Source organism: Candidatus Vicinibacter affinis (assembly GCA_016714365.1).
In the GTDB taxonomy this organism is placed as follows: Bacteria; Bacteroidota; Bacteroidia; order Chitinophagales; family Saprospiraceae; genus Vicinibacter; species Vicinibacter affinis.
This window is the reverse complement of record JADJNH010000007.1, coordinates 403,700-461,370: the sequence shown is the minus strand read 5'-3', so window position 1 is coordinate 461,370 and position 57,671 is coordinate 403,700. Positions and strand designations below refer to the sequence as shown.

The 57,671-nt window shown below is 38.5% G+C and carries 39 protein-coding genes and 1 pseudogene (2 of these 40 running past the window's edge); 24 read left to right on the top strand and 16 right to left on the bottom strand.

Annotation, left to right across the window (positions count from 1 at the left end):
• Window positions 1-710 carry the 3' portion of an MBL fold metallo-hydrolase gene (locus tag IPJ53_16750; GenBank protein ID MBK7800751.1) on the top strand. It extends 709 nt beyond the left edge of the window, so the window shows 710 of its 1,419 coding nt (coding positions 710-1,419); its start codon lies beyond the left edge, outside the window; the stop codon is at window positions 708-710.
• A gap of 18 nt (window positions 711-728) precedes the next feature.
• Here the strand turns inward: IPJ53_16750 and IPJ53_16745 are convergent, their stop codons facing one another.
• Genes IPJ53_16745 through pyk form a run of 4 tightly spaced genes read right to left on the bottom strand, consistent with a single transcriptional unit; the run spans window position 729 to window position 5,870 of the window.
• Window positions 729-1,865 (bottom strand): peptidoglycan DD-metalloendopeptidase family protein, encoded by a 1,137-nt coding sequence (locus IPJ53_16745; protein ID MBK7800750.1) that lies wholly within the window; start codon window positions 1,863-1,865, stop codon window positions 729-731.
• Window positions 1,866-1,898: 33 nt separating this feature from the next.
• Complete coding sequence (locus IPJ53_16740; protein MBK7800749.1) at window positions 1,899-2,666, bottom strand: DUF4292 domain-containing protein; 768 nt, start codon at window positions 2,664-2,666, stop codon at window positions 1,899-1,901.
• A gap of 4 nt (window positions 2,667-2,670) precedes the next feature.
• On the bottom strand, window positions 2,671-4,416 hold the full coding sequence (locus IPJ53_16735; GenBank protein ID MBK7800748.1) for a hypothetical protein: 1,746 nt from the start codon (window positions 4,414-4,416) through the stop codon (window positions 2,671-2,673).
• A gap of 29 nt (window positions 4,417-4,445) precedes the next feature.
• Entirely contained in the window at window positions 4,446-5,870 is a 1,425-nt protein-coding gene (pyk, locus tag IPJ53_16730) for a pyruvate kinase (protein ID MBK7800747.1), read from the bottom strand.
• Between the two features lie 149 nt (window positions 5,871-6,019).
• Between pyk and IPJ53_16725 the strand changes: the two genes are divergently transcribed.
• The 4 genes from IPJ53_16725 (at window position 6,020) to IPJ53_16710 (ending at window position 9,283) form a co-directional block, all read left to right on the top strand.
• Window positions 6,020-6,256 carry an acyl carrier protein gene (locus tag IPJ53_16725; protein ID MBK7800746.1) on the top strand — a complete coding sequence of 79 codons (237 nt, stop codon included), beginning with the start codon at window positions 6,020-6,022 and terminating at the stop codon, window positions 6,254-6,256.
• Between the two features lie 84 nt (window positions 6,257-6,340).
• Complete coding sequence (fabF, locus tag IPJ53_16720) at window positions 6,341-7,582, top strand: beta-ketoacyl-ACP synthase II (protein MBK7800745.1); 1,242 nt, start codon at window positions 6,341-6,343, stop codon at window positions 7,580-7,582.
• Window positions 7,576-8,319: a ribonuclease III gene (gene rnc / locus IPJ53_16715; protein ID MBK7800744.1), complete on the top strand. Its 744-nt coding sequence runs from the start codon at window positions 7,576-7,578 to the stop codon at window positions 8,317-8,319. The genes fabF and rnc overlap by 7 nt, the downstream gene beginning before the upstream one ends.
• 16 nt (window positions 8,320-8,335) lie before the next feature.
• Window positions 8,336-9,283 (top strand): hypothetical protein, encoded by a 948-nt coding sequence (locus tag IPJ53_16710; protein MBK7800743.1) that lies wholly within the window; start codon window positions 8,336-8,338, stop codon window positions 9,281-9,283.
• A 218-nt stretch (window positions 9,284-9,501) separates the two neighbouring features.
• Here the strand turns inward: IPJ53_16710 and IPJ53_16705 are convergent, their stop codons facing one another.
• Window positions 9,502-9,780: a hypothetical protein gene (locus IPJ53_16705; GenBank protein MBK7800742.1), complete on the bottom strand. Its 279-nt coding sequence runs from the start codon at window positions 9,778-9,780 to the stop codon at window positions 9,502-9,504.
• Window positions 9,781-10,025: 245 nt separating this feature from the next.
• On the opposite strand from IPJ53_16705, the gene IPJ53_16700 reads away from it, so the two are divergent.
• Window positions 10,026-11,246 carry a metal-dependent hydrolase gene (locus tag IPJ53_16700; GenBank protein ID MBK7800741.1) on the top strand — a complete coding sequence of 407 codons (1,221 nt, stop codon included), beginning with the start codon at window positions 10,026-10,028 and terminating at the stop codon, window positions 11,244-11,246.
• Between the two features lie 25 nt (window positions 11,247-11,271).
• On the opposite strand, the gene IPJ53_16695 is transcribed toward IPJ53_16700, so the two are convergent.
• The 4 genes from IPJ53_16695 to IPJ53_16680 all read right to left on the bottom strand — a co-directional run bounded on the left by IPJ53_16695 (window position 11,272) and on the right by IPJ53_16680 (window position 14,096).
• Complete coding sequence (locus IPJ53_16695; GenBank protein MBK7800740.1) at window positions 11,272-11,688, bottom strand: gliding motility lipoprotein GldH; 417 nt, start codon at window positions 11,686-11,688, stop codon at window positions 11,272-11,274.
• Window positions 11,689-11,737: 49 nt separating this feature from the next.
• Window positions 11,738-12,907: a molecular chaperone DnaJ gene (dnaJ, locus tag IPJ53_16690; GenBank protein MBK7800739.1), complete on the bottom strand. Its 1,170-nt coding sequence runs from the start codon at window positions 12,905-12,907 to the stop codon at window positions 11,738-11,740.
• 40 nt (window positions 12,908-12,947) lie between these two features.
• Window positions 12,948-13,502, bottom strand: a complete 555-nt coding sequence (locus IPJ53_16685; GenBank protein MBK7800738.1) for a nucleotide exchange factor GrpE — start codon at window positions 13,500-13,502, stop codon at window positions 12,948-12,950.
• Between the two features lie 69 nt (window positions 13,503-13,571).
• Window positions 13,572-14,096 (bottom strand): TlpA family protein disulfide reductase, encoded by a 525-nt coding sequence (locus IPJ53_16680; GenBank protein ID MBK7800737.1) that lies wholly within the window; start codon window positions 14,094-14,096, stop codon window positions 13,572-13,574.
• A 118-nt stretch (window positions 14,097-14,214) separates the two neighbouring features.
• On the opposite strand from IPJ53_16680, the gene IPJ53_16675 reads away from it, so the two are divergent.
• From IPJ53_16675 to IPJ53_16665, 3 genes are read left to right on the top strand one after another with little or no spacing between them, the layout of a single operon-like run.
• Window positions 14,215-15,096: a flavin reductase family protein gene (locus IPJ53_16675; protein ID MBK7800736.1), complete on the top strand. Its 882-nt coding sequence runs from the start codon at window positions 14,215-14,217 to the stop codon at window positions 15,094-15,096.
• Between the two features lie 30 nt (window positions 15,097-15,126).
• Complete coding sequence (locus IPJ53_16670) at window positions 15,127-15,723, top strand: Crp/Fnr family transcriptional regulator (GenBank protein ID MBK7800735.1); 597 nt, start codon at window positions 15,127-15,129, stop codon at window positions 15,721-15,723.
• Window positions 15,724-15,743: 20 nt separating this feature from the next.
• Window positions 15,744-16,793, top strand: coding sequence for a glycosyltransferase family 4 protein (locus tag IPJ53_16665; GenBank protein MBK7800734.1), 1,050 nt, complete (start codon window positions 15,744-15,746; stop codon window positions 16,791-16,793).
• A gap of 10 nt (window positions 16,794-16,803) precedes the next feature.
• Here the strand turns inward: IPJ53_16665 and IPJ53_16660 are convergent, their stop codons facing one another.
• The 7 genes and pseudogenes from IPJ53_16660 to IPJ53_16630 all read right to left on the bottom strand — a co-directional run bounded on the left by IPJ53_16660 (window position 16,804) and on the right by IPJ53_16630 (window position 29,294).
• Window positions 16,804-19,113: a hypothetical protein gene (locus IPJ53_16660; protein MBK7800733.1), complete on the bottom strand. Its 2,310-nt coding sequence runs from the start codon at window positions 19,111-19,113 to the stop codon at window positions 16,804-16,806.
• A 105-nt stretch (window positions 19,114-19,218) separates the two neighbouring features.
• Window positions 19,219-21,948 carry an AAA family ATPase gene (locus IPJ53_16655; GenBank protein ID MBK7800732.1) on the bottom strand — a complete coding sequence of 910 codons (2,730 nt, stop codon included), beginning with the start codon at window positions 21,946-21,948 and terminating at the stop codon, window positions 19,219-19,221.
• A gap of 684 nt (window positions 21,949-22,632) precedes the next feature.
• Window positions 22,633-24,216, bottom strand: coding sequence for a VCBS repeat-containing protein (locus IPJ53_16650; protein ID MBK7800731.1), 1,584 nt, complete (start codon window positions 24,214-24,216; stop codon window positions 22,633-22,635).
• A gap of 1,204 nt (window positions 24,217-25,420) precedes the next feature.
• Window positions 25,421-26,809: pseudogene (locus tag IPJ53_16645) on the bottom strand (IS3 family transposase).
• A gap of 74 nt (window positions 26,810-26,883) precedes the next feature.
• Entirely contained in the window at window positions 26,884-27,717 is an 834-nt protein-coding gene (locus IPJ53_16640) for an IS30 family transposase (protein ID MBK7800730.1), read from the bottom strand.
• 126 nt (window positions 27,718-27,843) lie between these two features.
• A complete protein-coding gene (gene gmk / locus IPJ53_16635) occupies window positions 27,844-28,428 on the bottom strand; it encodes a guanylate kinase (protein ID MBK7800729.1) in 585 nt (194 codons plus the stop codon).
• On the bottom strand, window positions 28,425-29,294 hold the full coding sequence (locus IPJ53_16630; GenBank protein MBK7800728.1) for a YicC family protein: 870 nt from the start codon (window positions 29,292-29,294) through the stop codon (window positions 28,425-28,427). The genes gmk and IPJ53_16630 overlap by 4 nt, the downstream gene beginning before the upstream one ends.
• A gap of 265 nt (window positions 29,295-29,559) precedes the next feature.
• On the opposite strand from IPJ53_16630, the gene IPJ53_16625 reads away from it, so the two are divergent.
• The 15 genes from IPJ53_16625 to IPJ53_16555 all read left to right on the top strand — a co-directional run.
• Entirely contained in the window at window positions 29,560-29,877 is a 318-nt protein-coding gene (locus tag IPJ53_16625) for an integration host factor subunit beta (protein ID MBK7800727.1), read from the top strand.
• Window positions 29,878-29,879: 2 nt separating this feature from the next.
• Complete coding sequence (locus IPJ53_16620; GenBank protein ID MBK7800726.1) at window positions 29,880-30,662, top strand: hypothetical protein; 783 nt, start codon at window positions 29,880-29,882, stop codon at window positions 30,660-30,662.
• 385 nt (window positions 30,663-31,047) lie between these two features.
• Complete coding sequence (locus IPJ53_16615; GenBank protein MBK7800725.1) at window positions 31,048-32,601, top strand: Rne/Rng family ribonuclease; 1,554 nt, start codon at window positions 31,048-31,050, stop codon at window positions 32,599-32,601.
• Window positions 32,602-32,658: 57 nt separating this feature from the next.
• Window positions 32,659-33,738, top strand: coding sequence for a glycosyltransferase (locus IPJ53_16610; protein MBK7800724.1), 1,080 nt, complete (start codon window positions 32,659-32,661; stop codon window positions 33,736-33,738).
• A gap of 175 nt (window positions 33,739-33,913) precedes the next feature.
• Window positions 33,914-34,216: a hypothetical protein gene (locus IPJ53_16605; GenBank protein MBK7800723.1), complete on the top strand. Its 303-nt coding sequence runs from the start codon at window positions 33,914-33,916 to the stop codon at window positions 34,214-34,216.
• A 213-nt stretch (window positions 34,217-34,429) separates the two neighbouring features.
• Window positions 34,430-36,004 (top strand): SulP family inorganic anion transporter, encoded by a 1,575-nt coding sequence (locus IPJ53_16600; protein MBK7800722.1) that lies wholly within the window; start codon window positions 34,430-34,432, stop codon window positions 36,002-36,004.
• Between the two features lie 21 nt (window positions 36,005-36,025).
• Window positions 36,026-36,703 carry a carbonic anhydrase gene (locus tag IPJ53_16595; GenBank protein ID MBK7800721.1) on the top strand — a complete coding sequence of 226 codons (678 nt, stop codon included), beginning with the start codon at window positions 36,026-36,028 and terminating at the stop codon, window positions 36,701-36,703.
• Window positions 36,704-36,796: 93 nt separating this feature from the next.
• Complete coding sequence (locus IPJ53_16590; GenBank protein ID MBK7800720.1) at window positions 36,797-39,328, top strand: DUF2309 domain-containing protein; 2,532 nt, start codon at window positions 36,797-36,799, stop codon at window positions 39,326-39,328.
• A gap of 5 nt (window positions 39,329-39,333) precedes the next feature.
• Window positions 39,334-41,205 carry a hypothetical protein gene (locus IPJ53_16585; protein MBK7800719.1) on the top strand — a complete coding sequence of 624 codons (1,872 nt, stop codon included), beginning with the start codon at window positions 39,334-39,336 and terminating at the stop codon, window positions 41,203-41,205.
• A gap of 126 nt (window positions 41,206-41,331) precedes the next feature.
• A complete protein-coding gene (locus tag IPJ53_16580; GenBank protein MBK7800718.1) occupies window positions 41,332-41,970 on the top strand; it encodes a carbonic anhydrase in 639 nt (212 codons plus the stop codon).
• 84 nt (window positions 41,971-42,054) lie between these two features.
• Window positions 42,055-43,320, top strand: coding sequence for a T9SS type A sorting domain-containing protein (locus tag IPJ53_16575; GenBank protein MBK7800717.1), 1,266 nt, complete (start codon window positions 42,055-42,057; stop codon window positions 43,318-43,320).
• A 71-nt stretch (window positions 43,321-43,391) separates the two neighbouring features.
• Window positions 43,392-44,447, top strand: coding sequence for a di-heme enzyme (locus IPJ53_16570; protein MBK7800716.1), 1,056 nt, complete (start codon window positions 43,392-43,394; stop codon window positions 44,445-44,447).
• Window positions 44,444-46,156, top strand: a complete 1,713-nt coding sequence (locus IPJ53_16565) for a hypothetical protein (protein MBK7800715.1) — start codon at window positions 44,444-44,446, stop codon at window positions 46,154-46,156. Before IPJ53_16570 ends, IPJ53_16565 begins: the two co-directional genes overlap by 4 nt.
• 13 nt (window positions 46,157-46,169) lie before the next feature.
• The gene (locus IPJ53_16560) at window positions 46,170-47,081 is read left to right on the top strand and encodes a hypothetical protein (GenBank protein ID MBK7800714.1); all 912 of its coding nucleotides are present in this window, start codon (window positions 46,170-46,172) and stop codon (window positions 47,079-47,081) included.
• Between the two features lie 655 nt (window positions 47,082-47,736).
• Window positions 47,737-57,671: the 5' portion of a DUF11 domain-containing protein gene (locus IPJ53_16555; protein MBK7800713.1), read on the top strand. 2,629 nt of this gene lie beyond the right edge of the window; only the first 9,935 of its 12,564 coding nucleotides appear in the window; its start codon is at window positions 47,737-47,739; the stop codon falls past the right edge of the window.

Here is a 57,671-nt window from a genome sequence, read left to right as displayed (position 1 = left end):
TTATGGAGATCATCCAATCTACCTGCATCGACAAACATGGAAAGGTTATAATACCTGCATTTAGTTTGGGTCGTACGCAGGAACTTGTCTACATACTGGATCAGTTAGTCAATGAAAAGAGATTGCCGAAAATTCCGGTGTATGTCGACAGTCCACTTGCGGTCAACGCAACTGAAGTTTTTAGAAGTCATTCAGAGTGTTTTGATTTTGATCTGCACCAGTATATGATCAAGGACCCTGACCCATTTGGATTCAATCATTTATTCTATATTCATGATGTGGAAGATTCCAAAAAACTCAATTTCAGTAAAGAGCCATGCATCATAATTTCTTCATCCGGCATGGTGAATGCAGGAAGAATAAAACACCATGTGTTTAATAATGTGGAGGATCCAAATAATACTATTTTGTTTGTAGGATATTGCTCACCGGAAACACCTGGTGGCATCCTAAGATCCGGGGCAGATTTTATTAAAATGTTTGGTGAAGTAAAAAAAGTAAATGCGAAAATTGAGATTATGGATTCGTTCTCTGCACACGGAGACCAGAAGGAGATGACTCATTTTTTATCCAACCAACTAAATACTGTGAGTAAGGTTTTTCTAGTTCATGGAGAAGAAGCTACTCAAGTAACTTACAAGGGACATTTAAATGGTATTGGGTTTGATCATGTGGATATTCCAGATCTTGGGCAGGAAATTTCAATATAATTCAGACATACATAAGGATTATTCTGTTTTTAAATATTTCAAGGGATTTTGGGGTGTTTTTCCTTTCCAAACCTCAAAGTGCAGTTCATGTCTGCCTTGGGGAGTAATTTTACATTGTCCAATATGATTTCCTTTGCTTAATGATTCTCCTGCCCTAACGAGTACTTTATCCAGGTTAGAATATACCTGATAGAAATCTCCTTCTTTGCATAAAACCAAGAAGGTTCCATTGGGAAGTTGACGGATTTGTAATACGTCCGCATTGTTTACTGCAGAAACAAATGAATTCTTGGATTGGATATCCACCCCATTGTTTTTAATTTTAACTGCTCTGTTGTTGGGATCATTTTGTGTGCCAAATGTAGAGACAACAATTCCCTCTTTCAAAGGAAATCGCCAATCAGCATTTGAAGATTTTGAAATATTTTTATTCTTGGAAGCACCCAGATCATTATCAGTTATGCTACTGCTGACAATGGATTCAATTTTGCTCATTTCCTTTTGATATTTGCCGATTAGAGTAAGCCATTCCTTCTTTTTGGATTGGTTTTCTGCAATCATACTTTGTTGTTTTTTTAAATCTTCGGCCAGCTTATTTTTTTCGGTTGCTTTCGAATTGAGCAATTCCTTTTGAATTTCAATTTGTTTGAGAATTTCATTTTGTTTTTCAAGAACGAGTTCCTGAGATTTTTTAAATTGAGTATACTTTTCTTTTCTTTCCCGATCAAGTTGATCTTGCCAGACCCAGGATTTTATCAAAGCATGTAATTCAGAGTGTGGAGCAAAAAGATAATTTGACTTAATGCTGTTCTTTTGCATCCATTTTCTCCTGAGCGTTTTAAAATATTCCTCTTTCAGGATTTCCAATCTATTCAAATTTTCACGATGCTCTGATTTTAATTTTTCAAGACTTTGATCCAATTTTTCCAATTCCTTTACGGTATTTTCGATGAGTTCGTTTCTATTGGAAATTTGTGTAAGTTGAATCTGCATATTTTTAAAAGCAGTCATTTTTTCTTTTTCAGATTGCAGAAGTATTTCTTCTGTCTTTTGTATTTGTTTGGAGAGGTAGGCTCTTCTTTCAGAAGGGGTTTGTGCATGTAGCGTTGATATTTGGATGAAAAGGAATGAGCATCCAAAAATCAACAAAGACAAATTATAAAATATTTTAAAAATAGTCATCTGGTATTACCTCGTTTCGTTGGTATAACTTGCAGGAATGGTAAATTTAAAGCTTTCTATTTTTCTTGTGTGCATCTCACTCCATTTTAATTTTATGTATTGGATTTCAGTATGTTCTTCGTCGTATGTTAATTGAAGATTACTGGGGATTAAAAATTTATCCAACTTATATAATTCTTTGACAATCATTTGTGCTTTTTTTTCTGACCGTTGGAATGAGGTATTCAATGGAAAGAATCCTTCGGCCAGTAAAGATGACTGCAGCTTGTAATTTTCAAATTGTCCGGTGATTAAAACAGTATCATTGTGTTGTTGTAAAAAATATTCAGGACCATCAGGCAGATGTACTCCGGAAATCAGTATATCCTGTATGCCGTAAAAATCAATGGGAATGTTTAATTTTTGGCTCCATTCATCAATATCCAACTTAGCCCAACTATGGTTGATTCGATCGATGATCACAATACTGTCCGGGTTAATGAGCGCACGAGCCACTTCAAACCCCAATTTTCGTAAACTTAAAAGAATTATGCTGTCCTTTTTACTTTGCAGTGTAACCTGAGCTGAGGTGCTGATATCCTGGTCTTCGAATTCCATGGTTCCCTTCAAGCTGAGGTATTGATAATCTTGTCTTCTTTCCAGTTCTTCTTTAAGGTTATTTAGATTGGCTTGAGGCGCAGTTGAACCGATTTCCTTCGATTTTCTTTTTAATGTACTACAAGAGGCCAACACTGCTAAACATGTCAAAGCTGCAAGGAAGAAACTATGTTTCAAATGATTAGTTTATTTTTTGAATTAACTCATTATATTTTGCTTTGTCTTCTGAAAGCTCAGCTGCTTCTGACAGCATTTTTTTCGCTGCAGTTTGATTGTTTGCAGCGATGAATACACGGGAAGCAAATTCAAGAATTTCAGGGATGTGGGCCTGTGGAAATACGAGGGCATTATTAATGAAAGTCAGCGCAGCCGGGTAATCCTTTTTTAAGTATTGTATCTCCGCTAATTTATAACTACGAAAATATTGAGGAACGGTTTCATTACTAACTGCTTTGTCCAATTCATCTGAAGAATATTTTTTTCCATATTTTTGACAATAGACAAGATACTCAAGTTCTCCACCACTAGCCTGGTTATTAATTTGTCTCATAGCTTCCCAGTGAAAATTTGACTTGGCTTCATCTTTAAGAGCCAGGTTTATTTTTGCCAATATCACATGTGCAAGAGATTTATTTATTTCATTTTTGCGATTGATCAGTAGAAAGTGTTCTGCATTCCCAAGAGATTCATCCAGTTTGTTCCCATGATATTGAGCCATTGATAAAGCGTAATAGGGATAGCTGTTATTTGGAAATTGATCAAGCGCCAGATTGGCATATTTTTCCAGGTTGTTCCAGTGCCCCAATTGGAGTAAGCCAAAGATCAGATTATCCCACACGGGATATGGGACTGAGCCCTGATTAACTGATTTTTTATACCACTCTGTTGCTTTCAACAAATTGTTGTTGTGAAAATATATATCCCCGACCAATGCTGCGGGTTTAGATTCCTTTGGGTATAGTTCAGTGAGTCTTAAAGCAGGTAAAAGCAACGTTTGTTCTTGAAGGCTGTCGGTACCGTCTGCAAGTTTTTGCAAATGAGGGATCAGTATTTTAATGGCATCATCAAGACTAATTTTTTGTTCGTTTATATTTTTCAATAATTCTGCTCCGCTCATATTTGCAGGTGAATTATTTGAGTTGAGTTTAACCAGAGGATTGTTGGGATCCAGACTTTTTAATTTTACCAGTGCTGAATCTTTTTCCTGAATTCTATTTTCCGCAATGTAGCTTTCAATGAGGCTGGGATATAATTCTTTGTGGTTTGGATAATCCTTCAATGACAATTCCAAACATTCAGTTGCTTTTTTAAATTTCTTTTGAATTTTAAGAATCTCAGCTTTTTTAAGTACCAAAGGAGGCATTGGTCCGAATTTCAGTTGAGCTTTATCCAATATGGTCAGCGCTTTCTCAGATTTGCCGGACTTCAAATAATTTATTGCGGCCAAATCATAAAATGTATAATTCTGTGGTTCAATTATGATCAGTTCTTCATATACGCCGGCGACTTGTTCATATCGTGCCGTTTTTTCAAGTAAGTTGGCTTTAAAGACCTTGAACCATTTATTTCCCTGATCAGCGAGCACACTTTCCTGGATGGCAAGAAGAGCTTCTTCATGCCTTGAACTTTGTTCATAAAGTCTTGCAAGATAATAATTGACAGTGGCTTTTATTTCGGGCTCGTATCTCATTTTTTCCAACAGCACTATGGCTTTTTCAGGGTTGCCAATTTCTTCTTCTTTGATGGCATCAATGAGTTTAGATTCCAGTTCGATTTGTGAGGTCGTCTTTTGGGAAAGCAAGGGTATTTGACAAAAACCATAAAATCCAATGACCAAAAACAAGTGAATACCAAATTGCCTTACCAGAGGTGGCAACTGAATAAATGAAAAATACATTCCTGTCGTATTCATGGGACTGCTTGGCATTGCTTTAAGTTAACGAAAAGAAACAATTTTTATTCGACTTCGGTTACCTTAAGCATGTTGGTCCGAAGTTTTTTGTGTACAGGCATACTCCCTGTATTCACTATGAAATCTCCGGATTTCACTTTCCCATCAATTTTCAGAATTTGAACGACATCTTCGATGGTATCATCTGTTGAGCTCATTCTATCGTAATAATAACATCTGACCCCCCAAACCAGATTTAAGGTTCCCAGCATGTGGTGTGCACTGGAAAAAATATAGATAGGACAGTTTGTACGGTAGGAGGAAGTTTTGAATGCGGTGTACCCGGAAACAGTGAGACCAATAATGGCAGTGGCTTTAATTTCTTCGGCGGTTTTTGCTGCGTTAAAGCATACCACGTCGCTGATGAAGGTAGAGGATTTTTCAGAGGGCTTTGGTCGGCGAGTCTGAAAAGCATAATGTTTTTCCGCCTCTGAGATAATACGATTCATGGCCTCTACCACAATTACAGGATGTTTTCCAACTGAGGTTTCTGCGCTCAGCATGACTGCATCAGCTCCATCCAATACTGCATTGGCCACATCAGTGACTTCGGCACGCGTTGGTGATGGGTTGGTGATCATGCTGTCCATAAGTTGTGTAGCGACGATTACCGGCCTGGAGCGCTGGATGCACTTATTGATGATCATTTTTTGCATGGCGGGAAGTTGTTCAATAGGCATTTCCACCCCAAGATCACCACGAGCCACCATGATTGCGTTGCTTACCTTGATAATATTGTCAATGTTTCGGATGGCTTCAGGTTTTTCAATTTTGGCAATCACTTTTGCATAATGACTTGCTGCCGCAATTCTTTGTTGAAGGTCCTCCACATCAGAAGCTTTTCTGACGAATGAAAGGGCAATCCAGTTGACGGGCTTGGTAAGGATAAATTCCAGATCAACCAGATCTTTTTCAGTCAGGCATGGTAGGCTTACCTCTGTATCGGGCAAATTGACCCCTTTGTTGGAGGACAAAATGCCTCCATACAGGCAAATCAGCTTAACCGTATCTTTAAAATTGGTTTCCAGCACTTCAAAAACCAGTTTGCCATCGTCTATCAGAATTTTCTCACCGGGTTTAACGTCCCTGGCAAAATGATCGTAACTCATATAGATTTGTTGAGCATTCCCCATGCATTCTTCATCTTTGAAGGTGAGGATGTCTCCGGGATTTACCGGAAGGGAATTATTTTCAATCAACCCGATTCTCAATTTTGGACCTTGCAAATCAGCCAAAATGCCCACATGCATGTCAAATTCTTCATTAATTCGGGTGATGTGTTCTATAACACTGGCATGATCTTCATGCTTACCGTGGGAGAAATTGAGTCTAAAGACGGCTACTCCAGCCAAAGCCAGATCTCTTAAGGCTTCATAAGAACTCGATGCAGGGCCTATTGTGGCAACGATTTTTGTGTTGTGTAGAGACATTTATAAAATTTTATAATACTAAGGAACAAAATTAACCCCTCTGCTTGTTTAGTAGTTGCATAAAATACTTGATAAATTTTAGCTCATTTATTTGAAATGGCTTTTGATATTCATTATTTTTGCGCTCTTATAAAAAAATCTTAATAAAAATGTCAACAATTGCTGAAAGAGTAAAGAAAATCATTATCGATAAATTAGGAGTTGATGAAGCAGAAGTTACGCATGAGGCGAGCTTTGTCAATGACCTTGGAGCCGATTCATTGGACACGGTTGAGCTGATAATGGAATTCGAAAAGGAATTTGACACTTCCATTCCAGACGATCAAGCAGAAAAGATCCAGACAGTAGGCCAGGCTGTAGAATATTTGGAGGCCAACTGCAAATAAGGGAGTTTTTTCAGGAAAACGATTTACCTTTATGATGTCTATCCGGCAAGCCGTCGGAGGGCTTTAACTTAATTGAACTTTTGCATGAGAAGAGTTGTAGTCACTGGTATTGGTGCTTTGACGCCTATTGGTAACAACAAGGATGCCTTTCTGTCCGGGATTAAAAGCGGTATCAGTGGGGCCGGACCCATTACTCGTTTTGATGCAAGTTTATTCAAAACCCGCTTTGCCTGCGAGTTAAAAGGTTTTAATCCGGAAGATTTTCTTGACAAAAAGGAGGCTCGGAAATTAGATCCATTTGCACAGTATGCTTTGGTAGTTGCGGAGGAGTGTATCAAAGACTCTAATATCGATCTGGAGTCGGTGAACCGTATGAAGTTTGGGGTAATTTGGGGATCCGGAATTGGTGGGTTCTACACTTTGGAAACCGATCTTTCTGAAGCGGCCCTCCATACAGGCGCTCCGAGGTACAGTCCGTTTCTGATTCCAAAATTAATTTCTGACATTGCTCCCGGACATATTTCCATCAAATATGGATTGATGGGTGTGAATTATGGGACTGTTTCTGCATGTGCCAGTTCCAGTCATGCGATTTCCAATGCTTTTGATTTTATTCGGCACGGGAAGGCAAATATTATATTGGCAGGTGGCTCGGAAGCAGCCATAACCAGGGCGGGAGTAGGTGGATTTAGCTCCATGAAAGCCCTTTCTGAAAGAAATGATGATTATGCAACTGCCTCCCGACCTTATGACAAGGAGCGGGACGGATTTGTGCTGGGAGAAGGTGCAGGGGCGTTGTTGCTGGAAGAATATGAACATGCAATGGCCCGAGGGGCAAAAATTTATGCTGAGTTGTGTGGGACTGGATTGACCGCTGATGCGTATCACATTACGGCTCCTCATCCTGACGGAATCGGAGCCAAGGCGGCCATGGAGTTGGCATTAGAAGAGGCAGGCATGAAGCCATCGGATATAGATTACATCAATACACACGGAACTTCTACCCCTTTGGGAGACATAGCAGAGGTTAAAGCAATTCAACAGGTTTTTGGAGATCAAGCCTATGAGCTGAATATTAGTTCGACCAAATCAATGACCGGTCACTTGCTTGGTGCTGCGGGTGCGGTGGAATGTATTGCCGGAATACTTGCCATGAACCATCACTTCATCCCTCCTACGATCAATCACTTTACAGATGATCCGGATTTGGATCCTAGGCTCAATTTTACCTTTAACCACGCACAGCAAAAAACCATTAATGCGTTTTTAAGCAATACTTTTGGATTTGGAGGACATAACAGTTCAGTGATATTTAAAAGATGCTAGGTTTTTTATTTAGGTTTTTTAAAAGGGCAAACCACAAGTATTTTTCAAAAGACAAGTTTTTCGTCGAAAGACTCAGGACGGTGTTAGGTTTTACGCCATCGAATATTTATCTCTTCAAGCTGGCATTTTATCACAAGTCCACCCTCAACAATCAGAACAACGAGAAATTGGAATTGTATCAGTCAAACGAGCGACTGGAATTTCTGGGAGACGCTTTGTTGAGTTTTGTGGTTGGGGAATATCTGTTCAATAAGTATCCAAGCGCCAACGAGGGCTTTCTAACCAAGATGCGTTCCAAAATTGTCAAAAGAAAAACATTAAATGATCTTGCTGAACAAATGGGATTGGATCGGTTGATGATGGAATTCAATCAGACTGCCATCTCGCAGTCAATGTTGGGAAATGCATTGGAGGCCTTGATTGGAGCCATTTATTTGGAACGGGGTTTTGATTTTACCAAGAAGTACATACTTAAAAAGATTTTAAGAAAGTATATAAATATTTCTCAACTGGAGACTTATGATGACAATTTCAAAAGCCAACTGTTGGAATGGTGTCAAAAAAATACCAAGGAAATTGATTTCAGGGTGATCAGTAAATACAAGACTGATAAGCGCGATAGATTCAAAGTAGGTGTTTTCGTCGATGGGGTGGAAATAGCATCTGCCGAAGATTACAATAAGAAAAGTGCCGAACAAATTGCCTCAGAAATTGCACTTTCGCAACTCAATATTTAAACTTATTTAGTTTTTCATGAACTACCCGATCTTCAAAGCAGGGCGGCTTCCTTCGGTCCGATCAAAAAGGATAGCCGAAGGATTGCAGTTGCTGGAAGACTGGATTATTCAATTGCTAAGACAGGGATTCGAGGTGCTCCAAAAAGATGAAACCAGGATACAGGAGATGGCTACCCGTGCGGTTGACTGCGGCATGCCTGCGATTGGACGGAGGTTGCGCACATTGCCTGATAAAATTAAGTCCGGAACAGATTGGGTTGATGATTTGATGAATGAAATAGGAGCGATCTATTTATTTCTGCAAATGGTCAAAGCAAAAGAGAAGCAAGAGTTGGTGCATGAAGAAGATCTGCTCGCATTTATGGGTGTGCACATCAAAAAATCTGACCTTATTAAGGAGACAGTTCCCATAGAAGATGAATGGATTTATTTAGGGACACGCAGGGAAAAGGAAGAAAATATTTTAATAAACCGTCATTGGTTTTATGGTCGTAACCATTCCAAATTTGGTCTTTATATAGAGTTTCAGGTAAATCGGTTTGTAAAGTTAAGAAATTTTGATTTTGGAAAAATGTATCATGGATATGTACATTTTTATCCTTCTGCATTGCCTATTAGAATGCATGATGTTCCTGATCAGCATAGAATTATTCCCGGGCAGATTTCATGGAAAGCTCACAATGTAACAGAATATTTGGATCTGTTGTCAAAGGCTATTTTACTCCATCCATTCATCAGGCAAATGCCGGCATTAATCAAGGATGCCAAAGTGATTAAAATTGATGCCAGATGGTATCTGGTAGGGGCAGATGGAGTTTCAATCGAATTAAATATTTTGGAAGAAAAAGTTTGGAAATTAATGTCTTACCTCATGGATGATTCGACTGTTGTAGTGGGTGAATATGAGGATAGAAAAATTATTCCGATTGCAGTTTACACTCATGGGTACATTAGAAATATTTAATAAAAATTATCGAATGTTTTTATCAAATTATTTTACGTTTATTCTTTAAAAATATATTGCCCATAAAAAAGGTTATAATAATTAAAAATTATAAACTCGATAGGTGCTAAAAAGTATTAATATTATTTCTTGCGCTCATTAATTGAAAGACGCATTGGAATCAGCAAATCAAGTACTAATAAAGCATAGTATTTTCCAATACTTTCTGCTGAATTAAATTAATTCCATCGTGCCTTTAAAGCTGCATAAATTGTCATCATGATCAAAAGTCCATAAAATGAATATAAGATAAGACTAGCTGTCTTCTGATGATGAACCTTATGGAAGTAGAAAACCAAGGCAGACACAAGTCCACAGAAAATGGTTATCGAGCCAAATGTCAGTTTTGTATTCAGGCTCGCATCTTTAGATCCTGTAGGCATTTGGAATAAATTAAAACAGTTATAAAGGAGTAAGGCTGTTATTCCGAGTAAACCATAGAATAAGAATTTAAACATCTCGATATCTTTTTAAATCAATGCATTCACAAGAACCTCTACAAACCTAATCATAATTACTCCACCGAGATTATCTTTTAATTGCAGAGTTGAGTATTTAATCAATATGAATGTTTAAATTTATACTTAAAACCATAAGTACCAAAGCAAGTCATGTTAATCAGACGTTCATTGCCAGCCGTTCCAAATAAACAAATTATCGGGATAGCTGTTAGTCCTCCGATTTCAATAGAAAAAATTAATACGTGGATTCACTTACCCAAATGATATTGGGAGCTGCCTGCGGTGAGGCAGTTCTTGGAAAAAAAATTGGAAATAAAGCTTTGATATGGGGAGCTTTTGCCGGAACGATCCCGGATCTGGATGTGATGTCTAATTTTTTTATGGGTGATTTGGATGCCCTTGCCTTTCATCGCGGGCCGATGCACTCTTTACTGTTTGCCTTCGTCATGCCATTTCCACTGGCCTGGCTGGTATTAAAATTTTACGGCTCAGGGATCTACAATCGAAAGGAATATCGGATGGTAGGTTTTATCACCAGTACTTTATTTTTTGTACTCATGGCAGGGATATTGAGCTTTTTACTCATCTTCCTGATTGGATCTAAAGGATATTTTCTCCCGGTTTTATTGTCCATTGGCCTGTATTTTCTTATCAAAGAACTCTATAAAGAGTATCTGAGAAAAGACCAGGAACACCCGCAGGTATCTTATAAAGAATGGGCATGGTTGTTTTTTTATGCAATCATTACGCATCCGATTCTGGATGCTTTCACCACCTTTGGAACCAGATTGTTCTGGCCTTTTTCGGATGTAAGAGTTTCTCTTTCCAACATCTCCATTGTAGATCCTATATACACCATTCCTTTTCTTGCTACTGTAATAGCCTGTGGTTTTTATTCACGTACAGATCGCAGAAGACAAATTACCAACTGGATTGGGATTGGAGTAAGTTGTTCTTACATGATGGCCACCATGATGACCCGACAGCATGTGGATGGAGTCATGGAATCATCCTTGTTGAAACAAGGTATTGTGCCGGACCGTATGATGGCTACCCCCACCATTTTCAATAACATCCTTTGGTTTTCGATTGCTCAGAAGGACAGTAATTATTACTGTGGATATTATTCTTTATTGGATCGGGAAAGGAAAATTGATTCAATCAGGGTATTGCCCCAAAATCAATATTTGGTTAAAGAGTTTATGGATCAGAAAGAGTTGAAAATTCTGACCTGGTTTAGTGAACAGTACTACAATCTTATGGATTTGGGGAATGGCCAAATGCAATACAATGATTTGCGATACGGCACTTTAAGTTTTAAATTTGACGAGCCCAAAGATTTTATCTTTCATTTTAATTTAACAAAGGAGGGAGACCACTTAAAAGTATTGCCTGAACGAGAGAGGCCTAAACGTGACCCGGAGGAATTGCAAAAATTCTGGGAGCGAATAAAGGGAAACTGAAGGACGAAATAATTTAACTACGAAATTATTTTCTTTCAACCAAATCAAACTTGACAGCCTTCAAGCCAGGAAAAGAATCTACTCTTGAATACTGTTCTATTTTTAATCCATAATCACCCATTACCGGAAATACTGTATTCAATATCAGTGGGATTTCTGCAGTGCAAGTTCCCATGTTGCAAGTCCCATTTGGTTTTCCGGCAGCATCCAGCAATTCAAGAGATACTTCCTGGGTTTGGACCGATTTATCAGGATAAGAAGAGTGACACCTGACATAAATATTTTGGTATTTCAGTTGGTCATCATGTCGTACATACAAAATCAGGTCATAGGCTTTATGAGTATCCTGAATGGACCAGTTGTATTCAAGTGGTTGATTGTATGCCCAGATTTCTTTGGGAAATTTTATTTCTTTTGAATAGAATGGCCTTTTGCAGGACACGAAAGTTAAGATGCAAAAGGTCAAACAAAATAAGAAACGGGTCGTCGGTCTATGCATTGAAAAATTCTTTCATCCTGTCGAAAAAGCCTTTTTCTTCAGCGGAAGGATGCGGCTGAAAATTGTTCATGCCTCTCATTTTTTCCAACATGGCCTTTTCTTCATTGGTGACGCTCTTTGGAGTCCAAATATTTACATGGATCAAATGATCCCCCTTGTCATAAGATTGCACAGAAGGAATGCCAAGACCTTTCAGGCGGAAGATTTTTCCACTTTGAGTTCCGGGCGGTATTTTTATTTTGACCGGGTTTCCAAGCGTCGGTACTTCAAATTGATGTCCCAGAGCCGCATCTGCGAAGTTGATGTATAAGTCATAATGGATGTTCATGCCATCCCGTGAAAATAACTCGTGTGGTTTTTGTTCGATATTGATCAACAAATCTCCGGTCATGCCTCCATTGGCCCCGGCATTGCCTTTACCTCTTAAGGAGAGTTGCATGTTGTCCTCTACTCCGGCAGGAATTTGGATTTCTATTGTTTCTTCCCCCATTTCGACGCCACTACCACGACAACTTGTACAATTATTGGCAATTTGTTGTCCTGTACCATTGCACGTTGGGCAGGTGGTAGTAGTCTGCATCTGACCCAGGAAGGTATTTTTAATTTGACGGACATAACCGGATCCGTTGCAAGTGCCACAGGTTTTTACTGATTTGGCATCCTTGGCACCACTGCCATGACAGGTTTTACAGGTAACTTGTTTTTTGACTTTTATTTTTTTAGTGACACCGGTGGCAATTTCTTCCAGTGTCATACTGACCTTGATGCGCAGATTACTACCTTTTTGGCCGCCGGATCTACCGCCCCTGCCTCCGCCGCGACCGCCGAAAAAGGCATCAAATGGACTGCCCCCATCCCCAAAGATATCTCCGAAATTTTCAAAAATATCTTCCATGGTCATGCCTCCATGCCCATTGAAACCGCCACCTGCCTGGGGATCTACGCCCGCATGTCCATAACGGTCATATCTGGCCTTTTTGTCCGGATTGCTTAAAATTTCATAAGCCTCTGCGGCCTCCTTGAATTTATCTTCCGATGCTTTATCACCCGGATTGCGGTCAGGATGATGTTGCATCGCCATTTTCCGATAAGCTTTTTTGATGGTATCTTCGTCCGCATTTTTGGAAACACCCAATACCTCGTAAAAATCTCTTTTTGCCATATGGTCTCTTTCGGTTAATTCTTAATTTGGATTTTGGGAATTATTTCCCTACGACCACTTTTGCAAACCTGATAATTTTATCATGCATGTAATAGCCTTTTTCAACGGTATCTACAATTTTACCTTTCATTTCTTCAGAAGGTGCAGGAATTTCTGTAATGGCTTCATGAATGTTTGGATCAAAAGGCAATCCATTGGATTGCATGGCCTCCACGCCTGAATTTTTCATGATGCCAATTAATTTGTGATGCATCAGTTTCATGCCTTCAGGAAAAATTAAATCATTTTTTTGTTCCTCTGCCAATTTTTGCGCTCGGTCAAAGTCGTCCAAAACAGGAAGAATTATCTGCACGAAATCCTGCGCTGCAGTCTTAATTAATTCGATGCGCTCTCTGGTAGTACGTTTTTTATAATTATCAAATTCAGCAAACAGCCTGAGGTATTTGTCTTTTTGCTCAGCCAGTTCTGTTTCAAGTTTTTCCTGTGAATCTGTTTTGTTTTCTGTATTTTGAGGTTGAGATTCCGGAGTGCTAGGCGAGTCTATATGCTCGATCTCAATTTCATTTCCTGACATTTTATGCTCTTCTGAACTCATAATTCTTAATTGTTTAACGAATATTTATCTGCTCAATATACTTGCCATTTTGGTTTTTCGGTCAAAATGTCAGTTTATCGGTCTGTCTTTTGCCAGGTAGTCGTCCAGTTCCTTGATATCCGGGTCAGAAAGTATAATTTTTCCGTTAGGGCCTATCAGGAATTTGGTCGGAATTTGTTTAATTCCGAATAAAGTAGCCATAGGGCTTTTCAACATTTGCGTTTCGATGATGTGATCCGGCCATACGAGACCATCTTTTGCCATGGCGTTTAAAGCAGATTCCCGATCTTTTTCCAATGCGATGCTTAAGAATTTAATCCCGGAGGCAGATTTGAAATTCCGGTCCTTGTATTTGTCATACATCATGGCGAGTATAGGATTTTCACGTCGACAAGGTGCGCACCAGCTACCCCAGAAATCTATTAAAAGGTAGTACCCCTGATAATCTTTTAGACTTAAATTTTTACCGTTTACATCCTGAGCGGTAAAAGTTGGGGAATCTTCACCAAACACCAGCATCGGTTTGAAGTAAAAATACCTGACCAATACAAAAGTTGTAACCATTGCAAGTCCAATCAGAAAGTTTTTAAACATGCTTTTAACATTGATATACAGAGTTAATGGTTTTGATTCCAAAAAGTTGACACCCGGGATGTTTGGGCTTTAAGTCTAATGAACTACTTTTGGAAAAAATTACAGCTCAGGCTGAATTATGAAAAAAACAATCATTCCCGGGACTCTTCCCACTTCGGATCTGCACCAATTTCTCCTTGGTTCTGTGGCGCCACGACCCATCGCATTTGTAAGTACTGTAGATGCAGAAGGCAGGACCAATTTGGCACCCTACAGCTTTTTTAATGCCTTCAGCAGCAATCCTCCAATTCTGGTTTTTTCATCCAACCGCAGGGTGGAGGGCAATACGACAAAAGACACCTTGCACAACATTATGGCCAGTAAGGAATGTGTGGTCAATGTGGTGAATTATGAAATTGTCCGACAGATGATGGTCTGCAGTGTGGATTTTCCACATGAAATCAGTGAGTTTGAGCAATCGGGATTGACTCAGGAAAAAGCCAGTCAGGTGCAAGCCCCGATGGTTCTCGAATCACCGGTAAACATGGAATGCGTAGTCCAGGAAATCATTCCATTGGGAGATCAGGGTGGTGCAGGTCATTTGATCGTCTGCAAGGTGGTATGCATGCATATCAAAGAATCCGTACTCGATGAGAATGGCCGAATTGATCCACATAAGATAGATCTGATGGGAAGAATGGGGAGAGCATTTTATGTCAGGGCAAGTGGAAATGCTGTCATGGCAATGCCCCAGACACAGCATTTGCCTATAGTAGGATATCCAAACCTACCGGAGCATGTAAAATCAAGTAAAATTCTTACTGCCAATGATATTGGAATACTTTCCGGATTAAAATTGTGGCCGGATAAAACTCATTCGTTGGAATTGCTCCAAGAAGAGAAGGCCTACCAGATGATGGTTGATATGAAGGGAGACACAAATGCCCATCATCAATTGGCCCGAAAATATTTTGAAGAAGGAAATATTGAAAAAGCATGCGCTGTCCTGGTAGTTTGTTAGTTTTGTTGAGGTATTTAAATTTTAATTAAATTGGCAAAATATCCTGACTCTTTCCAGTTGATTTTAAAAAACGTCTCCAGACACATCAGCCTTAATGAAACAGAAACTGAGCGTTTTTTTTCCATTCTCAGTGTTAAAAAATACAAGAACAAACAACTGATTTTATCAGAAGGGGAAATCTGTTACAACACCTGGTTTGTTACCAAAGGGTGTCTAAGAGGATTTACGACTGATCAAAATGGTTTTGAACATGTACTCAGTTTTGCACCTGTGGACTGGTGGATTGGAGATATTTATAGTTTGATCTCGCAAAAGCCCGGAACACTGAATGTTGAAACATTGGAAGTTTCAGAAGCGATTCTTCTTCACAGAGATCAGCAGGAACAATTGTATGCTGATGTTCCAAAGTTTGAACGTTTTTTTAGAATCATCATTGAAAAATCTTTGGTGCACAATCAACAAAGACTGATTGAAAATTTAAGTCTTTCTGCTGAGGAGCGCTATGAAAAATTCTGCCTTCGATATCCACAATTGGTTAACTATCTACCTCAAAAACAAATTGCTTCTTACATTGGCGTGACACCTGAGTTTTTCAGCAAAATGAAAAGTAAATTTTATAAGAAGTAATATTTAGAAAAAATTGGACATTGAGAATTCTCCTTGATCTTTACAAACTTAAAACACTGAACAGCGGACTGGGACAGTTCTCTAAAAACTTTGCAGAGACCGCCATGAGACTTGCGCCTGCAGAATTTCAATTTAATTTTTTATTACCTCGTGGAACAAACTTTGATGCGCAACAAAATCCCGTAATAAGGGCTCATTTTATTAGAAGATATTTTTCTCAATTCAATCCTGATTACGATCTGTGGCACAGTCTCCAGCAATATCCTTCCTATTTTCCAAATTATAGAACCAAACAGCTTTTGACCATTCACGATCTGAACTTTTTAGTTGAAAAGTCTAGTAAAAAGCAGGAAAAGTATTTGGAGCTTTTGAAGCGTAACATTGATAAAGCTACCGCCATAAATTGTATTTCAGAGTACACTGCATCCGTTCTGAAATCCAATATCAACATAGATGGAAAACCAATGCGAATCATTTATTGCGGGAGTAAGTTGCATGAGTTTCCTGAGTTTGAGCCGAATTTTCCGTGGCTTCAAAAGAAATATTTTTTTAGTGTTGGAATTTTTAATGACAAGAAAAATTTTGAAGTATTAATTCCGGTGATGAAATATTTTGATGACCATATGCTTGTCCTTGCAGGTAATCATCAAACACCTTATGGAGATAAAGTCAAAGGACTAATTGATAAATATCAGCTTCAGGATCGGATTGTGCTCACCGGACAAATAAGGGAAGAAGAAAAGTATTGGCTTTATGCGCACACAGAGGCTTTGTTGTTTCCATCACTGGCAGAAGGATTTGGATTGCCGGTGATTGAAGCCATGAGTCAGGGGAAACCTACCTTTTTAAGCACACAGACATCATTGCCGGAGATAGGTGGAGATTTGGCCTATTATTTTGAATCTTTTGAAGAGGAAGCAATGGCTCAACTGATCAAAGAAAAGCTGAACGAATTTTATAAAAATGAGGAAGAATTGAAAATAAAATTGAAATCGCGTGCCGCATTTTTTAGTTGGGACAATTGCCTGAATTCTTATCTGGATTATTACAAGGAAATTATTTCCTCCTAATTTAATTTTATCATCTTGTTATCACAATTTTAGAAACCGCTCCTTCACTGGTTTCAAAATCCTGAGTGCTGTTTGCAAATACTAAATAGGTTCCCGAACTAACAGGTTTGCCCAGATAATCTTTTCCATACCAAATGGCAGTTCCTCCATTGGCGATGGTTTCAAAAACAAGACGACCGCTGATGTCCGTTATTTTCACCCGTGCATCGCGTGCAAGTCCTGAGATGGCCACAGGACCTGAATAATCAGCCCGAACAGGATTGGGATAAACCAGAATATCAGTAGTAAAAACATCTTTTGCAAATGTAGCTTCAGAGCGATAGACCTGAATTCCTCGTTCAGTTCCAATCCATACATCTCCATTTTTCTGATTGATGGCGATGTCAAAAATAGCGTTGCTCATCAATGGACTATTTTCGGTATTGAAAATGTATACTTGTTCATCACCTGCAGAAGATTGCACATACAAACCATTTCTGGTCCCTATCCACTTTCGGTTAGCCCCGTCTATTGCAATACTGAGAATGTCTTCGGTTTCCAATAAATATCCAATAATGCCATCCTGGTCAACTTTTCTTCTGGAGCCTTTACAATTTCCTTCAAAAATAGAAGCACCACATTCAAATATTACCGGTCCCTGGTTGGTGCCCACCCAAACATCTCCATCGAGGTCTACCTCAATTGTATTAATAAGATTGGAAGTAAGCGAACTGTTGGAAGTATTCAGGATAATACTGCGGTCATCTCCGGTATTATCCGGATCGCCTTCATCAAAAACCATTACACCCGATTCTCTTCTTGGGATGATCCACTTATAACCGTTTTTGTCAACCGTAACACCAATGATTTCAGTGCTGAATCCAGGGAGGTCATACGCTTGCCAATTTCCTTCCTTAGATAAAGAAACCAATGGCTTCTTAGCCAGAAAATCGCAAGCCCATAAGGACTTGTCTTTTGGGCTGATGGCAATGCTGCTAACCCTTACTCTGGTCTCGTCTCCTTCTGCCACTCCAAGTGCAGAATTGGTTTGATCGAAAAGTGTATACTCTTTCTTAGCGCGATCATATTGCAAGATACCCCGATGATAACTTGCAAAATATATTTTTGAACCATCGGCTGTCTCTGCAACGTCCACAATGTCTCTTATATCTTTTTCATTAAAAAGCGGCAAATTTGTTCCATTGATTACATCCCATTTTTTATCTTTATAAGTATAGATTCCGGTTGTCTTAAAACGATATTCAAATCGATTGACAATGGATCCACTTGCGATGTATATCCCATCCGAACCACTGTAAATTTTTTGATAATCCTCATTGAAGGGTCCGCTGATGTAAATGGCTTCACAGGGCGAATTAAAATTATTCATATAACGGAATCCCCAACGGCTGTCAGCAAACCAAATCCTGCCATTTTCTTCCTCCTCTATGCCTAGATTCATGTATCCGCATTCCCCGGTATATTCCATCCAACCTGATGATTGCTGATAATATGCAATTTTTCCGTTGCAATTGGCATTGCATTTTAGATTTAAAATTAAGTGCTTTGTTCCTGCTTTCACTAATTGAGGAGAATATCCCGGACTGGAGAATGTCGAAATAAATTGTTGGTCAGGGGTTACAAATAATCCGTTGGCATTGGTCACATAAAGTTGGTTGTCCCAAATGGCAAGAGAAGTATATTCTGCTGAAGGATTTAATCCCACATTTTGGTCGAGTAATTCCCAGCTTCCGAAATCCTGTACCAGCAGATTTTTTTTCAAATCAAATTTGTACAACCCTTTTGCAGTTGCGCTGTACAGTGCATCTTTATACTTTAGGGTATGGTTGATTTTAAGATTGGGGGTGAAAGCAGTATAGGCAATGGAGCCATTGTTCAGATTCAGATAGCTTATGCCATAATCTGCATTGATAAAAACGTGCTGCGCATCTCCACCGGTAATGGAGCGAATTGTTTTATTGATGGGAACGTTGTTGTAAATTTTGATATCCGGAACTGCCGACACTCCCTCTTCTCTTACCAGATCAATCAGGCCATCAGAATAGGCAATGACGAGGGTTTTGGTTTCCTGGTGAAAATAAATACAATTGATCTGACTTCCTGATAAGCCTTCTGTGCGGGTAATTTTTTTTGGGCTGAAGTCTGATTTATCAATTTGCAAAAGTGAGAATGCAGTAGCATAATAAATGTAATCCTCGCTTTGCGTAATTTGAAGTCCATTGTTGTAGGGAAGGTGAGTGGTCCACTGTCCTATAAATAATTCGGATTGTGTCCAGGAAATGAAGGGAATAAAAATGATCAGGAGAAAAGGCTTCAGCATACGGATGGCATTTAACAGCTAGGTATAAACGCAATTTGGATGTAAAAAGTCTAAGCCTGAGTAATTATTATCTCAGGCTTAGACATAAGATGATTCATCCGAAAATTAATTCAGTTGTTCCGGTTGGTCCGGTTTTATTTTTTTGGACGCTTCTTCCACATCTTTAGTGGCCTTTGTGAGCGCATCAATCTGAGATTTGCGGTCAGATTCTCGATGCAAAGCAACGCCGGTCGATTTTCCATTAAAAGTAAAACCTTTGGCGTCCGTATCCAGCGTTATGCTTTCATCCTTGGCAAGATCGTTGGAAAGTAAGAGTTTTGCCAATTCATTGACCACTTCTTTCTGAATGACCCTTTTAAGCGGTCTGGCGCCAAACTGAGGATCGAATCCCAGATCTGCAAGCAGATTCAGAGCATTGTCCTTGATGATCAATTCTACGCCCTGTTCTTTAAGATTGCGGATGAGGCTCTTCAATTGAAGACCTGCAATTTTCTTAATTTCTTCCTTGGTAAGAGGAAGGAACATTATTTTATCATCTATCCTGTTTAGGAATTCAGGCCTTACACTGGATTTTAATTTTTCGAAAACTTCTAATCTCGTTGTCTCAATAATTTCTGTGCGGTGTTTATCACCTACCGCTTCCAGATCCTCGAAATTCTCCAGAATGATTTCCGAACCAACGTTGGAGGTCATGATAATGATGGTGTTTTTAAAATTTGCGATGCGACCTTTATTATCGGTCAATCGCCCGTCATCCAATACCTGAAGCAGGATGTTGAAGGTGTCAGGATGTGCTTTCTCAATTTCATCCAGAAGGACAATTGAATAAGGTTTTGTGCGGACTGCTTCTGTGAGTTGTCCACCCTCATCATATCCCACATATCCGGGAGGTGCTCCTACCAGTTTAGAGACCGCGTGGGATTCCATGTATTCACTCATGTCGATTCGGGTCATGGCCTTCTCATCATCGAACAGCACCTCTGCCAATGCTTTTGCAAGTTCAGTTTTACCTACACCGGTTGGACCCAGGAAGATAAACGAACCAATGGGCCTGTTGGGATCTTGAAGACCTGCGCGGCTTCTTCTAACAGCATCGGAGACTGCACGAACTGCTTCCGCCTGACCGATCACCCGCTTACCTAATTCAGTTTCCAAATCAAGCAGTTTTTCACGTTCCGATTGCAGCATTTTTTGGAGTGGGATTCCGGTCCATTTGCTTACTACTCCGGCAATGTCATTTGCGGTGACGGTATCAGATGTAAAACGGCTGCCTTCCGGCAAAATTTTTAATTTTTCTTCTGCCGCTTTCAACAAGAGATCTTGTTCTTTCAGGTCTCCATATTTTAATTTGGCTACCAATCCAAAATCAGATTCACGTTCTGCTTTTTCTGCGGCAATATTTATTTCATCAATTTTTTTCTTGATGACCTGGATTTCATCGACAATTTCTTTTTCGGCCTGCCAGCTTGCTTTTAGGGAAGCCAATTTTTCTTTGGCGTTCGCCAATTGTTCTTCGATGAATTTTATTTTGACGTTTTCTTTTTCTCTTTTGACTCCTTCGCGCTCAATTTCCAGTTGTCTCACTTTGCGATCCATTTCATCCACTTCTTCAGGGACACTGTCCAGTTCAAGACGCAATTTGGCACAGGCTTCATCGATCAGGTCAATGGCTTTATCAGGCAACTGACGGTCTGATATGTACCGGTGTGATAATTCAGCTGCAGCGACCAGCGCTTCATCCAGGATTGCAATCTTGTGGTAGACTTCATATTTGTCCTGCACACCTCTCAGGATGGAGATGGTATCTTCAACAGATGGTTCATCAATAATTACCGGCTGAAATCTTCTTACCAGGGCCTTGTCATTTTCAAAATATTTTTGATATTCATCGAGGGTCGTGGCACCTATGGTATGTAACTCACCCCTTGCAAGAGCAGGTTTTAGAATGTTGGCCGCATCAATGGAGCCGCTGCCACCCCCGGCACCAATGAGCGAGTGAATCTCATCGATGAAGAGAATTATTTTTCCATTGGATTCATTGACCTCTTTAACAACGGCTTTCAATCTTTCTTCAAATTCACCCTTGTATTTTGCACCGGCAATCAAGGCGGCCAGATCGAGTGTAAATATTTTTTTCTCTTTAAGATTTTCAGGCACATCATTCTTGACAATTCGCCAGGCAATACCTTCTACGATGGCTGTTTTACCAACGCCGGCTTCACCGATAAGAATGGGGTTGTTCTTTTTTCTGCGGGAAAGAATATGCAGAATTCTTCTGATCTCTTCATCTCTGCCGATGATGGGATCCAGCTTTCCACTTTCTGCCGCTGCATTTAGATTTACGGCAAATTTATTGAGGGCATTGTATTGTTCGTCCCCACTTGCTTCACTTACTTTTTTTCCCTTGCGCAATTCGACGATGGCCTGCTTCAGGCTCTCGTAATTGACGTTGTTTGCCTTAAGAATTTTAGAGACGCTGTCATTGCCTTTTAAAAAAGCCAACATAATTAACTCCAATGAAATAAACTCGTCGCCAAACTCGGTCATTATTTTTTTGGCATTGATCAAGACCTGGTTGGCCTCATTGGAGAGGTATTGTTTGTCTGCACCGGAGATTTTTGGTAGTTTTCTGATTTCTGCATCCAACTCAGATTTAATTTTTGGGAGTTTGGCGCTCATTTTTTGGAAGAGAAAATCACACAGGGATTCATCTACTTCGATCACACCTTTACAGAGGTGCAGGGAGTCCACCACTTGCTGATCCAGGTTTTGAGCTATTTGTTGAGCTCTTAGAATAGCATCTTGAGATTTGATGGTAAAATTTTCGTATGTCATTAATCAGATTTTAGATAAGCGCATCAAAAAATTATCCAAACTTACTTTTCGGAAAATTTGGCAGTGAATCTATTGTAAACACTGACAAATTTACTTGATCCCTGAAGAAAAGCAGGAAATAATTTCCGGTTTAATTTGTAGGAGTATAGAGTAGAGATTTTTGGTTTGATGCTGAATTTATGGTAAGAACTTCTTCGTACTGATCTTATTACTTCTGTTTACTAAAATTAGTAAGTCCATTACTCATTAGCGAATTGTCAAATTAATCACAAGGTGTTTTAGTAAGTACTATTTTTTATCTTCGTTAGTTTGACGCTAGGAAGCATCAAACAACCCGGTTTTTTCGAGCTTCCCAGCTTGAAATTTACGGGGAGTTTTGCAGGTACTATTTGTAATCTTCATTATTAAAATATTAGCTAATTTTCAAAATTTCAAATTTTCTTTAATGCGTTGGTTATTTCGAGCTTCCCAGCTTGAAATTTACGTGGTGTTTAAAAATCCCAATTTTTATATACTTTTTTTTTATTTTCGGTTAGATTGACGCTTGGGAGCATCAAACAACCGAGGTATAATTTTCAAATACTTTATTTTTCAAATATTAAAATCATTATTTAGTTGGCTTCAAATAAATTATTTCCAAAGCAATTGAGTTATAAAAAAAATAAGGAGTTCAAAATATACCCTCTACCTCAAAATTATAAATTTGTTAATTTTATTGCCGATTTTTATAAAATACAACCCATTTGCAAAAAAAGATACATCAACTCTATCTTCAGCAATATTGGATAGCTTCCAAGAGCTGCTACCAAGTGAGCTAAATATTTCTATCTCTTGCGATTTATTTGGAATGATGATAAAATCTGTTGCTGGATTTGGGTATACTAAGTTCAACTCCTGTTCAATATCAGGCGAATTGTCGTTAAGGCTTGTGGTATAATCATAACACATTGAAGATTGTCTTCTGATGTCATGTTGAAACATCAGCCAGTCAGGCCCATTGCCAGTGCCAACGCTTACCATATAGGCTCTTCCATAGTTATTTTTTATAGTTGGACTCGCCACACCCCAACCCCCAACAAAAAAAGCATCAAGAGTCCCGTCATCATCAAAGTCCGAAATCAAAGGTGCATGATTGATATCAAATGGTGATTTTCCATAGTGGGTGGCAATATCCATATTAAATATCTCTGATCCATTTGATCCATTCAGAGCTATAAACTCACCAGCATAGGTCCCAAATATTACATCAAGAAAAGCATCACCATTAATATCTGCCAAAACAGTGCCTCTGAAGTTATATGAACTACTAGGCATCTCGTACTCCCATTTTACCAAGCCCGTGTTGGTTAGAGCTATGGTTTTATACCAACTTGTCAAAATAACTTCACATTCACCATCATTATCAATATCACCGATTACTGCAGGACAGGAAACTGCTCCCGGTCCTTGGTATGTCCAGTCTATGCTTCCATCATCCCCATTAATGCAGTAAAGATTGCTGTTATATGAACCAACTATTAATTCAGGTTTTTTATCGTTATCAAAATCTGCAACCGAAGTACCATGATATATATGACCGTGAATCGGAAGTGTCCATAATCTCTCTCTAGTCTTTCCATTAAAAGCATATAGGCTATCCTTGTTATCAAAATTCCATGTGCCTACTACAAAATCAAGTTGACCATCATTATTTACATCAACTATTGTAGGAGCTGTTTGTACCCAGGAATTGCGGTTTACCTGTAAATCCCATAACAATGTTCCCTTTTCGGCAGATAGACATCTAACCCAACCTAGAAATTCTCCATGAAGTATCTCAAGTTTTCCATCACCATCTAAATCAGCTATAGTTGGAGGAGAATCACTTCCCATTGTATTTGCTTGCCAGATGACTTCCCCTGTTTTACCATTGAGGCAAGTGGTTTTGGGAGTGCAAGAGCTTGCAATGATAACTTCTAAGAGTCCATCGCTATTAACATCATAAATGAGTGGAGCCACATCGTTACAACCTTCATCCGCCGGTGTGTGAGGAAAATAACTCCAGAGAACTGAACCATTCTCCGCATTGAGGGCATATACGCCGCCATCATTTCTATAACACCCAAAGACAATCTCAAGCTTGCCATCGCCATCTAAATCATCTGCAGCCGCCATTCCTGCTGAAAATGATTTGGTATCAAACCACCATTTAACGGTAGGAACTTGTGAAGTAAGAACATTAAAACTAAAGAGAGCAAGGGAAATAAATAAGAATTTAAAAGGCTTCATATTTTCCTAATTTTAAAAATAATGTAAAGTATAAATATACACACTGTCCAAAATAAAATAGAATCTCTATTACAAGTAAGTATTCATTGACAAAATTACTTTAAAAACGGTTATTATAAAAAAGAGCCGAGGCAAACGAAAATTGATCAATTTTTGAAGGAGGATTGTCTTTATTAGTTATTGGATTATTTAACCAATTCCAGGGGTCATTTTTACAAATAAATTTAGCCTGGGGAAAGAAATTAAATTGGAAAGATGCCATTTTTGATTAGATTTTGATCTGAGGTATGATAATAACAAAATTGCTGTCATGGAACACCACATCTGAATTTTTACTTCATTTGCCGATGTTCCAATAAAGGATTTTACTCTGAATAAGCGTGAAGTTTAGGGAGTGCTATTTTTTATTTTCGTTCGTTTGACCACGTACATTTTAATTGGTACTACTTTAAATAAACGTAATGTTTGACGCTGCGATGACTGAGCGATCTCTGCTTCAGCAGAGTATCGTGCGACAGCACGATAAGTGAAGGAACCGCGAAAGCGGATAACGGGAGAATTAGAGAATGAGAGAATTTGAAAATTAGCTAATGAGTTAATGCATTGTTGATTTGCGTGGTGTTGAAAATCCCAATTTTTATGTACGTTTTTTTATTTTCGTTTAGTTTGACGCTGGGATGACTGAACGATCTCTGCTTCAGCAGAGTATTGTGCGACAGCACGATAAGTGAAGGAACCGCGAAAGCGGCTAACGGGAGAATGAGAGAATGAGAGAATTTCAAAATTAGCTAATTAGTTAATTAGCTAATGAGCTAATGCATTGTTGATTTACGTGGTGTAGAAAATCCCAATTTTTATATAGGTTTTTTATTTTCGTTTAGTTTGACGCTGGAAGCATCAAACAACCACGAACTAAATTTCAAATACTACAATTTTAAAATTTTCAAATTCTCTAATTTTCAAATTTGTAAGTTCAATTAATAAGTGCAATTTTTTCAAGTAGCACTTGATTAGCAGTTAAATAATTAAATTTTCTTATAGGTCTGTTGTTTAACATTTTTTCAACATAACGGACCTGTTTATCGGTTACAAATATAAGATTTGTTTTCTTTGGAAAGTATCTCCTGATTACTCCTATTCTATTTTCGACTGTTCCTGTATGTCGTCAAAGTAATTTGAACATTTCACTAAGTAGTGTTTCAATTTAAATCAAAGCTAATTCTTTTTGTTTATAGTTATTAATATCATTAGGAAATAATTTTTCATACTCAATTTTTCTATCTCTAATACATTGTAGTTTAATTCTTTGCCTTTCTTTTAAAATGAGGTCTCCACGGCCAAAATACACATCTGCAGGAGTTAAATTTTCTAATGATTCATGATATCTTTCATTGTTATAAGTTTCTACAAATTTTTCTAAAGCTCTTTCCAATTCCTCAGGACAATAATAATTATCAAGTTTTACAACGTTTTTCATTGTCCTATGATAGCGTTCAATTTTACCTTGCGTTTGAGGATGGAATGGTCTTCCATGTATCTGGTCCATATCATAGCTATTTTTCAAATAATCTTTTAAATCAGAAGCTATATAGCAAGAGCCATTATCGGACAATAATTTAGGTCGTTGTTTGGTGACAATTTTAGCTTTTATAATAGCTCTATCAACGGTTCTTTTCACGTCTTCCACTTTCATGCCTTTGCAGAGTTCCCAGTGGACAATATATCTGCTGTAATCATCTAAAACGGTACTCAAGTAATACCAACCCCAGCCTAAGATTTTGAAGTAAGTAAAGTCTGTTTGCCACATCTGATTTACGAAAGCTGTCTTTTTACTAAATTCATCTGCTGCTGTGATAAAAATATGTGCAGGAGCCGTGATCAATCCTCTTTCTTTTAGAATTCTATAAACGCTTGATTCTGACATAAATATTTGTTGTTCGTCAGTAAGTTTAAAAGCAAGTTCCCTGGATGATAAATGAGGAAACTCCAACGCAAGTATGACCACAAGATTTTTTGCTCTTGTGGTATGCTGTTCCATTGCCTTCTGCTAGTGCGTTTACTTGGAGCTAAACCATCCACCCCATGATCTGAATAAGCCTTATACCAGTTATAAAAAGTACTTTTATTAAGCCCAATCTCTCGTAGAGTTTTGTTGACACCAAATTGTGAGCCAACTACAATATTGATTAACTCTTGTTTTTCCGATGCCGTAAATCTCATATACTTATTGAATTTTACAGTTAATCCAGCACGGACAAGCTTTTTTTACAATATCATATCGGAGCACCAAATCAGCTACCATCTCTTTTAAGCGCTGATTTTCCTTTCTAAGCTCTGTCACTTCATCACTTGTAGCTTCCCTGGTTGTATCACCAGATAATCGCTTCTTTCCAGCTTCCAAGAACTCTTTATTCCACTTATAAAATTGTGGCTCTTGGATAGAATACTTTCGACAAAGTTCTGCTACTGAGGTCTCTGCCCTCAATGCCTCCATAACAATAGTAATCTTCTGTTCTGAGCTGAAGGTCCTTCTAGTTCGCCTACGAATCTCTTTAATGAAGTTTTCTGTGGTTTGTTTCTTTTTTGTTTCCATGGTTTACAAATTTAATTGATCTTGGAAACACTATCTTATTTTTAATTATATTTGGTCCACTTTATGCTGACGATTTACACTGTTCCCTTGTCTTGACTTGTATAGGGCCTAGTAAAATACGTAGACACATTAAACAACTTTGCAATTTCATGATGACGACTAAAAGCCAGGTCATTATCAAAAGTTAAGGTCCGTGGCTTGTACTTGTTTTTCTTTATGCATGATATAATACCTTTCATAACATTTATACTATCCTTACCAGATAACTTTTTTATTCGGGTATGTAAACTAGCCCTATCTGTTAGCACTAATAATGCGGCTTTATGATTTTTGCCCATCATAAGGTCTACTTCTAAGTCACCCAATCGCTTGCGTTTGGATACAATAGATGGCCGTTTTTCTATTGGCGTTCGATTTAGAATAACTCCTCTGTTGTCTTTCCTGTTACCTCGTTTGCGTCGTCTCTTGCAGTGTCTAAGATACTTGTATAGGTCTTTATATTGTCTGTTTTCCTTGGTATTTGAGTGCTTACATTCCCATATCCACCGATAAATTCGTTCATGGCTTACCGCAGTTATGTTGTTCAATTTTGCAGCATTACTTATTAGTTCTGGACTCCACTTATCTATTTTGAGCTGATTAGCCACTATTGATTTTATCTTATCCGTAAATATTATTCGTTTCGGTTTGTTTTGATGTCGCAATATTGTCTTTCTCTGTGCATTGTTAGCTTTGTAAGTGCCTGCAGTTTGACCTCTTTGGGCAATATTTCTCTTTAATTCTCGACACACCGTAGATGGATGGACATCAATTTTTTCGGCAATCAATTTTTGCTTCATTCCGGCTTCAAATAAAGCCTCAATCTGGTATCTTTGCTCTAAGCTGACCTGGTTGTAATTTTTTGACATAGACAATCCAAAGATTGCACTACTTGGTCAAAAGGAAAAAAGCCCTTAAAAGCTTTTTTTCCTTTTTTTTGAAAAATTGCACTTATTTGTTGATCTCAGCATTCTCTAATTTTCTAATTTTCTAATTTACTTGTAGTCGCTTTCCATAAAATCTTCTGCAATCAGGCGCAATACTTTTTTTGCAAGGGAGAGGTTGTCATTTGTAATGACGTAATCGAAGTATTTGCAATATTCCAATTCTTCTGCGGCGCGCTGCAATCTTTTTTCGATTACTTCTGCAGACTCTGTGCCTCTTTTTGTCAGACGATCTCTTAAAACATCAAGGGAAGATGCTTTTACATAAATCGTAAGCACATTTTCATAACCTTGTTGTTCGACAAAGTGAGCACCTTTTACGTCGATGTCAAACAAAGCCATTTTTCCTGCCTTCCAGATGCGTCTGATTTCTGAATGCAGGGTGCCGTAATATTGGTTGGCATAAACTTCCTGATATTCAAACAGCTTTCCATCGCTGATCAGCTGTTTAAATTCATCTTGAGAAACGTAATAATAATTTTCTCCATCCACCTCGCCAGGTCTTGGGTTTCGGGTAGTTGCAGAAACAGAAAAGGAAAGATTCGGAAATGTTTCCAACAGGTAATTCGCCAGGGTGGTTTTACCACTTCCACTGGGCGCTGTTAGAATGATGATTTTTCCCTTGAGTGTACTCATAGAATGTTTGCGAGCTGTTCCTTAACTTTTTCCAGTTCGTCCTTCATCACCACCACCATTTTCTGCATGGGAGAATATTGAGCTTTAGCACCCAGTGTATTAATTTCACGTCCCATTTCCTGGCTGATGAAATTTAGTTTTTTGGATTTACTCAATACCTTGGTTTTAAGTTCATCGATGAAGTAATCGCAATGTTGCTTCAACCTTACTTTTTCTTCTGTAATGTCCAAACGTTCCAGGTAGTAAAGCAACTCCTGTTCGAATCTGTTTTTATCTATATTCTCATTGGAGAAAGTAGAGTTGAGAGATTTAAGTATTCTATCCTTCAGCATCTTGACTCTGTCTTGCTCATATTGTTCAAGGTCTTTAAGATGATCCATGATAATTTGTAAGCGAAGAATAAAATCATTTTCGATGATGGTCCCTTCAATGGATCTAAAGTCGTTTAGTTTTTCAATGGCTTCATTTAGGACCTGCAAAGTGAATTCAAATTCTTCTTCGTCCAGATCTGTTTCATGAGATTCGATCACATTGGGAAATTGAAGTATGGCATTCAGGATATCCGTTTTACCCAGGTCTATACCTAAATCCTGAATCTGATCGTAAAAAGATTTAAAGAGTTTTTTATTCAGGCTAAATTCATCGTCTCCTTTTGAAGATACCACAGATATTACTACATCCAGTTTACCACGGACCACCGATTCGTTGAGTAATTTACGCAGCTCCAGTTCCTTTTGTTTGTAGGCATTGGGAAGTTTAAGGCGGAAATCATTGATCTTAGAATTCAGACAGCGGATTTCTACGGTAATTTCTTTATCGCCGTATTGCGATTTTACGTGGCCGTAGCCGGTCATTGAATAAACCATGCAATTATTTTTTTGCGAAGGTAGGAAGAATCGTTTAATGTGGATCGAGTTATCAACCCGGTTAAATTTGTTGACTGAGTTTTAAGGATTTGGATTATTTTTGGGATATTCCGGCCGGTTTGCTTTTCTATCTTATTGATATAGAAAAGCTTAGAAAAAGTTTTTTTATAAAAAAGTTGCTTAAAAATTTTGAGTTCGGTTTAAAATTACGAAATTTGCACACTCTTTTAAGAGAAAAATTCATAACTGTCTAAATATCAAGCAAATGAGAAAAGCTGATTTGGTCTCTATAATCTCGGATAAGTCTGGAGTGCCTAAGGTTGATGTGTTGGTTTCCTTGGAAATGTTTTTCAAGGAAGTGAAGAGCTCTCTTGCAAATGGAGAGAATGTCTTTATCCGAGGTTTTGGTTCATTCGTGGTAAAAAAGCGGGCAAAAAAGATAGGCAGACACATTAAAAAGAATGTGGCCATTGAAATTCCTGAACATTATATACCTTCTTTCAAGCCGGCAAAGATTTTTGTGGACCATGTGAAGTTGGGTGCTGAACCGGAAGGGGCTTATGAAGATGATGTAGAAGAATAGGCATGTTGAGAAATCCCGGCCGAATTGCTTTACTTTTTTTAGGATTGATCGTCTTTAGTTATTTTGCTTTTGACATCGTTTCTGCGGATTTAAAGAATTCCGGTGATAAGGGTGACGACAAAATGTCTGTGACTTTCCAAATAAAAAAGCTGGCTGATGAGGCCGGCAAAGAACTTAACCCAGAACAGAAAGCTGAATGGGAAGAATTGATGAAAAGCTTAAATTCCAAAGGAGAAGCCAACGATGAGTTAGCTTCTTTGAAAGCCATTTCCGGATTCTGGTATCGCCAGCAAAGAATGGATCTGGCCGGTGGATATGCTGCGGAGGTTGCTGAAATTGAAAAGACTGCAGAGGCCTGGGGAATAGCCGGTACCACTTATATGGCCGGGCTGGATCAGATGAAAGTAGAGAAGGATCGTCTTTATTGTCGCGAAAATTCAGAAAAAGCATTTGATCGGGCTATTGCTCTTGCACCGGAAGAGCCACAGCATCAGATGAACAAAGCGCTTTGCATCGTAAAGATGCCGGGAGAGGAACCGATGAAGGGAATTCTGGCATTGTTGGGTTTGGAGAAAAAATTTCCCGACTATCTTCCGTTGCAAATTACGTTGAGCCAACTGGCTGTACAGACCGGACAGTGGGAGAAAGCAAAAAAACGACTAGGAGCGATATTGGAAAAAGATCCAGGTCAAAGAGAGGCCAATTGTCTGATGGTAGAAGTGATTGCGGGAGGACAATTGAGTGAAGATGTCGGTCCATTCAGGAAAATATGTGAAGCGAAATAAGTAATTGTTAAACTTCACAAGCCAAAAGATTTTAAAGAAACTATATATAAATTTATAATTATGCCTTGCGGTAAGAAAAGAAAAAGACATAAAATCGCGACTCACAAACGTAAGAAGCGATTGAGAAAAAACAGACATAAGAAAAAGAACAGATAGATTGATCAGGCGGGACAGAGGTGTTTTCCGAAGAGTTCGTGATTTAACCTTGACCAGGTGGAAGATATCATCCCAAGTCCAAAGTATTCTTTCTGAAGCTTGATTGATCAAGTGCAAGTCTTCGGAAACGATCCAAGAACCGATAAGAAATTTTTCTTGGGATCTTCCGGATCTTTCGCCATTTTCTGTTTCTATCTATCTGCCTCCTTCCCGCATCTAAAAAAGATGCATGGACAAAGAGTTAATTATCTCCGCCCACCAGGGTACCGTTGAGATAGCGTTACTTGAAAATAAACGATTGGTTGAACTGCACAAGCAGAAAGCCAATACGCTCTATAATGTAGGGGATATATTCCTTGGGCAGGTTAGGAAACTAATGCCCGGTTTAAACGCTGCATTTATTGACATCGGACACTCCAAAGAGGCCTTTCTGCATTACACAGATATGGGGCCCGTGTTGAATTCCGTAAAAAAGTACACCCACGATGTAATAAATGGCATTCAGACAAATCCTATGTTGGATCAGTTTGAAATTCAGCCTGACATCAATAAAAACGGCAAGGTGTCTCAGGTGCTGGATAAGAAAACTTTTCTGTTGGTTCAGATTCTGAAAGAACCCATTTCCACCAAGGGACATCGATTAAGTTGTGAAATCACCATACCGGGTCGGTTTGTTGTATTGACTCCGTTTAGTAATACCATTGCGATTTCCAAAAAAATTGCAGGCACAGATGAGCGAGAGAGACTCTTCAATTTGATAGAATCCATCCGGCCTAAAAATTTTGGAATTGTAGTACGGACTGCCGCTGAAGGAAAAAAAGTAGCAGAACTCCATGAAGAGATAAATCTATTATTGGAACGCTGGAAGCATATGCACCAGCAGCTGGTAAAAGCCAAACCACCTTTGAAATTATTGAGCGAGCTGGACAAAACATCCAGCATGATAAGGGATTTGTTGAATAAGAATTTTACCGGTATTCACATCAACGACCGGGAGATGTACCTCAGTATTAAGGAATACCTGAACAACAATCTTCCGGAAAAAAACAGTATACTGCATTTCTATAAGGGTACTAAATCCATTTTTGATACTCATGGTGTTAAAAGACAAATTAAATCTTCTTTTGGAAAGACTGCTACCTTACCGAGTGGAGCTTATGTGATCATTGACCACACAGAAGCGATGCATGTGATCGATGTCAACAGCGGTCCCAAAGTGCAGAAGATGGATCAGGAAAATGCTTCTATACAAGTGAATCTGGAAGCTGCTGAGGAGATCGCCAGACAACTCAGACTTAGGGATATTGGAGGACTCATCGTCATTGATTTTATAGACATGAAGAGCAACGAAAATAAGTTGTTGCTCTATAAGAAAATGAAGGAATACATGGAAGGCGACCGCAGTCAGCATACCATTCTGCCTTTATCAAAGTTTGGGTTGATGCAAATCACCAGGCAGAGAGAGAAGCAGGAGATGAGTATTGATACTGCGGAACTGTGTCCATGTTGCAATGGATCCGGCAAAGTCAATCCTACCATTCTTTTGGTGGATCAGATTGAAAGAGACTTGGATTTTATCATGCATACCAGGCCACCAAAAGATCCGATCTTAAAGGCTCATCCTTTTGTGATTGCGTTTCTCAAGAAAGGTTTTTTCAATTTTGGCTGGAAATGGTATTTTAAATACCAGAAAAGAGTAAAACTGGTAGAAGATCAGGATTTAGGAATGATACAATTCAAGTTTTTTGATGGTTCAGAGGACGAAATACGATTAAACGAATAGATGTTGCTTTTTTTCTAATTTTACCTTTGCAAAGCTGAATTCGTTTTGCAGGCAGATATGACGGCAGCATCCCGTAAAAAAGTACTTATTGCACCTCAGCACTGGGGCCTCGGACATGTTACGAGAACAATTCCTGTCATCCGCTACTTTTTAAATAAAAATTTTACGGTTGTACTGGCTTCATCGGGTGCAGGAAGCGATTTGCTAAGAAAGGAATTTCCACATCTTACTGTTTTTGATATTCCGGATTATGGAATTACTTATCCCAGCAGAAACATGTTTTGGAACATGACTTTCCAGATTTTTAAATTGCACAAGGCTATTCTTTTGGAGAAAATGGCCATCGGCAAAATCTGCAAAGAACAAAATATTGACCTGTTGGTGTCTGATGCAAGGTTAGGGGCTGCACAGAAAAGCATCCCATCTGTCATTATTTCCCACCATCTCCATATTCCGCTTGGTTCCAGGATAATTGAATTTATTTCAGACACCTGGATGCGTTTTTTTTATATGCAGTTTGATCAGATTTGGGTACCGGATTTTGGAGGTCCACATAACCTTTCAGGGGATCTGGCCCATCGATTTAAATCCGGCAAGCATCACTTTATTGGTCCATTAAGTCGTTTCAAGTTCATGAACCTACCTCAGCGGTACGACCTCTGTTTTGTTTTATCCGGACCTGAACCACAACGTACTTTTTTTGAAGAAAAGATTCTTAGCCAAATTGATGGATTGAGTCCAAGAAGGATGTTGTTGATCCGAGGTACAACCGCCGGAGTTGGCATACCACAGTCTGCACACCTGGAGGTGCGAGATCTGGTTACCTCTGAAGAATTAAATGAAATAATGTGTGCCTCAGGCTTAATTGTATGCAGAAGTGGCTATTCCACTTTGTTGGATCTTTCGGTGATACAAAAAAAGGCTCTACTCATTCCTACACCCGGCCAGCCTGAGCAGGAGTATTTAGGACGAGGATTAATGGCCAAAAGTCTCTTCTTGAATGTTAATCAGGATGATTTGAACTTATCAAAACATGTATTGGAAGCGATGGCCTATCCGGGGTACCTTGAATATCAGTCGTCCTCCGGGCTCGAATTTTATCTTGACCCGCTGGTCAATAAATTGATGAGGGAATAATTCCTTTCTAGGAAACTGTAAATTTTTACTGGAACTGATTGATCAAATAAAGCATCGTTGGTTTTCGAGGTTGTATTTTATAATTTGACAAATGCAAAACCCTTTCATTTTTTTAACATTACTTTAATATCTATCTTGAAGCTTAAATTAATACCTTTGCTGTTTGTGTAAACCTATGTCTTGGATCAGAGGAATCTTGTTATTATTGATCATTTTGGGGGATGTATCCCTCAGATGCGCAAGGTGTTTGGATACTTCTGTGCTTTACGAGCTGGCAGATTCCAATGCAGACAATTCTGAAAAAGAGACAAAAGTTTTTGATGAAGACAATTTCTACCAGCTTCGAATGGCTGCTACACCCCAACATTTTATTTCAGAAATAGAACAGCAACGCACTTCCATTTTTTCAGAAATTAATGGATACATTTCTACTTCTGATCCTAAATTACAAGATATTCCGCCGGAATTTCTGATCTGAGATTTTCAGATTTAATCTTCTCCTGCATTAAGCAGTAATGCAAATTTTCTTAGCTCTTAGCAGGACATTTCAATGTAATTCATATTAAATTTTACATCGTTTTTTCTTGAGCCAAATTGACTCCATTTTTCTTTGATAAAATCAAAAATAAATGGAAAAAATGAAAGGAAAGTCATGCATGAGTGCAAGCACAAAATATAAAATTCAGTTTTCATGAAAAAGTATTCAAATTATTTTTGGAAGGACATCCAGGCTGGTTTAGTGGTATTTCTGGTAGCACTTCCGCTTTGTTTAGGAATTGCGTTGGCGAGCGGCGCTCCGTTATTTGCCGGGATTATTTCAGGCGTAATAGGGGGTATTGTGGTAGGTTTTTTAAGTAACAGCCAATTGAGTGTAACTGGTCCCGCAGCAGGATTAACGGCCATTATTTTAGTGGCCATCAGCAGCCTTGGAGATTACAGTGCTTTTTTGATGGCAGTGGTAATTGCCGGATTGATTCAGTTAGTATTAGGCTTTGCGAAGTCAGGTACGATTTCTAACTATTTCCCTTCAAATGTTATTGAAGGCATGTTGACTGCGATAGGCATCATTATTATACTGAAGCAAATTCCACATGCGATAGGGTATGATAAGGATAATGAAGGTGACTTTTTCTTTATAGAAAAGGACACAGGTCACAACACTTTCTCAGGAATCATAGATGCAGTCAATTTCTCGCATCCGGGAGCTGTTATTGTCAGTTTGGTTTCCATAGCAATTCTGATCTCTTTTAATAAAATTAATTTATTGAAAAAAATAAAGATCATTCCCGGAGCTTTAGTGGTAGTTGTCTCAGGAATTGTATTGAATGAAATATTCCGCCATTTTCTACCGGAATATCTCATCAGTTCTGAGCATTTGGTAAGTCTTCCAATGCCCGGTTCAGTAGAGGAATTTTTAGGACAGTTTTCATTTCCTGCCATTGAATCCATTTTACGTCCGGATGTGTGGATCGTTGGATTGACGATTGCCATCGTAGCATCCATCGAAACCTTATTGTGTATAGAAGCATCGGACAGACTGGATCCTTTGAAAAGATTTACCAATACCAACACCGAACTTATCGCGCAGGGTGCGGGGAATATTTTAAGTGGTTTAATCGGTGGAATTCCAATGACCTCAGTAATTGTACGAACTTCAGCAAACATAAATTCCGGTGCAAGAACAAAAATTTCTGCTATTGCTCATGGAGTTTTTTTGTTGTTGGCTGTATTGATTATTCCGGGACTCCTGAACAAAATTCCATTGGCTTCACTTGCTGCAGTTTTAATTATGATTGGACTCAAACTGGCAAGTCCAGCAGTATTTAAGCACATGTGGGAAAGTGGAAAATATCAGTTTTTTCCATTTCTAATTACAGTTTTAGCAGTGGTGTTTACCGACCTTTTGAAGGGAGTTGGAATTGGTTTGATTGTGAGTATTTTCTTTATACTGAGAGCCAATCTCAAACTTGCTTATTTTTTTAAAAGGGAAAAGTATCATGAAGGAGATGTCATCACCATGAAACTGGCGCAGGAAGTTTCTTTTCTTAATAAGGCGGCCATTAAGCAAACCTTGAATCATCTTCCCGAAAATTCTAAGTTGCTGATAGACGCTTCAGATACTTTTTACATTGATCACGATGTGCTTCAGTTGATTCGTGAATTCAGAGACATCGGATCAAAAGAGAAAGGTCTGCAAGTTAGTTTAAAAGGATTTAAGGAAGAGTATCAAATGGATCATTCCATTGAGCATGTAACTTCCAATTAATTAAAATAAATAAATCATTCGATGAAAACGCATACTTCCGAAACTCAAGCGAGCATTTCTCCACAGAAAGCTCTTGATTATTTAAAAGAGGGAAACCTCCGATTCGTAAGCAATTTAAAGATAAACAGGAATCTGTTGCAACAAGCAAATGAAACACGCGACGGACAGTGGCCTTTTGCTGCCATTCTCAGTTGCATTGACAGCAGAACATCTGCAGAATTGATTTTTGACCAGGGGCTTGGTGATGTCATGTCCATCCGAATTGCCGGAAATGTAGTCAATACAGACATAATAGGAAGTCTGGAGTTTGCCTGCAAGGTTGCAGGGTCAAAACTCATAGTGGTATTGGGACACAGCAATTGTGGGGCCATTAAAGGAGCTTGTGACCATATAGAGATGGGCAACCTGACAGAATTGTTGTCAAAAATTCAACCGGCAGTTTATGAAGAAAGAACCGTTACAGATGCTCAATTAAGAAATTCAAAGAATATTGATTTTGTGGAACAGGTGACTGCACTCAATGTAAAAAGATCTGTCATTTCTATTGTCAACAGAAGTTACATACTTGAGCAAATGATAGAGAAAGGTGAAATTGCCATTATAGGTGCTGTTCATAATTTAGAAACCGGCATTGTTGAGTTTCTGGAGGATTCATTGATCTCTTGTAAAAAAGATATCAAATCCAAATTCGTTTCGTAAAATTAATTTTAAATCAACTACTATGCAATTCGTAACCAATAGATTTAATATATAATAATTCAATTTTTCAATTGAACATTTTAAAAAATCGTGATGAAAAAAAATTTAAAGGGTATTGAAGACTTCATTGATGAAATGAAGCATTTCTTGCCAAGCCAATTGTCCCTGAAGGATTTTATTCATCATAACACCTTGCATGCGTTTCAGGATTTAAAATTTAAAGAGGCAATTTTCAAAGCTTCTTATTTATTTGGATACCAGGTTACGTTTCAATTGGACGAATACAGAAAGTTATTTGAGCAAGGAAGAATTAGAGAACAAATACTTGACAGAGTCATCCTTCAAAATTTTGGGAAAGCTAGAATGCATGAAGTTAAATGGGATTTATTTCATCAGGAATATGATCAACACAGAGTTCCAAAAATCGGGCAGTTAAGATCTAAGGCGTGTGAATTATTTGGTTTAGATCTGGATAGAGAAGTTCATCCATTTCTTTTCAGAATATTGAGTCATTATCTGGATCAAGGGGTCTCCTTTTGGAATTGGCATGTTAGTCCTGATGGTTTTCTTTCGTCACTTCGGGCCTTAGAATCCAATGGAATAGTTAGTCTATATAAAACTAAGAAAGCGAGGGAGCTTTTTGTTGATCCGAACTTGGACATTGAAGATCTCCTCGAAATTTTGGTAGGAGATGAGCGACTTTACAAGCAATATTTGTTTGATCAGCAATTCAGTCATCATGGATGGTCAGGTTTTGTATCTGCTGTTGAAGATAATCCAGTGACCTTGTTGGACTCAAGAAAAATTTCTTTAAGGGAATTGATTTACTTTGAATTGTTGCTGGAGATTGATGCACTGGAATATAAGAAGAAAGGCAAATGGAAGCCATTGGGTAACTTTTTGAAAAACTATACATCGGAGTGGGATGAAAATTTTGCTTTATCTGAGTTGGATAAGGCTTTGTTAATTTGGCAGGAAGCATTTGAGTGGAGTTATTACGATGAAGTATTGGGAGGTATTTTGCAACATTTGCCGCAACCAGAAACCAGCCATCCGGATTACAGTTTTCAGGCTATGTTTTGTGTAGATGAGCGAGAGTGTTCTTTGAGAAGACATTTGGAAGGAACCGATGACAATTGTGCTACTTATGGCACGCCGGGATTTTTCAACGTCGAATTTTATTATCTGGCTGAAGGAGCCAAATTTTACGAAAAACTTTGTCCAGCACCTGTAACGCCCAAACATTTAATCAAAGCAATAAAAGGCAATCATAAAAGAAAATCTGAATTGTTGTATGGATCCGGGTCTCACCATCCAATAACCGGTTGGTTTTTTTCTACCGTATTGGGGTTATGGGCTTTTGCAAAAACTGTATTGATGCTTTTCAAACCCAGGATGAGTCCGGCCATTTCTGATGCTTTTGCACACATGGATGAAACCAGTGAATTGCAATTGGAAAGTTCAAATCCGCCTTTATTTGAGAATAATCTGCAATTGGGTTTCACCGTAATTCAAATGGCTGATCGGGTGGAAGCTTTACTAAAGAGCATTGGTATGGTCGATCATTTTTCACCGATTGTTTACATTCTGGCGCATGGATCAAGTAGCGCCAATAACCCACACCACGGGGCTCATGATTGCGGTGCATGCAGCGGACGTCCGGGTTCTGTAAATGCAAGAGTTTTTAGTTTGATGGCAAACCATCCGGATGTGAGAAAAATATTAGCAACAAGGGGAATTTCCATTCCTGAAAATACTTTTTTTATTGGAGGGATGCACGATACTGCGGCGGATGAAATTCGATTTTTTGACGTGCAAAAACATCCTGATGCAGTAAGAGAGATGCATCAACAAAGATTGAATAATTTTCACACGGCCTTGGAGTTGAATGCAAAGGAACGATCCAGAAGATTTGCTTCAATCCGAACTCAAAATTCAACTGGTTCTATCAGAAAGTCCATTAAGAATAGATCCGTTTCATTATTCGAACCCCGACCTGAACTAGGACATGGGACGAATTCAGTATGCATCATTGGCAGGCGAAGTATTTCAAGACGTTTGTTTTTGGACCGCCGCGCATTTTTAAATTCCTATGATTATAGAATTGATCCGGAGGGTAAAATTTTAACTGCCGTCATGCGACCTATAGGTCCTGTGTGTGGTGGAATAAATTTGGAGTATTATTTCTCCAGAATGGACAATCATAAATTTGGAGCAGGCACCAAGTTACCCCATCATGTAATTGGGTTATTTGGTGTCACGAACAGTGTTGATGGGGATTTGAGACCCGGCCTTCCTGTACAAATGATAGAGGTCCATGATCCGGTAAGGTTATTGATTGTGGTAGAACATTATCCGGAAATTATTTTAAAGGCTATTCAGAGTACACCAGAAATGTATGAGTGGTATATAAATGAGTGGGTTCATTTAGTTTGCGTATTTCCTGGGCGAGCCGAAATGTTGACATTTAGGGATGGGGAGTTTACGCCCTATACCTGTATCAAAAGTGACATTAACCACCATGAAGATTTTCATCGATTGGTGGAATCTGCAACTGAGATGGAAACAAACCATATTCTGGATGCTACTAAAGAAAATTTGCCTGTTTACACCATCAAAAATTAATTGTTATGATCTCTCAAATTTTACTTTCGTTGGTGTTACTCCCTTTAGTGGCATTATTTATTTTGCTTTTTATCGAAAGTAAAAGAGAGCGTCTTATTTCCAGTTTGGTTTTAATTTCTACCATTACCGGTTTGTTTATGTCCTTACTTGCATTTTTGTATTGGATGCTGGGTGAGGGAAAGCCTATTTATCATAAAGTGGGAAGCATTTACAGTCATCACGATTTTGATTTTATTTTTGGTTTTTATTATGATTTAAATTCAGGTGTATTCCAATTGCTTGGCGCCCTGTTGTTTTTTGTAGTAGCGTTGTTCAGTAAATTTTATATGCACAGAGAGGAAGGATTTAAGAGATACTTTTTCGCCTTTCTTTTTTTTATGACCGGTTATAATATTGCAGTGCTGTCCGGTAACTTCGAAAGTTTTTTTGTAGGATGGGAAATCATTGGAATCTCCTCTTTTTTATTAATTGCCTTTTACAGGGATCGGATTTTGCCTGTACGAAATGGTTTTAAAGTTTTGTCATTTTACCGATTGGGAGATATATTTTTAATTATGGCATTATTTCTTTGTCATCATCTATGGCACAGGAATATTCAGTTTGATGAGTTGACGCAAGAAAATATTGTCGGAAGTTTATCAAGTTCTCAGGAGTCATTATTACTTTGGTTGAGCTTGTTCATCGTTTTGGCTGCACTGATTAAGTCCGCACAATTTCCATTTTCCAGTTGGTTGCCGAGAGCTATGGAAGGTCCCAGTTCGTCGAGTTCCATATTTTATGGATCTCTGGCTGTGCACCTTGGAATTTTTTTATTGTTGAGAACTTTTCCTTTATGGTCTCATGACTATTTTATCAGGGGACTTTTAGTTGCAGTTGGTTTGATCAGTGCCATTTCGGGGACTTTAATTTCGCGGGTGCAATCCGGAGTAAAAAGTCAATTGGCCTATTCGACTGTTGTTCAAATTGGATTCATGTTAATGGAGTTAGGATTTGGTTTAAATGGATTTGTTTTATTTCATGTGGTGGGACATTCATTTCTAAGGGCATATCAATTTCTGGTATCGCCATCTGTGCTTAGTTATTTGTCCCATCATATGATTTTTCATTTTAAACCAAGAGTTAAAGTGTTGCGCAGCAATTTTCTCGAGCGTATTCATTCAGCGATTTACTTATTTTCTATCAAGGAGTTTGGTCTGGATTATTTTATGTACCGTTTTCTGTGGACGCCTTTTAAGAGATTGGGTACTTTTATACAACTGAAATTTCAATTTTTGTCCATATCAGTTTTGGTGTTGTTTTGCAGTTTAATTATGCTTAGGAATTTCGTAAGCCAATCGTATGTTCTGATGATTGACCATCAGTTGCCGTTGTGGAGTGCAGGAGTAGGATTGATTATTGTGTTGACGGCCTTCAGTTCTGCGGGCAGACCGTTGGACCAATGGTTAAAAATTTGTCTCTCGCAAGTTTTTACTGTATTTGCGCTTAGCTATAATAAGCCTTTAGGTTTGACTCAATTGTTTTTGTACCTCGCGGGTTTGATGTTAGCTGGAACATTGGGATACGTTTGTCTGGTAAGGGTGGAGCGTAAAGAAAAATCTTTGGGAATGAATAAATACCACGGCCATGTTTATGAGTATCGAAAGCATGCTTTGTTTTTTCTGCTTGCATGTTTGGGGTTTGCAGGGTTTCCCATTACAACCACTTTTATAGGGATTGATTTATTTCTTACCTACATTCATTATCATGAGTGGCTTATGCTCACCTTTTTATGTTTAAATTATTTGTTTCTCGAATTAGCCCTGATCAGAATTTATATTCGTGTTTTTCTTGGGCCACACATTAAACAATATCATCCCATCGCATTCAGGGCTTCATAGTCTCAAAAGATTTAATCTAGATAATTCTGTATAAAGTCAGATATTCGTATGCATTTCAATTTAGGCAATTAGCATAAATGGCCTAGATGGATGAAAAGCAGTTGTTTAAAATTCACTAAAAAATCCATGAGCGAGTATATAATTGATCAGATGTTACGGGAGAATAAGTCCTGGGCTGAGGAAAGGACGAAAGAAGATCCGGATTTTTTTTCCCGTCTTGAGCATCTTCAGACACCCGAATTTTTATGGATTGGATGCAGTGACAGTAGGGTGCCGGCCAATCAGATTACCGGGACCCAACCGGGGGAGATATTTGTTCACCGGAACGTGGCAAACTTGGTAGTGCATACGGATTTGAATCTGCTCACCGTGCTGGAATATGCGGTACATCATCTCAAAGTGAAGCACATTATTGTGTGTGGTCATTATGGCTGTGGTGGAGTAAAAGCGGCCATGACAAGGCATAATTTTGGCATCATCAACAAATGGCTGAGAAATATCAAGGATGTTTACCGTATTCACAGAGAAGAGATTGATGCACTGGAGGATGAAGACGATAAAGTCAATAAACTGATTGAGTTTAATGTACGGGAGCAAGTCATGAACCTGGCAAAGACTTCCATTGTCCAAAAGGCATGGAAGCATGAGCAACGTCCACACCTTCATGGCTGGGTTTACAGCCTCAGAAATGGAATTATCAAACCTTTATTAGATCTCAGCCCCGGGGATCATCTGGATGAATTCTATGAGTTTGATGACTTGTAGTATTGGATTTCTTGAAACGATGGAGATTTAGAATCATGGATTTGGCAGCTTTACCCTATTTTTGGGCGACAAAATGGTTAGCACATGAAAAAATTTACCTGTAGTTTCATTCTTGGATTTTTCCTGGTGGTGTTGATCACCGGCCAGTCCAGGGTATTAGTTTTGAATGAAGGGGTCTTCGATTATACGAATAATCAGATCCTGATACCACCTTCTGTTGGGGCCTACCACCTTACCGGGAAAGAATATAAGCCATTGGTTGATATTCCTCAAGCCAGATTTGCTTCAGATATTAAAATACACGAAGGTTCCTATTGGGTCGCTGCGGATCAGAAAGTGTTGCGATATAATTTATTGACCAATGCAGTCCAATCGAACTTACCAGTTGAGGGAGTCAGGAAAATAGACTTTTGGGGAAACTATATGATCGTTACCAGGGGTGAGTATGAAAAAGCCCTAAACGCCTATGTGCAGATTTATGATAAGAACAATCTAGGTCTGGTTTTCGAAATTCCGGCTAGTGAAATGCCCTATACTGCAGAAAGTATTATCCTGCGAGATGATCATGCTTTTATTGCTGTCAACAATGGGTTTGAGTTTGGAAAGGAGGTAGGAAAGATACTCGACATCGATTTACAAAAATTAAGATGGGTAAATACCATTGACCTGGGGTCAGAAGGAAAAAATCCTGAAAATTTAATGATCAAAAATGATGTGTTGTATAGTCTGAACAACAGGGATTATACCGGTAGTTCACTCTCCAAAATTAATTTGGGCAGTGTACAAGTTCAAACGGAAAGACTACCTCAGGTGAGTTCTTTATGTGCCACTTCTACTTTGATTGAGAGTGCGGTCATCTATCAGGAAAGCGGCAAAACAGGTCTTGGTAAATACGATATTGCCACTGAAAATGCCGGACCATTTCTGGATTTGGGAAAACAATTTTATGGGTTAAGTTTTGATGACCGATCCAAATTGATTTATGCTGCAGAGACAGATTTTACTTCATTTGGAAAAGTATTTGTTTTTGATCAGAATTTTAACCAACTGGATGAGTTTGAAGCTTCCATCACACCCGGATATTTTGCATTTGATTACAGTATTACCGGCACAGAAAAAGAACAAAAGGCATACGATTTGCACCTTACTCCAAATCCTGCAAGAGACTTTGTCAGTTTACCGGAAGTTCTGAAGGCAGATCAGATTGTAATGGTTGATTTGATGGGAAAAAGTGTTTATCCAGAATTCTATAAAAGTAAAATTAATTTGTCCGGCATTCCTGCAGGCATCTACGTGATCAAAATTATTTCTGAGGGAAAATTATTTCAGAGTACATTTCAAAAAATTTAAAGGGACAGTTACAGGTATATTTTTAAATAAAATATTACCTGCCTGCAAACTTGTAATTCTCTTTGATAGTTATGCAGAAGTATTATTTTTTAGTGGGTCTTGGGTTCATTTTTTGGTTGACGGCAGCACCAAATGATCGGCTTATCAAGCAGCCATTAAAGGATCCATTGGCAGAACTTGGGCATCATTTATTTTTTGACAAGAAACTTTCTTACAATCTAGGAAGATCTTGTTCTTCGTGTCATGATCCGAGATTGGCATTTACTGATGGGTACAGAATTTCACTAAATTCAGAAGCTCAATTATTGAAAAGGAATGCGCCAAGTTTGCTGAATCTTAATCATCGGACAAGTTTTGACTGGTCTGATCCTAATGTGAATCATTTGATAAAACAAATGGAGCGTCCTTTATTTTCTGTTCAGCCTGTCGAGTTGGGTTTGAAGGGTAATGAAGAAATAATTTTACAAAGATTTAGAAAGGATAAAATTTATCAGCAGCTTTATGAAAATGCTTTTCAGAAAAACATAGACAATTTGACTGTTAAAGAAATTATGGAATCCATCGCTGCTTATGAAATGAGTCTTCAAAGCCGGCACTCACGTTATGATGATTATTTGGCAACCAAGGATTCCAGTTTATTTTCAAGTCAGGAATGGTTCGGTTTGAATTTATTTTTTTCTGATACAATAGCTTGCAACAGATGTCATGGTGGGCTGGATTTTTTTGAGCCTGAGCGTGGAGGTGATTTCGCCAATATTGGTTTGTACAATTGCAATGGTTCTTACCCAGCAAGAGATTTGGGTTTGCAGGAACACACACTGAGCGTAGACGACAATGGTGTTTTTCGTATACCCGGATTGAGAAATGTTGCTTTGACTACACCATACTATCACGATGGATCCGCCAATACCCTTGAAGAAGTAATTAAAAATTATGAAAGGGCCGGAAGGATTCATTCGGGGGGTGAATGTAATGGAGATGGTGCCCTTCATCCGAATACGGATGGTAGAATGCAAGTTTTTCATTTGGATGAAAATAAACGCAAAGCCATTATTGCATTTTTGTATACACTTACGGACACAAGCTACCTTAAAGATGATCATTTTTTAGATCCATTTAATCCATGAAAGTGTTGAAGACAGATTTAGTCCGTTTGTTGAGTCAGTTGATCTTTATTTCATTTTTGATCAGTTGTACTTCTGAATTACAAAGGGGAATTTCACCCACAAAACTGGTAGAAGCCAGAGTAAAAGAAATTTACAGCATTTTACAAAAGGATGTTCCTGTGTTAAAAGTCAGGAATTCAGATGTGAAGAACAGTAACAAAATTCAGGATATATTTTTAGGGAGTCGTCAATTGGTTGAGTTTTTTATAGATAAGAAAAGTAACCAGAAGATGTTAAATGAAATTTTTTCTGTCAGTGTTGCAAGAACAACTGATTTGCCAAGTGGATCCAATGTGTGCAAAGATGGGAATTGTTATCGTGTGGAAATGTATAACTATGCATTAAATGGAACTGTGGTTGGGATAATAGATTTAAAGAATGAAAGAGTAGTTAGCATATCATTTTATAAAGAAACACAACCGGATGTACCGCCCCATTTAATCGAACTGGCTTTAGAAATCGCAAGAAATGATACGGCGGTAATACATAGTTATGGTGAAAACAACCAACTGACGACACCTTTGATGCCAGGGACTAAAACAGCTTTGAATCGTACCAAATGCCAACGTTCCAGACATCTTTGTGTAGCGCCAACATTTGTAAAGGGTGATAAAGCTTTATGGGCCATTGTGGATTTAACAGATTTGAATGTTGCTGGGGTCAGGTGGACAAATGTAGGCGAAACTGGGATGGCTATATCTCAGAGAAAAATGCAAAATGAGAACATTATGCAATGTTATTGTGAAAAAGAGAACAAATTTGAGAAGGATGGATGGTCATTTAAATACAGTATGAGTCGATCGGATGGATTGTTGGTGGCGGATGTTAAATTTAATAACCGGGCCTTGTTTCGAAGTGTTAAATTGGTAGATTGGCATGTTTCGTATTCGAAGACAGAAGGATTTGGTTACAGTGATGCGGTAGGTTGTCCCGAATTTTCTACTGCAGCAGTTTTGGCAGTGGAGCCACCTTATTTTGAACCAATTGTTGAAGCAGGTGACACTACTGGATTTTTATTGGGACAACGTTATTACAGCGAGGGATGGCCTACCCCCTGCAATTACAATTATCATCAATATTTTGAATTTTATAAGGATGGTAGATTCAGACCGGTTGCCGGAAGTATCGGAAGGGGGTGTGGGAATAACGGAATGTACCGACCGGTAACAAGAATTGCTTTTGCAGATGCAAAATCTAATTTTTTTGAATGGAAAAATAACGCTTGGATTCAGTGGAAAAGAGAAAAATGGAGTTTACAAAATGAGCAAACTATTTATAAAGACGATCATCAGTGGATGAGGATTGAAAATCAAAACAAGGGTGGAATTTACATTATTGCCAATACCGGGCAATTGAGAGATGCTGGTAGAGGTGATCAGGCATATGTATATGTGACCCGATGGGATGAGAATCGTGACGAAGGAGAAACTGATCTTCCGACCATCGGACCATGCTGTAACAGAGACTATCAACAAGGTCCAGAAAAATTTATGGAAGAAAATGCTGAGTCTATCGAAAATGCTTCTTTAGTATTTTGGTACGTGGCTCAAATGCAAAATGATGATACCAAGGGGAAAGAATATTGTTGGGCAGAATCCATCTTAAAAAATGGAGTTTACGTTCCGGTAATTTATCCTTGTTATTCCGGTCCCATGTTCAAATTATATTAAATCCATATAAGCCATGAGTCAATTTACAAAATGCATAGGTATTTTAATATGGTTGTTAAGTAACTACCATGCTGTAATTGCACAGATGGATCAATGTAAAGGACTCCCTGCATACTTTTCTAAAATGGGCATTAATCCTTCCAAGGCTTATTTGTCAACCACTGAGCGTAATTTGGTAGGAATGGCATTGATTGAGTCGGAGCAACCCGGGAACCCTAATGCGAGAATAATAAAAATTGTGCAGGACAAAAGTTGGAAAGACAAGGGATATCTTGGCGCCATTTGTACCGATCACTTTGGAAATTCGTATGTACTGCCATCGGCAAAAGTGAACATGTTGCAGAATCCTTTTGAAAAGCAAAATAATATTTATAAAGTGGATGCCAATTCCGGTAAAATGGAAGAATTTGTAAAAATTCCAATGGAAAGAATGCCTGGTTCATTCAATCCATTTGGGGTTTTGGGAAGTTTTTATGATTGTTCGACAAAACAACTTTTGGTCAGTACCGTGGCGGGTTCAGATGAAAAAAGAGAGATAGGTGGGGTTTATACAGTAGATGTACTTACAAAACAAATTAAAAAGATAATTTCAAATAAAGACATTTATGGTCTTGCATTGCATATGCATGCAGGTAAAAGAATCTTGTACTTATCCTCCGCTCGGGAATCTAAATTATATTCCATAGAATTGGATGCCACCAACAATCCCACGGGCTCCTTAAAGGAGGAAATTTCTATTCATGGGCTTGGGCCGAGAGGAGATGACAAGATTCGTAAAATAAGATTTACGAAAGATGGAAGGATGCAATTGTTTACTGTGTTGTTTTATTACAACCTTACTTCACCGAGCGAAGAACAGCAAAGTCAAATGTTTTTTACTTATGAGCCAGCCAATAAAAATTGGAAATTAAGTGGAATTGAATAGAAAGAAATTTTAAAATCAGGATCTTCCAACCTTCAAGAAGCTGTATTTTATAAGCTTTTTAAATAAGAAGGTATTTTTATTAATTTATATAATGTTGATAATAAATTAGATACATATATTAATATAAATATATTAAAAATAATATTAATATGTATCGAATTTGTCTTTACTTTGCCTTTCTATACAAGCGGTGTTTAAGAATTACAATGCTTCTGTATAGTAATACCATAGTAATGCCAAACTTTGTAAATGTGGTATGATTATTGTTCCAAACCTCCTGAGAAACAGAATGAATGAGAAAGGGCAGGTTCCTAGCTTGTGCTGAAGAATGAAATCCTACAGCATTTAGATTCCCACCTTTTCTTTTTATGGATTTGAATTTGAAACTTCAATAGATGATGTTCATCTTTTGAGTTTTGGGTCATGTTATTATTGGTTTGCAAGAAATTGTCAATCAAATCTGCTTGTATGCATAAACTGTATACTTGTGTATTCTGCTTAACGATTGATTTGTAAATCTGAAACAAAGTAAATCTATCATCATTATGATGTTTTACAGTAATCATGAATTAGGATTACTGTATATTTTATGATGTTGGTTACTATTTTTAGAATTGATAAATTAAAAATTTATATCAACTAAGTATACAGCCATATGAATTATTTAAAGTTACTTTTTTACTCTTTTTCTTTGGTTTTTCTGATATTGTTATCAAGTTTCCAAAGACTTCACGCTCAAACATGTCCTACAATTCTTACTGCTGGAGGTATGGTAGAAGTTTGTAAAGGTGGTTCCGTAGATCTTGCTGCAGAAATAAACACCAATCCTGCTGGTATTAAGTTTGTCTGGACTGGATCTGTTTCTGGATTGCTATTTATGGCAACAGGTGGTGCAGGATTATTTTTAACTTATACGCCTACAATTACTGAAGTAGTAACTGTTACTGCATCAAAGGCTGGATGTACTACCTTAGTAGATAAGGTTAAGGTGATAGTGCACGATGGAGCTACTTTTTCCAAGTGTCGAGTGCTTGACAATTTTGATGAACCAGATGGTACTACACAACAAACAGTGCAAGTGAAGTCTCCAATCTTAGGTGGCCCCATTTTTGAAACTAAAACTTTTACTGGCTTAAATGCTGGTGGTTTGATCGGAAATAAGCGTACGATGAATATTTGGTACGTGGTTGGTGACCTAACTTCCCGAGCCGATGTTTTGAAAGAGTCCGATATAACAAGCCCATATTTTAATGAGTGGTTTTACAGTAGTAGCAATGATGAAGGGAATGAATCCAATACAGAATTGGTCTATGGTGGTACCGGAGCAGATCAATTAAATTGGGATGGAATCTGTGACTGCCTCGACCCCAATGGTGTCCCAGATGCTACCGCTGGATTTAGACTTTATAATTATTTTGCCGATCAATCTGGTGTGACAATGACTGTGACTATAACAGATGGTAGCGGAAACACCGGTACTATTTCCAGAAATATGCCTGGATCCGCATTTGGTGACTATGATGAAGAGTTTGCATTGCTTGATTTTACTGTGGCCAATGGGTTCAATTGGTGTGATATCGACAAAATATCTTTGTTTATGAACACAAACTTTATTTCTGTCGATTTTAAGTTTGACCAATTTGATTTTTGTTGTTTAGTTAAAGCTGAACTGGGTGATAATAGCATTAAGAAATGTCTGGGATCTTGTATAAAATTAGACACATTATTTAATTGTCCGATTCCAAGTGGTTTAATTGGATCACATAATGTCAATTGGAAAGATCCAAATGGTAATTCGGTAGCTTATAACGCTGTTATTTGCCCGTCTACAGCAGGTATGTTTAACTACACTGTAAATATTAAAGACAGTTTGGGATGTGAATCAGATTTTACCCAAACTTTTAAAATTTGCGATACACCTTCAGTAAGTTTAACCAATGTGGCTATTTGCAGAGGTCAGAGTGTGGTATTAAGTCCAACCATCACTGGTGGAAATCCTCCTTTGTCTTATTTATGGTCTCCAGCTACTGGTTTATCATGTACAAATTGTGCAAATCCTACAGCGAATCCTACTACTACTACGACCTATACACTAATCGTTAGTACAACTGAGAACGGAGATAATGGAATAAATGCTTGTTCTGGTTCTAGACAAGTGACTGTAACAGTCAACGATCTTCCAGACGGCAGTATTACAGGAGCCACCGGATTGTGTAATGGGGCCTTAACGACTCAAATCTGTGCAAAACAAGCTCCTGCCGTAAATATTACTTACAGTTGGAGTACATTGGAGACAACGCGATGCATTAATGTGGGAGCAGGTACTTATACTTTGACTGTTACCAACACAACCACTGGTTGTACGGCTACTTCCCAAGTGACCATTAGTCCAGTCCCAAGTCCATCTGTGACTGTGAGTTCGGATAAGAACAATGTTTGTGAAGGGACAAAAGTTATTTTAACCGCTGTTGGAAGTGGAGGAACAACACCTTATACATTTACCTGGAGTACCGGGCAGAGTGGAAATCCCATTCAGGTTACGCCATCAGCACCTTCGAGCACTTACATTGTTACTATTACTGATATAAATGGTTGCACGGGGACCAATACTATAACGATAAACGCAACTCCTAATGATATTCAGGTGAATGTAACTACAAAACCGGATATATGTAGTAAAAAAATTGGTGAAGCAACTGCAAATCCAACTGGAGGTGCACCGCCATATTCTTATGCATGGTCCAATGGAGGAAATACCCAGACCATCACAGGTTTGTCTCCGGGCAGTTATACTGTGACTGTGACTGACATTTCAGGTTGTTCTCGTTCAGCCACTGGTACTGTTGGAACCGTAGCTGGACCTTCTGTAAATATTACAGGAGCCAGCCCAATTTGTGCTGGAGGATCAGTTACATTAACAGCAAATGCAACCGGAGGGACAGCCCCCATCTCTTATAGTTGGTCACCGGGTGGTATGACTACTTCAGAAGTTACAGTTAGTCCAGGTTCGACAACGACTTATACTGTGGTGGTAACCGATGGCAATGGTTGTACAGCATCCAATTCAGTCGACGTACTGGTCAATCCTAAACCTCAAGTAACCATTACACCATTGAATCCGGTCATCTGCCAGGGGGCAAAAGTAAATTTAACAGCGATTACATCAGGAGGCACCCCTAGTTATAGTTATCTATGGAGTCCATCTACCGGACTTTCATGCACAACTTGCCAAAATCCAGATGCTTCACCTACTGCTGATCAAATTTATCAAGTCATTGTGACTGATTCCAAAGGTTGTAAGGATACAGCTCAAGTATTAGTGAAAGTAAATAATAACCCAACACCAAGTTTGGTTGGAAAAACCAATGAACAGTGTGGTATGAAAAATGGCTCAATCACAGTGACAACCAGCGGAGGGGTATCGCCATATTCTTATTTATGGAATACTTCACCACAACAAACAGGCAACACTGCTACAGGTCTTGCCGCAGGTACTTATACCGTAACTGTTACAGATAATAATGGATGTACTGGAACTTTCTCCACAAGTATCATCAATGAAGGAGGCCCTACTGTAAATATTACAGGTCCGAATCCAAATTGTATAGGAGATAATGTGACCTTGACGGCCAATCCTGGTCCAAAATTACCAAGTGATTATAACTATCAATGGAGTGCAGGTCTTGGAACCAATCAAACTGCAACCATTAATAATGTTTTGATAACAAACGATTACTTTGTGACGGTTACGGATAAGCAGACAGGTTGTACTAGTACTGCAACTTATACTGTTCAAGTGATTGGTTGCGCAGTCGTAACTCATTTCAAAGAATTTGTAAGTGTCACGCAAACAGGTTTGAATACTTATGATGTTGCTTTTAAAATCACAGTAGACAATATTGGTACCGGAATTGGAAAATATAATTTAAAAGATTCATTGGCATTTGATAAAGACGTAGTGGTTAATGCCATAAAGTATAGCACCAATGCTGTTGGAAATCCAGGTAATCCAGGTACAATCGTGCCGCCATCAGATGGTAATAACAGATATGATTTAGCAGTGAATCAAAACATAACGGATGTAGAAGTCCATGTTTACAATTTAACAGTTTCTGTTACCTTAAATCTTGCAGGAACGCCTCCTCCAGGAGGAGATGGCTCTTACAAACCTTGCGCCGAAGTTACACCGGGAGATTATATTCCGGAAAACGGTTTATATAATTTGTCCATACTCGATACACCCAATGATTTTAATGATGAACGGGATGAAGCTTGTGGAGAATTGCCGATTATCAATCATGTAAAGTCTGGTCCAGTGGTCGTTAAACAAGGTCCAAATACTTATGATGTGACGTATACTATAACTGTCACCAATAGTGGTTTTGCTACAGGTAAATATACTCTGAATGACATACCAGGATTAGAAAATGATTTTGAAGTATTGTCTGCTCAATATACCTCAACTGCACCAGGCAATCCGGCCAATCCCGGACCTATAGGATTAACTTTATCTGGACCGTGGAATCTTGCAAATGACCAAAATATTATAAAGCAAACGACACACACATACCAAGTTAAATTACAGGTGAAAATTGATTTAGTTGCAACTGCAAGTGTGGGCGACGAGATCTATACGCCTTGTGGGACAAATAATCCAAACGTACCGCAAAGTGGAGAAGGATTATTTAATCGAACGACTCTTGATGTAAATGATGATGGAATTCCTGATCAACGGGATACGGTTTGTGCCGATATAAAAATTATAGATTTAGCACTAAGGAAAGTTATACTGAATCCTGCTGGATCTTATAAATACGGTGATAATATCACATTTAGAATAACTGTTTTCAATCAAGGCAATACTGCTGTTGAGAATGTCAAGGTAGCTGATTACTTACCTGCCGGATTAAAATATGAAGGAGGAGATCCTAATTGGACGATAGTTTCCGCCAATGAATTGGAAGGAACATTACCAGGTGTTTTAAATCCTGGTGCATCTAAAACAATAGATTTGACCTTGCGCATGGTTGCAAGTTCGGGTGGAAGTTTTGACTGGATCAATTTTGCTGAAATTAAAAAAGCATTTATAGGTACAGATGAAGTTTCAGACGAGGATATCGACAGTGATCCATATTCTAATTCTATAAAAGAAAATGCGGTAAAACCTGGAAGTCCGGATGATAACGTCATCACAGAAGATGGAAAAAATAATCCAGAGGAAGATGAAGACGACCATGATCCTGCAGGTATTGAAGTATTTGACCTTGCTTTAAAGAAAACAACAACAGCCAATGGTCCTTTCCAATACGGTAGCGTGGTACCATTTGTCATCACAGTTTATAATCAGGGTAGTATCCAGGCCCGTGATGTTGTTGTGGTGGATTATATTCCTTCTGGATTTACATTTGGACCAGGAAACGCTATATGGACCAATGGAATTGGGATGGCAACAACAACCATTCCTAGTATTAATCCAGGATCAAGCGTCAATGTTACCATAAATTTAGTGGTTCAACCAGGAAGTAATCCTTTAGACAGAGCATGGTATAATGAGGCTGAAATAAAAACGGCTAAAGATGATAAAAATAATACACAAACCGAAGACATTGACAGTAAATTCAACATGGATCCTGATGATGACAATGATGTGGTTATTGATGGTGCCGATGATAATGAAATAAATGAGGATGGAAAAAATGATCCACAACAAGATGAGGATGACAATGATCCAGCAGCTATTAAAATATGGGATCTAGCATTAAAGAAAGTTTTTGTGTCTGGTTCTATTGAATACAATAATCCATTAACTTTTAGAATATGGGTTTATAACCAAGGCAATGAAACAGCCAAGGATGTTAAAATTGCAGATTACATACCAACGGGTTACTCCTTTTCTGCAGGATTAAATCCGGGATGGGTTGGAGTATACCCAAATGTTAATTACACGATAGCTGGACCAATTGTTCCAGGTGACAGTGCCTTTGTTGACCTTGTACTCACATTAGAAAATACTTCTGGTGGTTTCCGTAAATGGATCAATTATTCAGAGATTGTCTCAAGCAAAGATTTGAACAATGTTGATAGGTCTAATGATGACATTGATAGTCAAGTAGGCAGTGATGGACCATTGGAAAGAGCAGTATTGCCGGGAAGAATCAATGATAATAACATTTCCAGCACTAATAAAGGAGGAGAAGAGGATGATCACGATCCTGCAGGACCTGGAATAATGTTCGGAGAGATATTTGACCTTGCGTTAAGAAAAACTGTTATTACACCGGCTCCTTATGGATATGGACAAGACATTGATTTTAATATTAGAATATTTAATCAAGGAAACGTTACGGCACAAAATATCAATGTCGTAGATTATGTTCCAGCAGGATTTCAATTTATTGCAGGAGGAGTGAATGTTGCATGGAGCTATTCTGCAGGATTGTCACAGGCATCTAGAATTGTGGCGGGTCCATTAAAACCTGGTGATAGTTTAGATATCACTATTCGTCTAAGAACGATTGCAAATCCAGGAAGTAGTACTGCTTACATAAACTTTAGTGAGATTAAATCTGCACAAGATAGTTTAGGGGCTACTAGAGGAGACATTGACAGTAATCCTGATGATAATCCAATTAATGATATTGGAGGAGAACCTGGAGGGCCTACTGATAATTTAATAGATGATGATGGTACGATCGATGAAGATGATCATGATCCAGCTATGATTAATGTGTATGATCTTGCTTTGATAAAAGTGACATCAACAGCTGGGCCATATAGTGTTGGTCAAGTGGTTGATTTTAAAATTACGGTATACAATCAGGGAACTCTACCGGTAAAAAATGTAGTAGTCAATGATTATATTCCTATTGGTTATACATACAATGCCGGAGACAATGCAGGTATATGGAGTGGTTCACATCCATTGGTGACGCACACACATGCTCCTCAATTAAATCCGGGAGATAATTTTGAAGTTATCTTGAAATTAAGATTAGCAGGAACTTCAGGTGGGTACACCAATTGGATAAATTATAGTGAGATTAAAAGTATGCAATCAGTTAATGGAACTGATGTTTCCGCTCAAGATGTAGATAGTGATCCAAATGGAAATACCCCTGGGGAGACAGCTGTTACACCAGGAAGTCCAAATGATAATAATATCACAGATATCACCAAAGCAGGTGATCAGGATGATCATGATCCGGCAGGTGTCAATATTTTTGACCTTGCACTACGTAAAACAGTAGTCACTGGCGGACCATATACATACGGACAGGATATTGATTTTAAAATAACCGTTTTTAATCAAGGAAATTTAACCGCTAAGAATATTTCAGTGGTGGATTATGTCCCTGCAGGGTATCAGTTTATAGCAGGCGGTGTAAATGCCGGATGGACTTACTCAGCTGGAAATAGACAAGCAACCAGAACAATAGCGGGGCCTCTAACGCCTGGACAGAGTATCGATGTAACTATCCGTTTAAGATTAATAGCAAATGCATCTTCTTCTGATGCTTACACAAATTTTGCAGAAATTAAATCTGCTCAAGATTCATTAGGAGTATCGGGTAATGATTTTGACAGTGATCCTGATGATGATCCAACCAACGATGATGGTGGAGAACCAGGTGGTCCGACTGACGATGAAGTTACGAAGGCCCCTCCTGTAGATGAGGATGATCATGATCCTGCGATCATAAGTATTTTTGACCTTGCATTGCGTAAGAAATTAGTAACTCCTGCTACAGGACCATACACCTATGGTCAGACACATACTTTTGAAATAACAGTGTTCAATCAGGGTAATGTGACTGCTAAGGACATTCAGGTAAAAGATTATATACCTGAAGGATATAGTTTCTCACCAAACAATGGCTGGACTGGAGCATTCCCGACAGTCAGCAAGACCATAACAGATACCATCCAACCAGGTGGCAGTAGAACGATGACCTTGAATTTGACCTTTAACATGGTAGCAGTTCCATCGTTGAAATCATGGGCAAACTATGCAGAAATTGCAGGAGCAAATGATTTAAACGGAGTGCCTGGAGATGATGTAGACAGTGACCCTGGATCAAATACAACAAATGAACAAAATATTATCCCTGGTAAACCAGGAGATGATGATATAGCAAGTACATCTGATAGTGGACTTGGCTCACAGGACGATCACGATCCTGCAGGACCATGGGTTTTTGACCTTGCCACGATCATTGAAAACAGTGTAGATAATGTAAGCAGTTATGGCGAGTTGATCAATTTCCCAATCAAGGTTAAGAATCAGGGTAATATCAACAGTGCAGGATACACTTTAAGTGTTCTTGTGCCTGCGGGATTTGCTTTTACAGCGGGACCAAACGCAGGATGGAGTTACAATAGCTTAACCAGAATAGCCACTTATGTAGTACCGGTAACAGATACGATTAAGCCTGGTGAAATGGATATGTACAATTTAGTACTTACCTCTCAGCCATCCAACGGAAAAGATGCGTGGACCGTAGAAATAGAGATCAGTGCCGACAATCCTGTTGCAGATGAAGTGGGAATCAATGACATAGACTCCAATCCGGATGCAGTATTTAATAATGATCCGGGTGGATCGCCTATTCCGGATAGTGAAGGTGGAAATTTCCCTGGAAGCGATGACATTCTGAATGGTGCAGGAAATGGTACCATAGGAGATACCAATGCCGCAGGAGATGAGGATGACAATGATCCGGAATATGTAAAAGTATTTGACCTTGCATTGATTAAGAAATTAGTAACTCCTGCTACAGGACCATACACCTATGGTCAGACACATACTTTTGAAATTACAGTGTTTAATCAGGGTAATGTGACTGCTAAGGACATTCAGGTAAAAGATTATATACCTGAAGGATATAGTTTCTCACCAAACAATGGCTGGACTGGAGCATCCCCTATGGTCAACAAGACCATAACAGATACGATCCAACCAGGTGGAAGCAGAACGATAACATTGAATTTGACCTTTAACATGGTAGCAGTTCCATCGTTGAAATCATGGGCAAACTATGCAGAAATTATAGGAGCAAATGATCAAAACGGAGTACCTGGAGATGATGTGGACAGTGACCCTGGATCAAATACAACAAATGAACAAAATGTTATCCCTGGTAAACCTGGAGATGATGATATATCAAGTATATCTGATAGTGGAATTGGCTCACAGGACGATCACGATCCTGCTGGACCATGGGTTTTTGACTTGGCAACTATCATAGAGAATAGTGTTGACAGAATCAGCAGTTATGGCGAGTTGATCAATTTCCCAATCAAGGTTAAGAATCAGGGTAATATCAACAGTGCTGGATACACATTAAGTGTTCTTGTGCCTGCGGGATTTGCTTTTACAGCGGGACCAAATGCAGGATGGAGTTACAACAACATCACCAGAATAGCTACTTATATTGTACCTGTAACGGATACGATAAAGCCTGGTGAAATGGATATGTACAATTTGGTACTTACCTCACAACCAGCAACTGGAAAACATGCATGGACCGTAGAAATAGAGATCAGTGCCGACAATCCTGTTGCAGATGAAGTGGGAATCAATGACATTGACTCTAATCCGGATGCAGTATTTAATAATGATCCAGGAGGATCAGCGATTCCGGATAGTGAAGGTGGAAATTTCCCTGGAAGCGATGACATTCTGAATGGTGCAGGAAATGGTATCATAGGAGATACGAATGCCGCAGGAGATGAGGATGATAATGATCCGGAATATGTTAAGTTGTATGATTTGGCATTAAAGAAAACTGTTGTTACACCTCAACCTTATAGTTATGGACAAAATATAGTGTTCAGATTGCGGGTATACAATCAAGGAAATGAATCTGTGAAAAATGTAAGGATTCAAGATTATATACCGGTTGGATATTCATTTGTTGCAAGTCCGGGTTGGTCAGTAAATGGACAGGGGGCAGTGTATACCTATAGTGGTACTTTGCAATCTGCAGATTCATTTGACATCAACATCACATTAAAACTTGAGAATACTGCTGGTGGTTACAGAAATTGGATTAATTATGCCGAAATTACAGATGTACAAGATTCATTGGGGAATAATGTAAATACATTTGATGTAGATAGTCGTCCGGGATCAAATGGTTCTGCTGAATTAGCAGTCAAACCAGGAGATGCAGCTGATGACAACATCACCAGTATCGATAAAGGAGGAGAAGAAGATGATCATGATCCTGCTGGTGTTCCAATTTTTGACGTTGCACTTAGGAAAAACTATATAGGACCATTGCCAATTAAATACAATCAGGTAATTCCATTTGAAGTTACTGTATTTAATCAGGGAAGTATCAGTGCTCAAAATTTTGAAATAGCTGATTATTTAGCTCCTGGATACGATTTTGATGTGGCAAGTAATCCTACATGGACTTACAATCCAGTAACCAGAATTGCCACAACAATTTATACACCAAAGGTTATTCCTGGAGATAGTGCCAAGGTAGTTATTAAGCTCAAGGTTAGGCCTACTTTGTACAACAGAGCTGCGTGGAAAAACTTTGCAGAAATAATTACAGTGACGGATACAACGAATACCCCTGG

Bases quoted from the DNA above. Each gene is read 5' to 3' on its own strand.
- IPJ53_16580 (MBK7800718.1), top strand. From the start codon at position 41,332: ATGAGCGAGTATATAATTGATCAGATGTTACGGGAGAATAAGTCCTGG.
- IPJ53_16615 (MBK7800725.1), top strand. From the start codon at position 31,048: ATGGACAAAGAGTTAATTATCTCCGCCCACCAGGGTACCGTTGAGATA.
- IPJ53_16620 (MBK7800726.1), top strand. From the start codon at position 29,880: ATGTTGAGAAATCCCGGCCGAATTGCTTTACTTTTTTTAGGATTGATC.
- IPJ53_16675 (MBK7800736.1), top strand. From the start codon at position 14,215: ATGAAAAAAACAATCATTCCCGGGACTCTTCCCACTTCGGATCTGCAC.
- IPJ53_16660 (MBK7800733.1), bottom strand. From the start codon at position 19,113: ATGCTGAAGCCTTTTCTCCTGATCATTTTTATTCCCTTCATTTCCTGG.
- pyk (MBK7800747.1), bottom strand. From the start codon at position 5,870: ATGTCTCTACACAACACAAAAATCGTTGCCACAATAGGCCCTGCATCG.
- IPJ53_16705 (MBK7800742.1), bottom strand. From the start codon at position 9,780: ATGTTTAAATTCTTATTCTATGGTTTACTCGGAATAACAGCCTTACTC.
- IPJ53_16610 (MBK7800724.1), top strand. From the start codon at position 32,659: ATGACGGCAGCATCCCGTAAAAAAGTACTTATTGCACCTCAGCACTGG.
- IPJ53_16625 (MBK7800727.1), top strand. From the start codon at position 29,560: ATGAGAAAAGCTGATTTGGTCTCTATAATCTCGGATAAGTCTGGAGTG.
- IPJ53_16650 (MBK7800731.1), bottom strand. From the start codon at position 24,216: ATGAAGCCTTTTAAATTCTTATTTATTTCCCTTGCTCTCTTTAGTTTT.
- rnc (MBK7800744.1), top strand. From the start codon at position 7,576: ATGCTAGGTTTTTTATTTAGGTTTTTTAAAAGGGCAAACCACAAGTAT.
- fabF (MBK7800745.1), top strand. From the start codon at position 6,341: ATGAGAAGAGTTGTAGTCACTGGTATTGGTGCTTTGACGCCTATTGGT.
- dnaJ (MBK7800739.1), bottom strand. From the start codon at position 12,907: ATGGCAAAAAGAGATTTTTACGAGGTATTGGGTGTTTCCAAAAATGCG.
- IPJ53_16640 (MBK7800730.1), bottom strand. From the start codon at position 27,717: ATGTCAAAAAATTACAACCAGGTCAGCTTAGAGCAAAGATACCAGATT.
- IPJ53_16735 (MBK7800748.1), bottom strand. From the start codon at position 4,416: ATGCCAAGCAGTCCCATGAATACGACAGGAATGTATTTTTCATTTATT.
- gmk (MBK7800729.1), bottom strand. From the start codon at position 28,428: ATGAGTACACTCAAGGGAAAAATCATCATTCTAACAGCGCCCAGTGGA.
- IPJ53_16565 (MBK7800715.1), top strand. From the start codon at position 44,444: ATGAAAGTGTTGAAGACAGATTTAGTCCGTTTGTTGAGTCAGTTGATC.
- IPJ53_16595 (MBK7800721.1), top strand. From the start codon at position 36,026: ATGAAAACGCATACTTCCGAAACTCAAGCGAGCATTTCTCCACAGAAA.
- IPJ53_16630 (MBK7800728.1), bottom strand. From the start codon at position 29,294: ATGGTTTATTCAATGACCGGCTACGGCCACGTAAAATCGCAATACGGC.
- IPJ53_16570 (MBK7800716.1), top strand. From the start codon at position 43,392: ATGCAGAAGTATTATTTTTTAGTGGGTCTTGGGTTCATTTTTTGGTTG.
- IPJ53_16590 (MBK7800720.1), top strand. From the start codon at position 36,797: ATGAAAAAAAATTTAAAGGGTATTGAAGACTTCATTGATGAAATGAAG.
- IPJ53_16575 (MBK7800717.1), top strand. From the start codon at position 42,055: ATGAAAAAATTTACCTGTAGTTTCATTCTTGGATTTTTCCTGGTGGTG.
- IPJ53_16725 (MBK7800746.1), top strand. From the start codon at position 6,020: ATGTCAACAATTGCTGAAAGAGTAAAGAAAATCATTATCGATAAATTA.
- IPJ53_16560 (MBK7800714.1), top strand. From the start codon at position 46,170: ATGAGTCAATTTACAAAATGCATAGGTATTTTAATATGGTTGTTAAGT.
- IPJ53_16585 (MBK7800719.1), top strand. From the start codon at position 39,334: ATGATCTCTCAAATTTTACTTTCGTTGGTGTTACTCCCTTTAGTGGCA.
- IPJ53_16710 (MBK7800743.1), top strand. From the start codon at position 8,336: ATGAACTACCCGATCTTCAAAGCAGGGCGGCTTCCTTCGGTCCGATCA.
- IPJ53_16605 (MBK7800723.1), top strand. From the start codon at position 33,914: ATGTCTTGGATCAGAGGAATCTTGTTATTATTGATCATTTTGGGGGAT.
- IPJ53_16685 (MBK7800738.1), bottom strand. From the start codon at position 13,502: ATGAGTTCAGAAGAGCATAAAATGTCAGGAAATGAAATTGAGATCGAG.
- IPJ53_16600 (MBK7800722.1), top strand. From the start codon at position 34,430: ATGAAAAAGTATTCAAATTATTTTTGGAAGGACATCCAGGCTGGTTTA.
- IPJ53_16655 (MBK7800732.1), bottom strand. From the start codon at position 21,948: ATGACATACGAAAATTTTACCATCAAATCTCAAGATGCTATTCTAAGA.
- IPJ53_16680 (MBK7800737.1), bottom strand. From the start codon at position 14,096: ATGTTTAAAAACTTTCTGATTGGACTTGCAATGGTTACAACTTTTGTA.